At 45.8% G+C, this 43,700-nt stretch carries 32 protein-coding genes; 25 read left to right on the top strand and 7 right to left on the bottom strand.

Features of this window, described 5'->3' with window-relative positions; translation table 11 throughout:
• Positions 1-179 precede the first annotated feature (179 nt).
• The 5 genes from HF638_RS27955 to glsA all read left to right on the top strand — a co-directional run bounded on the left by HF638_RS27955 (position 180) and on the right by glsA (position 6,058).
• Positions 180-1,832, top strand: a complete 1,653-nt coding sequence (locus HF638_RS27955; protein WP_169483158.1) for a sensor histidine kinase — start codon at positions 180-182, stop codon at positions 1,830-1,832.
• A 10-nt stretch (positions 1,833-1,842) separates the two neighbouring features.
• Positions 1,843-2,643, top strand: coding sequence for a LytR/AlgR family response regulator transcription factor (locus HF638_RS27950; protein ID WP_169483152.1), 801 nt, complete (start codon positions 1,843-1,845; stop codon positions 2,641-2,643).
• A gap of 180 nt (positions 2,644-2,823) precedes the next feature.
• Positions 2,824-4,059, top strand: a complete 1,236-nt coding sequence (locus HF638_RS27945; RefSeq protein ID WP_169483157.1) for an L-lactate MFS transporter — start codon at positions 2,824-2,826, stop codon at positions 4,057-4,059.
• Between the two features lie 254 nt (positions 4,060-4,313).
• Positions 4,314-4,796 carry a GNAT family N-acetyltransferase gene (locus HF638_RS27940; RefSeq protein ID WP_169483151.1) on the top strand — a complete coding sequence of 161 codons (483 nt, stop codon included), beginning with the start codon at positions 4,314-4,316 and terminating at the stop codon, positions 4,794-4,796.
• Positions 4,797-5,116: 320 nt separating this feature from the next.
• Complete coding sequence (glsA, locus tag HF638_RS27935) at positions 5,117-6,058, top strand: glutaminase A (protein ID WP_169483150.1); 942 nt, start codon at positions 5,117-5,119, stop codon at positions 6,056-6,058.
• Between the two features lie 213 nt (positions 6,059-6,271).
• Here glsA and HF638_RS27930 read toward each other — a convergent pair whose 3' ends face one another.
• The 3 genes from HF638_RS27930 to HF638_RS28845 all read right to left on the bottom strand — a co-directional run bounded on the left by HF638_RS27930 (position 6,272) and on the right by HF638_RS28845 (position 8,470).
• Complete coding sequence (locus HF638_RS27930; RefSeq protein ID WP_169483149.1) at positions 6,272-6,613, bottom strand: YolD-like family protein; 342 nt, start codon at positions 6,611-6,613, stop codon at positions 6,272-6,274.
• Positions 6,610-7,854, bottom strand: coding sequence for a DNA polymerase IV (locus HF638_RS27925; RefSeq protein ID WP_169483148.1), 1,245 nt, complete (start codon positions 7,852-7,854; stop codon positions 6,610-6,612). The genes HF638_RS27930 and HF638_RS27925 overlap by 4 nt, the downstream gene beginning before the upstream one ends.
• A 493-nt stretch (positions 7,855-8,347) precedes the next feature.
• Positions 8,348-8,470 (bottom strand): hypothetical protein, encoded by a 123-nt coding sequence (locus tag HF638_RS28845; RefSeq protein WP_282435684.1) that lies wholly within the window; start codon positions 8,468-8,470, stop codon positions 8,348-8,350.
• 241 nt (positions 8,471-8,711) lie between these two features.
• On the opposite strand from HF638_RS28845, the gene HF638_RS27920 reads away from it, so the two are divergent.
• The 6 genes from HF638_RS27920 (at position 8,712) to HF638_RS27895 (ending at position 17,132) form a co-directional block, all read left to right on the top strand.
• Positions 8,712-10,940 carry a hypothetical protein gene (locus HF638_RS27920; protein ID WP_169483147.1) on the top strand — a complete coding sequence of 743 codons (2,229 nt, stop codon included), beginning with the start codon at positions 8,712-8,714 and terminating at the stop codon, positions 10,938-10,940.
• A 26-nt stretch (positions 10,941-10,966) separates the two neighbouring features.
• A complete protein-coding gene (locus tag HF638_RS27915; protein WP_169483146.1) occupies positions 10,967-12,175 on the top strand; it encodes a HEAT repeat domain-containing protein in 1,209 nt (402 codons plus the stop codon).
• 22 nt (positions 12,176-12,197) lie between these two features.
• Positions 12,198-13,598, top strand: coding sequence for a glycosyltransferase family 2 protein (locus HF638_RS27910; protein WP_211175826.1), 1,401 nt, complete (start codon positions 12,198-12,200; stop codon positions 13,596-13,598).
• Between the two features lie 276 nt (positions 13,599-13,874).
• Positions 13,875-14,678: a response regulator transcription factor gene (locus HF638_RS27905; protein WP_169483145.1), complete on the top strand. Its 804-nt coding sequence runs from the start codon at positions 13,875-13,877 to the stop codon at positions 14,676-14,678.
• A gap of 154 nt (positions 14,679-14,832) precedes the next feature.
• Positions 14,833-16,200 (top strand): nucleotide sugar dehydrogenase, encoded by a 1,368-nt coding sequence (locus HF638_RS27900; RefSeq protein ID WP_076318928.1) that lies wholly within the window; start codon positions 14,833-14,835, stop codon positions 16,198-16,200.
• 8 nt (positions 16,201-16,208) lie between these two features.
• Positions 16,209-17,132 (top strand): hypothetical protein, encoded by a 924-nt coding sequence (locus tag HF638_RS27895; RefSeq protein ID WP_169483144.1) that lies wholly within the window; start codon positions 16,209-16,211, stop codon positions 17,130-17,132.
• A gap of 247 nt (positions 17,133-17,379) precedes the next feature.
• Here the strand turns inward: HF638_RS27895 and HF638_RS27890 are convergent, their stop codons facing one another.
• Positions 17,380-18,252 (bottom strand): helix-turn-helix transcriptional regulator, encoded by an 873-nt coding sequence (locus tag HF638_RS27890; protein WP_169483143.1) that lies wholly within the window; start codon positions 18,250-18,252, stop codon positions 17,380-17,382.
• 503 nt (positions 18,253-18,755) lie between these two features.
• Between HF638_RS27890 and HF638_RS27885 the strand changes: the two genes are divergently transcribed.
• The 13 genes from HF638_RS27885 to HF638_RS27825 all read left to right on the top strand — a co-directional run bounded on the left by HF638_RS27885 (position 18,756) and on the right by HF638_RS27825 (position 40,045).
• Positions 18,756-19,940, top strand: coding sequence for an LLM class flavin-dependent oxidoreductase (locus tag HF638_RS27885; RefSeq protein WP_169483155.1), 1,185 nt, complete (start codon positions 18,756-18,758; stop codon positions 19,938-19,940).
• 249 nt (positions 19,941-20,189) lie between these two features.
• Entirely contained in the window at positions 20,190-21,464 is a 1,275-nt protein-coding gene (locus tag HF638_RS27880; RefSeq protein ID WP_169483142.1) for an ABC transporter substrate-binding protein, read from the top strand.
• 3 nt (positions 21,465-21,467) lie between these two features.
• Positions 21,468-22,340 carry a carbohydrate ABC transporter permease gene (locus tag HF638_RS27875; RefSeq protein WP_017687487.1) on the top strand — a complete coding sequence of 291 codons (873 nt, stop codon included), beginning with the start codon at positions 21,468-21,470 and terminating at the stop codon, positions 22,338-22,340.
• Positions 22,341-22,389: 49 nt separating this feature from the next.
• On the top strand, positions 22,390-23,205 hold the full coding sequence (locus HF638_RS27870) for a carbohydrate ABC transporter permease (RefSeq protein ID WP_036674932.1): 816 nt from the start codon (positions 22,390-22,392) through the stop codon (positions 23,203-23,205).
• Positions 23,206-23,318: 113 nt separating this feature from the next.
• Complete coding sequence (locus tag HF638_RS27865; protein WP_017687489.1) at positions 23,319-24,536, top strand: MFS transporter; 1,218 nt, start codon at positions 23,319-23,321, stop codon at positions 24,534-24,536.
• Positions 24,537-24,815: 279 nt separating this feature from the next.
• Positions 24,816-25,703: a cell wall hydrolase gene (locus HF638_RS27860; RefSeq protein WP_248278298.1), complete on the top strand. Its 888-nt coding sequence runs from the start codon at positions 24,816-24,818 to the stop codon at positions 25,701-25,703.
• Between the two features lie 258 nt (positions 25,704-25,961).
• Positions 25,962-27,944, top strand: coding sequence for an ABC transporter substrate-binding protein (locus HF638_RS27855; RefSeq protein WP_169483141.1), 1,983 nt, complete (start codon positions 25,962-25,964; stop codon positions 27,942-27,944).
• 500 nt (positions 27,945-28,444) lie between these two features.
• Positions 28,445-29,323 (top strand): prohibitin family protein, encoded by an 879-nt coding sequence (locus tag HF638_RS27850; RefSeq protein ID WP_169483140.1) that lies wholly within the window; start codon positions 28,445-28,447, stop codon positions 29,321-29,323.
• A gap of 212 nt (positions 29,324-29,535) precedes the next feature.
• A complete protein-coding gene (gene yaaA / locus HF638_RS27845) occupies positions 29,536-30,291 on the top strand; it encodes a peroxide stress protein YaaA (RefSeq protein ID WP_211175825.1) in 756 nt (251 codons plus the stop codon).
• Positions 30,292-30,651: 360 nt separating this feature from the next.
• Positions 30,652-33,948: an RHS repeat domain-containing protein gene (locus tag HF638_RS27840; protein ID WP_169483139.1), complete on the top strand. Its 3,297-nt coding sequence runs from the start codon at positions 30,652-30,654 to the stop codon at positions 33,946-33,948.
• 31 nt (positions 33,949-33,979) lie between these two features.
• A complete protein-coding gene (locus HF638_RS27835) occupies positions 33,980-38,761 on the top strand; it encodes an RHS repeat-associated core domain-containing protein (RefSeq protein ID WP_169483138.1) in 4,782 nt (1,593 codons plus the stop codon).
• A gap of 26 nt (positions 38,762-38,787) precedes the next feature.
• Positions 38,788-39,282: a hypothetical protein gene (locus HF638_RS27830; RefSeq protein WP_169483137.1), complete on the top strand. Its 495-nt coding sequence runs from the start codon at positions 38,788-38,790 to the stop codon at positions 39,280-39,282.
• Between the two features lie 295 nt (positions 39,283-39,577).
• Positions 39,578-40,045: a hypothetical protein gene (locus HF638_RS27825; protein WP_169483136.1), complete on the top strand. Its 468-nt coding sequence runs from the start codon at positions 39,578-39,580 to the stop codon at positions 40,043-40,045.
• 522 nt (positions 40,046-40,567) lie between these two features.
• On the opposite strand, the gene HF638_RS27820 is transcribed toward HF638_RS27825, so the two are convergent.
• Positions 40,568-41,059 carry a hypothetical protein gene (locus tag HF638_RS27820; RefSeq protein WP_169483135.1) on the bottom strand — a complete coding sequence of 164 codons (492 nt, stop codon included), beginning with the start codon at positions 41,057-41,059 and terminating at the stop codon, positions 40,568-40,570.
• A 15-nt stretch (positions 41,060-41,074) separates the two neighbouring features.
• Positions 41,075-41,638 (bottom strand): DUF4879 domain-containing protein, encoded by a 564-nt coding sequence (locus HF638_RS27815; protein ID WP_169483134.1) that lies wholly within the window; start codon positions 41,636-41,638, stop codon positions 41,075-41,077.
• 315 nt (positions 41,639-41,953) lie between these two features.
• On the opposite strand from HF638_RS27815, the gene HF638_RS27810 reads away from it, so the two are divergent.
• Positions 41,954-42,910, top strand: a complete 957-nt coding sequence (locus HF638_RS27810) for an IS30 family transposase (protein ID WP_169483133.1) — start codon at positions 41,954-41,956, stop codon at positions 42,908-42,910.
• Between the two features lie 332 nt (positions 42,911-43,242).
• Here HF638_RS27810 and HF638_RS27805 read toward each other — a convergent pair.
• A partial coding sequence (locus HF638_RS27805) for a GNAT family N-acetyltransferase (protein WP_169483132.1) occupies positions 43,243-43,700 on the bottom strand: 458 nt, incomplete at its 5' end.

Below are 43,700 nucleotides of genomic sequence, written 5' to 3'. Positions count from 1 at the left end.
ACGAGCATACGAGCATACGAGCATACGAGCATACGAGCATACGAGCATACGAGCATACGAGCATACGAGCATACGAGAAGTAGGGATTAATGTCATGGATGTTTCGTCAAGAGCGTAGTTGTGTCGGTATGCATTTATATTAGACAGATGTGGAGGAAGTACGATTGGAAATGTTTACGATGCTGCTGGGTTTATTTGAACGGGCGGCGCTGTTGATTATATTTTTATTCTTTCTGTCGAGGGTGCCGAGGTTTAGGCAGATTCTGCAAAAGGGGAAATTAAGGTGGCAGGAGTATATTGCGGTTACCTTGTTATTCTGTGCTTTTGCCATTTTCGGGACATATACGGGCATTAATGTCGAAGGTTCACTGGTAAATGTGCGGATCATCGCCGTGTTATCGGGTGGTATTTTGTTCGGAGCGCCTGTGGGTATTATTACGGGGATTGTCTCCGGGGTGCATCGGTATTTAATTGATATGGATGGAGTCACAGCTATACCGTGTCTAATCACGAGCATCCTTGCAGGTCTGGTCTCTGGATATATACATAAGTATACGCCCAAGCCTAAGCGATGGATCATCGGTATTGGTGCCGGAATGATCATTGAAGCGCTCACGATGTTACTGATCCTGCTATTTTCCTATCCCGATCCACTGGGTGCCGATATTGTTTCGCAGATTGCGCTGCCTATGATTCTGGGTGAAGTCAATATTGGACTGATTGTGCTCCTGGTGCAGAGTGTGGAAGGGGAAAAGGAGATGATTGCAGCTCGTCAGGCCAAGCTGGCGCTGGAGATTGCGAACAAGACCTTGCCTTATTTCCGTTCCATTGATGAGGAGTCTCTGCGCAAGATCTGCCGGATTATTCAGGAGGATATTCAGGCTGATGCGGTTGCGATTACGGATACACGGAATGTGCTGGCTTACGTAGGATTTGGTGAGGAACGATATCATATTGGTAATGAGATTATTAGTGAGATGACGAAGAAGACGATATCCAGCGGGGAGATTACGATCAGTAATGATGTCATTGATGAAAAAACACCTGATATCCACTCGCTGTTAATCATTCCGCTCAAAGAACGAGGAGACATTACAGGTGCCCTCAAAATCTATTATCGCAAAGCGTACAAAATTACGTATCCTTTGCAAACGATGGCTGTAGGTCTGTCACAGATCATTTCGACCCAGATGGAGGTATCGCGGGTAGAGGAGATTAAGGCCGCTGCCAACAAAGCAGAGCTGCGTGCATTACAGACAACCATCCATCCTCATTTTCTGTTTAATGCGCTGAATGCGATTGCTTCGTCCATCCGAACCAAACCGGATCGGGCACGGGAGCTGATTGTGAATCTATCCGGGTACATGCGCTACAATCTGGAACTGTCGGATGAGTTAATCGATATTCATAAGGAACTGGAGCAGGTCCGGAATTATGTAGAGATTGAGAAAGCTCGCTTCGGCAGTCGACTTAACGTGATCTATGAGATTGATGAGGTTGCGGTGCATATTCCGAGTCTCGTTATCCAGCCGCTCGTCGAAAATGCAATTATTCATGGCATTCTCAAGGTGAAAGGACCCGGGACTGTTCGAATTCGGGTACAGGATTATCCGGAGTTTGTACGAATCAGTGTCAGTGATACAGGAGCAGGTATCAGTGCAGATATTATTGAGCGTGTCTACCACGACCGTATGCCTGGTAACCAGATCGGGCTATACAATGTGCATCGCCGGGTCAAACTTATCTACGGACAAGGTGTAACCATTACAAGACTGGAACAAGGAACCGATATTTTATTTGATGTGCCCAAAGGAGATGTCGTAACAAGGTGATGATGGATCAATGAGAGCTCTTATTGTGGAAGACGAGATTCTGGCAAGCGAGGAATTGAATTACCTGATCCAGGAACATAGTCAGATTGAGGTGGTGGATCGCCTTGAAGACGGGCTGGATGTACTAAAATTTTTGCAGGAACATGAAGTTGATGTGATTTTTCTCGATATCAATATTCCCTCGTTAGACGGCATGATGCTGGCCCATCATATTGGGAAGTTTGCAACGAAACCCTATATTGTATTTACTACGGCGTATAAGGAACATGCGGCAGAAGCCTTTGAGTTGGAGGCGTTCGATTATATTCTTAAGCCTTATGACGAGAAACGAATTGCTGCGATGCTCCATAAGCTGGAGCTGGCATTCAAGCGCGATCACGCGCCAGTGGAGCAACGTGTTGATGATGGAGTAGCCCCTCTGGCGGATGGACCTTCTGTGCAAGGGGAACTGTTACGAGAACGAGATACGAATTCCCATACGGACAAAAGAATTAATCTGCTGCGGAATGACAATATTATTGTTACGGATACAGCAGACATCTACTATGCGGAAGCGCAAGAGAAAGTGACGAAGGTATATACCAAAAATGGGGAGTTCACCATGCCAGTGAGCATATCGGATTTTCACAGCCGTCTGCCACAGGACACGTTTTTTCGCTGCCACCGTTCATACGTCGTAAATCTGTCTCAAATCCGTGAAATTGTACCTTGGTTTAACAACACGTATCTGCTTCGTCTGCGCGATCTGGAGGCTGAAGTACCTGTGAGTCGCGGTAAAGTCAAAGAATTCAGGCAACTCATGCGCATCTAGAAGCATTTCATTCCGCATCTGATGCAACTCATGCTCAAAACGGTGTAATGAATCCCCTTTCATGTATGATTAGCTTGTGAACGCATTCATGTATATGACATCGGCAAAGGGGAGATCACGATGAAAGCAGCAATTTCATCAGCTTCATCAACACCTGAATCAACATTTGCACCTACAAAAATGAACCGCTGGCTTATTGTTTTGGGGACCATCATTGTACAAATGGGTCTTGGAACCATCTATACTTGGAGTTTATTTAATCAACCGCTGTCTGATCGTTTCGGATGGGACGTCAGCTCGGTCGCGATAACTTTTTCAATTACCAGTTTTGCTTTGGCATTTGCCACATTGTTTGCAGGACGGTTGCAGGAACGTTGGGGTCTTCAGCGCCTGATCCGTGTAGCCGGGGTTGTGCTTGGGTTGGGTCTTATTCTGAGTTCCCAAGTCACTTCGCTAACACTGCTGTACATTTTGGCTGGATTTGTCGTTGGTTTTGCAGATGGTACGGCGTATATTACGTCGCTGTCTAATCTGATCAAGTGGTTCCCGGAGCGTAAAGGTCTGATCTCGGGGATCTCGGTCGGCGCCTTCGGTACCGGTAGTCTATTGTTCAAATATGTGAACTCGGCATTGATTGGTGCCGTTGGTCCTGCTCAGGCATTTATGTACTGGGGTATTATCGTTCTTGTTCTGGTGGTTGCGGGATCATTCCTGATCCGTGAAGCTGTTGTTCGTGAACAGGCTCCGGCAAGCAAGGAAGGATCAAAACAAGTCGTAGCACGTCATGACTACACGGTGAAAGAGATGCTGCGCACGAAAGAAGCGTATATGCTGTTCGTTATTTTCTTCACGGCGTGTATGAGTGGCCTATATCTGATCGGTATTGTCAAAGATATCGGTGTACAGCTGGCTGGACTTGATGTAGCTACAGCTGCGAATGCGGTAGCCATGGTTGCGATCTTTAACACGGCAGGACGTATTATTCTTGGTGCGCTGTCGGATAAAGTAGGACGAATGAAGGTCATCGCTGGTGCGCTGCTGGTTACAGCCGTAGCTGTCATGACACTTAGTCTGGTTCCACTGACCTTCGGGATCTTCTTCGCCTGTGTAGCGGCTATTGCATTCTGCTTCGGTGGTAACATTACGGTATTCCCGGCAATTGTGGCCGATTACTTCGGACTGAAAAATCAGAGCAAAAACTATGGCGTGATCTATCAGGGATTTGGATTTGGTGCTTTGGCTGGATCATTCATCAGCGCCCTGCTGGGCGGATTCCATCTAACCTTCATTGTGATTGCTGTACTCTGCGCTGTCTCGCTGTTGCTCGCACTGATCATTACCCCTCCAGGTCAAGGTCGTCGTGCACGTCAACGTGAAAAACAGATGAACCTTAACCCTTCATCACGGGCAAGCTAACAACATGCACTGGAAGTACGGAGCTGAGGATATTTCTTCATCTTAAAAAGTAATTGAAAACAGAGCGGTCTCCAGACGAGGCCGCTTTTTGGTATCTACTGTTGCCAGATTGCCGGCCGGCCTGTTGGCCTATCGGACTATCCGGCTGCCAGCGAGCGTGGTGCCTTGTGTGCATTCCATCATTCGCTTCTGTTATACTCTAGGTGAATCCAACAAGACTAAGACCAAGTTATGTACCCCAGAGGAGGCATATCATGAATTTCATTAAATACACACAACCTGATTTTGATGATTATTATGCATTGGTTTCCAATATGGAAGTAATGAAACAGATTACAGAACGTGCACTACCGGAGCAAGAGGCGAGATCACAATTCGAGTCCATGCTTGATTTTAATGAGCGTTCCACTTGTGGGCATTACCGGGTATTTAATGAAGATGGCGCCGGTGTGGCGTATGCCAAATTGATTCCGGATCAGGCAGACCCGACCCGAGCTGAGATAGGTTATATGATCCTGCCTGAACATTGGGGCAAAGGGCAGGGCACATCCATAGCATCACGGTTGATTATCCAGGCACAAGCCGCAGGGATTGGATCGCTCTATGCAGTTATCGATCCAGCTAACGCTGCTTCCCGCCAGATCTTAACCAGACAGAACTTTGTATCCACCTGGACAGGCGATTACGATGGTCTTCCTGGTGAGATCTTGGAGTTAAATCTTCAAATGAAGCGATAAACGAACTGTTCTGAGGGTAATCAGATATATAGGGCATCTTGCATGAGACGGATGGAACTCAGTATCATCATGGTGCATGGGTTCACCCATGTACATTTCATGCAAGATGCTTATATAGAGGTAGTTCAAAAAGTCCACTTTTGATTACGAATCATGCCTGCGGCATCATCAGCATCGAAGATGAAATTCAGCCGAAATGTCCGTTGCTCACGTAGTTTCCCTACGCTCCGCTACTCCATTTCTAGCTTTATTCCATCTTCTCGGTACTGAAAACCAGACTTTTTGAACAGGCAAATATAGAGATGTGGAGGAGATGACATATGAGCAATTCAACCATGGAACGTCTGAATGCGTTACTGCCGGAGTGGCTGGAGACCAGTCGTCTGCACACCGGACAGGGTAAAGTGGCTTCTTATATCCCGGAGCTTGTCAAAGCCTCTCAGGATGAGCTTGGTATACATATCATGGACGCCGAAGGGAACCATGTGTCGGCTGGGGATTGCGGTGTCCCGTTTACGATGCAAAGTATCTCTAAAGTATTTACCCTTATTCTAGCCCTTATGGATCATGGGGAAGAAGCGGTCTTCTTTAATGTAGGAAAAGAACCTACAGGCGACGATTACGATTCGATGATCAAGCTTGAATTGGTTGAACCCGGAATCCCGTTCAATCCGTTGATCAATGCGGGTGCGATTACGGTTTCCTCCCTTATTGCAGGAGATTGTAAGGAAGAGAAATCACGACGCATTCTGGAGTTTTTCCGCAAGCTGGCGAATAATGATCAGCTGGGCTATAACGAAGCGGTATTCGAGTCCGAATCGGAGAGCGGTCACTTGAACCGTTCGCTTGGTTATTTTCTGAAGCATAATGGTGTGATCAAGGATGACGTGGAGGATGTACTTGCCGTGTATTTCCGTCATTGCTCCATTGAAGTCACCTGTGCAGATCTGGCGCGAATGTCACTCGTTCTGGCGTATGATGGAACAGATCCGATTACGGGCAACGAGCTCATTCCTCGCCGTTATGTACAGATTGCGAAAACCTTTATGACGACCTGCGGTATGTACAATGCGTCAGGCGAATTTGCCATCGAAGTCGGTTTGCCCGCCAAGAGCGGTGTATCCGGAGGGATTTTGACCCTTGTACCGGGACAATTCGGTATTGGTCTTGTTGGCCCGGCTTTGAATCGCAAAGGCAATAGTATTGCCGGCGTGCATCTGCTCGAACGTCTGTCCAAGGAATTCGACTGGAGCTTTTTCTAAAAAGTTTTCTGAAAAAGAAACTATACCCTCATATGTAGCCGATGAATCACGTATCTGATATTTTGCTTCTTTAGAACGAAGTGAATGGTCTGGATATGTCTCGTCGGCTACTTTTGGTATTCACCAGGGAGTGTAGGAAGACAGTCCTGCATGGCAACGGCAATGATGCACCTATCATGGCACATCCACAACATCGGGTGGGTATATACGCCTTCATTCATTGGCTAGCGCCACATCTGTAATGAGGTTCATCTGAATATCCCGGGACCCGCTCTCCATCAGCAGTCGGAGGGTACGGGCAGGACGGTCCAGTCGAAGCACCTGCCCCGTGTAACGGATATCGTCATGTTCGTGAAACACGGCAATGGTGACCCTATCTCCAAGCATCATCGAGTTGCTGAGCAGACGGGACATTTCTTCCGCGGCCTGGGCATCCAGAGATGGGCGGGTGCGAGGAGCGAGTTGTTCCTGATGAATAATATAGGCTTCCCGGTGTTCGGGGAGCATCATGCGTGAGGACTCGAAGATACCGTTTTGCTGCAATTTCTTACTCATTTATAATGACCTCCAATTTTATGAGAACGTTCCTGTGCCTGGGCGGACGAGCAGAGGGAGGATGCCCGCATGATGGCGGTATCTCCGTACCTGCGTTTGATATCATCCGTGGCACGTTCCAATTCTCTTTTACGTTCACGGTCATCGAACCAGGATAGCTGCACTTCGGAATCAGGCACAAGTCCGGTCAATGATACGCTGATGCGGCGGATGGGTAATCCGTCCCAATGGCGCAGGAACAGAGCTGCTGCCGCATCATATACTTCATCCGTAATGTTGGTGGGTTCATTCACCTTCATCTGGCGGGAAAAACCGGTAGGCCGATCATAATCCTGTCCGCGACAGCCAACAGAGACCACATGACCCATGAGTGATTTGTCCCGGGAACGTCGACTGACGAGTTCCGCCAGTTCGAGGAGTACCACCTTGATATCTTCCCAGGAGTCATAGTCCCGGGGCAGTGTCATCTGATGTCCGATACCCTGCTGCTGATGAGCATATGTCCCGGGTTTGACCGGGGAATCGTCAATACCGCGGGCGATACGCCACAGTACCTCGCCATTCACACCCCAACGTTCTCTCAGCCGGGACAGTGGAGTCTGAGCCAGATCACCAATCGTATGGACTCCCATCTTGTAGAGATGCTGCGCCATGCGGGAACCAACCATGAACATGTCTCGCACAGGCTTCTTCCAGATGGTGGACGGCAGATCTTTGCGAGGCAACGTGCAGATGCCACCAGGGACTTTTTTGGCATACAGGTCACAAGCCATCTTACTGACGACCTTGGTATCACTGATACCGATTCGAATGTACACACCCGTCTCATCCATCACTCTGGATTGAATGCTGCGAGCAATCGTCTCGGGACTGCCGAACAGATCCAGGCTTCCGGTGACATCGAGAAACTGTTCATCAATACTATAGGGCTCCACCAGATCGGTGTAAGACTGAAGGATGCGCGTAATATGAAGGGACACCCGAATGTACTCGGCCATCCGGGGACGAACGACAACAACATCCGGACATTTGGCGAGCGCTTCGCCCAGTCGTTCTGCTGTCGTGATTCCATAGGATTTGGCGAGTGGACAGGCCGCAAGAATAATACCCGAACGGCGCGCCGGATCTCCCGCGACAACGAGGGGGCGGTCCTTGTATTCGGGATGTGCAGACTTCTCCACACTGGCATAGAATGACTGGCAGTCGGCCAGCATGATGATACGTCTGTCTTGGCGGGGCATAAGACTTCTCTCCTTATCCGTGATGCTGTGCTCATCTGTTAAGCGTCGATTATGTCCATTTTAACATCGATATTTAACAGTTCATTTACAGTATGGAACAAGTGTTCCTGTTTTATAAGCATATCCGACAATTCGAAATGCAGCAACCGGAATTATTTTGCAAATTGGACACAATTAGTGGTTCGCCATATTAGAGGCAGAAATTAGGAAATAAGATGTGCTTTTTTACATTTAATGTGAGAGATCTGTGACCTCTGGGTGATGACCGGGAGTTCATTTAGCTTTTTGTAAAAGGTTTATAAATGGGCACAGTCCTATGGAGGGGGACTGACGTCCTTTTTTGATTTTCTGCATTTTTCAGAAAACCTTGATGTGACGCGGAATATCGCTGATGCGTTATCGGACTATAGTATCAATTTTGTAATCTTTATGGTTAATACTGTAAAATAGGCCGCAACTTTAAAATATGACTCGCGTTTAATGGGGTATGTGTTCAAACGGCAAACGTTGCCTGTACCCGCGTTGCACATAACAATAAAGGTTCCAGAATTGCAAGATCAGCAGGGTATCCAAACCATGCGATTCCAGTAGATATTAGTGTTCGGGAATCAGACATGTCCGAGAGGCATCCCGGTGCTAGTTGATGGCTCTTTTTACGAATTATGGGCAGAATGTTCCATTTCATGTTTGCTTCCATCAGCCTAGTTACAAATGCAGAGTCTTAGCGCTATAGTGAGAACTACACCGCTGACATCTCTACCAAGCGGACATCCGAAGCGGAAAGATTCGTAAACTTCACGTTGGACCATTCGATGTTGAAGCAGGATGCATATTAGAGAGGTGAGCAATCTAAAGACATGAGCAGACAAAGACGAAGACGCTGGCTATTAACGGTGTTGACAGGAGCAGTGGTGGTGACCGGTGGGATATTTGCCGGATGGCACTATATGCAACCCAAGCTCGTTACGTACACAGCGGAGAACGGCACGGAGATGAAATTCAAGACCGATGGAGACCGGTTCATGGAATACGGGCCAGATGGAACGTGGAGGGAGATGTTCGTCAAAGGTGTCAACCTGGGCGCAACTTCACCGGGGCATTACCCGGGAGAATTCCCGCTGACCAAAGAGGATTACTTGCGGTGGTTCCAGCAGATCGAGGATCTGGGAGCTAATGTAATCCGGGTATACACGGTTCACGAACCGATTTTCTACTCCGCATTGGTCGAATATAACCGCGGCCGGGAGCAACCGTTATATTTTATACAGGGCATATGGTCACCTGAAGAAGAGTTGATTGAGAAGCAGGATGCCTATGCGGCCCATATTGAGCAGACGTTCAAGCAGGAGATTGAAAAGGCCGTATCTGCTGTCTATGGCGATGCGGACATTCCTGCCAAGCAGGGAGAGTCCAGCGGCAAATACAAGACGAATGCAGGAAAATACCTGATGGCCTGGCATGTGGGTACGGAATGGGACCCGGCGATGGTAGACAACACGAACTCAAAACATGCGGACGTACCGCAGTACAAGGGAGTTCATTTCTCGGCGAGTCCAGAAGCATCACCGTTCGAGAACTGGCTCGCAGAGCTGCTGGATCATACGGCGGTCCTGGAGAAGAAGTACGGGTGGGAGCATCCGATGACCTTCACCAACTGGGTAACGACCGATGTGCTGGATCATCCCGGGGAGCCGCTGTATGAAGAGGATCTCGTGAGTGTGGATGCCCGTCATATTCAGCCTGAGGCGTGGGATGGTGGATATTTTGCAGCCTACCATGTGTACCCGTATTACCCGGATCTGTTCCATATTGATAAAACACTCCAAACGATCAAGGACGAGAACGGTGAGTACAACACGTATAAAAGTTATCTACGCAAACTGAAAGCCGAGTTTTCCGATATGCCTGTAATGATTACAGAGTATGGCGTACCCTCTTCTCTTGGTATTTCCCATCTGGGTATGGGAGGACGGAATCAGGGTGGACATAACGAAGTAGAGCAGGGAGATATTGACGCGTCTCTGACGCAGGATATCTATGATGAAGGGTATTCGGGAGCGATTGTGTTCATGTGGCAGGATGAGTGGTTCAAAAAAACATGGAACACGATGCCACTGGAAATCCCCGCTGATCGCCGTGCATATTGGCTGAACGTGCTGACGAACGAGAAGATGTTTGGTCTGCTTGCCATGGACCCTGGTAAACAGGAACAGTTAACCATCGATGGCACACTAGATGACTGGGATGATCTGAAGGATGAAGAAGTTACTACCTGGCAGGGCCAAGTGGACGGCATTCAGGAGATGAAGATGACCCATGATGAAGCCTATCTGTATATTGGATTGACCTTGGATCAACCTTTTGACCCGGAGAAGACATTGCTGCGAATTGGCACAGATACACTTGCTGGAGGCAGTCAACCAGATAAGTTACTCCCGGGCCGGACGCTCAGTGATGGTCTTGAGACAGTGATTACACTGGGGCAGGATGAAGAATCACAGGTGGAGATCGCCAAAGATTATGACTTTAATCAGCGTCTGTACGGCAAAGAAGGATACGATATGCTGCCAGATCAGCAGTCAGATTCCGCAGATAATCCGTTCCACCCATGGAATCTGGCAGTCAGCCTGAGGATGACACCGCCGGATACCCGATCTGCTCAACCGTTCATGAATGAAAAGGTCGGAACATTGAAGCGAGGAACGACGGCTCCCGGCCAACCTGATACGGATTCATTAACGGCATGGCAGTATAATGGCAATCAAGTGGAGATGCGAATTCCCTGGATGCTGCTCGGGTTTGGTGATCCGAGTTCGCTGCAAGCGATCGATTATGAACCGCTCAAGAATGGACGTGAGTTCTCCACAGTTGCTGTGGAAGGCATTACCCTCATTCCATGGTTAACGGACCGTGCCACGAAGAAGGTATCTTGGCCTGGGGGTGAACAGACAACTCTGGACCTGAAGACATTGCCGGTATATAGCTGGCAGCCTTGGGAGCAGGTGCAGTATAGTGAACGGCTGAAGCTAAGCTACGACAAAATGAAGAAGAGCTACGAAAAAATTCCTAGTTTTCAGATCGAATAAATGAGTATAAAGGAGGACCTTTTCACATGTTTCCAAGTTTGGCTTTGGCCTATCTGTTTTTGTACATTTGTATCGCACTCGTGGTTGTAGGCGTCATCGTATTGTTTGCCATGAAAATGTCCCACAATGGCAAACGACGCAAGACGGCGTTCTATGAATTGAAACAGCGTGACTACTTCACCTATCTGCAAACGGCTTTGACCGAGAATAGTCCGCTCAGACTGCCACCAGGCAAGCTGGCTCCGCTGGAACGCAGAGTCATTCAGGACAGGCTGATTGAATGGATCGACCAGTTCAAGGGTGAATATCGCGACAAATTAATTGCACTGTGTCGTGAAGCAGGATTCGTAGAGCATGATCTGAAGGAACTGGGTCGTCTGCGTTACGGCCGCCAGATTGATGCGGCTTATCGCTTGGGTGGCATGCGTTGTCCCGAAGCCGTTCCGGGTTTGATGGAATTGCTGAAGGATGAGAAACCAGGTCCGATGGCCATTATGATTGGTCGTTCTATCTCCAGATGTACGACTCGGCAAGGTGAACTGAAAGACATGCTCGCTTTGCTGTTAACCAAAGGCAAGTCCATTCACCATCTGGCAGCAGATATTCTGCTCGAAGCGAGTCTGGATACGAGCAGAATTCTAATTGAGTTGCTGGAAGATCGGAATCCTGATTTTGTCAAAGTCGGACTGGTTGCCATGTGGGGACAGGCTGTACCTGAAGTGATGCCTGCACTCGACAGACTGGTAGGCGCAGAACATCAGGATGTACGTGCCGAAGCGGTGAAGCTGTACCTTAGCGCAAGTCCGGCACTCCGGGATGAGACGATTCTGAAGCTTATTCAGGATACCGACCCGGAAGTTCGCGCCGAAGTCGTACAAGCGCTCGGTTCGAAACATGCATCTGGCAGCATTCCATTACTGCGCAAAGCGCTGCGGGATGAAGACTGGAGAGTTCGTTATAACAGTGCGGAGAGTCTGAGCAAGCTCGGTGAACCGGGATTCGAAGCGCTGTGTCAGGCAGCAGTGCAAGGTACAGGTGCTGAACGCGAGATTGCGATGCAGCAGATCGAAAGTACCATGCAGCATACGAGAACCGAGGACAGAGCTGTAGAGCAGATGATTGCGCATAACAAAAAAAGACTGCTGTACGATCGCTATTTTGGCCCTGTACGCGAGAACAGAACGAGCAAGAAGCGCACAGGTGTCGCTACGGTAGGAGGGGATTACACTGCTTAGGGATCTACTATTAATCTACGGCATGGTCGCAATCTACTATGTTGTTTTTGTAAATACGCTCTATTTTTCCATTCTGGCCTTATCGTTTCGTAATATCTGGACGATCTTCCGGCGGTCGCATTATTCCAAATACAATACATTGTCAGGCTCGGAACTGGTGCCTTCGGTTTCTCTGCTGGTACCGGCATACAACGAGGAACTGACGATTATTGAAAATGTGAACTGCTTGATGACGCTGAATTATCCAACGTATGAAGTCATTGTTGTGAATGATGGCTCCAGCGATGCCACGCTGAAGATCTTGTTAGAAGAATATCGCCTGAAGCCGGTACCTAATACGAAGATTCGGGGCAAGATTGCCTGTCAGAAAATTCGTGGGATCTATCATAATCCGGAGTTCCCGGATCTGTATGTCATTGACAAGGAAAACGGCGGGAAGGCCGATTCCCTCAATGCCGGGATCAACCTGTCCCATTATCCGTTGATTTCTTCCATCGATGCCGATTCGTTGCTGGAGAAGGATGCCCTGATCCGCATGGCACGCATGTATATGGAGAATCCGGAAGAGACGGTAGCCATCGGTGGAGATGTAAGGATAGCCAATGGCTGCAAAATTGAAAACGGGGCAGTGCAAGATGTATCGCTGCCACGCAAGATCTGGCCCATGTTCCAGTCGATTGAATATCTCAAAGCCTTCCTGGGCGGACGGATTGGCTGGAGTCACATGAACGGTCTGATCATTGTCTCTGGTGCCTTCGGCATGTTCCGTAAGGACGCTGTTATCGCAGTGGGTGGATACCGGGATGGTTATCCTGGGGAAGACATGAACATCATCATCAAGCTTCACCGTTACATGTTGGAAAACAAATTGAAGTACCGCGTTGCCTTCTGTCCTGAGGCCGTATGCTGGACACAAGCACCGGATTCCTACCGAATTTTGTCCAGTCAGCGCAAGCGCTGGGGCCGCGGAAATCTGAAGAACATGATCGAGAATCGCGGCATGTTGTTCAATCCGAAATATAAGGTTATGGGTATGGTGACCATGCCATATAACGTTATTTTTGAAGCATTGAACCCATATTTCCGGATTACCGGACTTCTGGCTCTCGCCGGATATGTGCTTCTGGATATGACGCAATGGCCGATTCTGGTTCTATTCGGACTATTGAACTTCGTGAGTGGTTATCTGCTGAGTGTAGGCGCACTAGTTCTGGAGGAGATTGCTTTCAAACGTTACAACAAGCTCTCCGATCTGGTCAAAATGCTGGTCTACTCCGCGCTGAAATTCGTCGGCTACCATCAGCTGGGCGTACTGTGGAGATTGCAGGGACATGTGCAGTTCATGCAAAACAACAACTCATGGGGTACCATGACACGCCAAAGCTGGTCCGAGGATGAGAAGAAAACAAGCGAAGCCGCTTAAGTAAAGAATAATCAAAGCAATTATATGTCCAACTAGACATTTACACGATAACGGAGAGGGCAGAAAAAGCTTGAAGAAGCGAAGCGTGCACCTAAAAGCTTTCTGAAAGAAAGCTGCATCGAAAGCATACGCTTATCCCCGGATTTCCCCTTGTATAAAGGAATCAAAAAATCTGGGGATAACAGTGATCGAAAGGCTGTTCTGTCATCGGAGTGTCAGTGTAAATAATATTTTCTGGACTTATATAGATAATCGAGGAGAAGGGTGGAAAAGAACATGCCAAATACGGCGACATTGCAGCGTGAGGCTGCCGTTAATGTGTACCGAAGTGTAGAACAGGGATTGAAGGAAACGGGTGCCGAAACATGCGGCTTAATGTTCATCCATTGTGCAGGAAACTCTCAACCTGAGCAGCAGGTCAGGACACATCTGGAGCAAACGAGTGAGTCTGCCTTCCAGGTGTGGAAGGATGGGGCGACCCAGGCGATTGCTGTCCTGCTGCCAGGGTTGTCACTGGATGAGGTTCACTATGAAGGGCTTCGGATCAAGCATGAGCTGCAAGAGACCGTGCCCGGTGCCGATCCACAGATTACACTGGCCAGTTTCCCGGAAGGGGAGCGCCCTTCGAAGGCAACCATTCAGCATATGGCTGAATCCTCGAAGCTCGTAGATTCGTCGGAGATTCATATCTACACGCTGGACAATACAGTGGACGAGCCGGAACGCATTTTGATTGTGGATAACGATCCGACGGTACGCGAATTCCTGCAGTTGCGACTGAAGATGCAGGGCTACGAAACCTATGAAGCCGTAGATGGACTGGCTGCACTGGAGTTGATCGAGAAAGTCACACCAGACCTGGTGCTCACCGAGCTGAATCTGTATGGCATCGACGGTCTGCCGTTCATTCATCATATCCAGAATCTGAAGATGGAGCAGCCACCCAAAATTGTCGTGTTAACCGAGCAACGTGTCGAGCAGACGATCAGTCAATGTTTCCGCAGCGGAGTGGATGATTACATGACCAAACCGTTCTCGCCTGTAGAACTGGATGCCCGAATCAGACGCTGCCTGCATTAGAAGACGGCTTGAATATGCTGATTGTGTGAAGTGCAAAGTAAGAGCTTTTTTTACACTATGAATCAGATAGATTAGAGCAACATTTAGAGCACAGACACTCATCTATTTATATGGATTTTAAGCACCATCAAATACACTGCCCGGAGGGAATATCATGGAGAATCAACAATTCCACACATTACTGAATGCGATTGAAAATAAAGAAGCTGTACTCGGCGTCGTCGGGCTCGGTTACGTAGGACTTCCACTTGCCGTGGAAATGGTCAATCAAGGTTTCACGGTAATCGGAATTGATCTGGATGCGTCCAAAGTAGAAAGTATCTATCAAGGAGATTCCTATATTCACGATATTTCGTCCGATGAGTTGAAAAAAGTAATGCAAAGCGGTCGTTTCCAGCCAACGACAGATTACAGTATGCTGCGCGTGATCGACGCACTTAGTATCTGCGTACCAACACCGCTTAGTGAGAATCAGGACCCGGATACGTCTTACATTGAGACCGTTGTGGATCAGATCAAACTGCATATGAAACCAGGCATGTTGATTACGCTGGAGAGCACTACTTATCCAGGTACAACCGAAGAACTGATCCAGCAGCAGCTGGACAAGATCGGACAAGAAGCAGGTAAAGACTATTTCCTCTGCTTCTCGCCTGAGCGTGTGGACCCGTCGAACGGACGTTTCACAACATTTAATACTCCGAAAGTAATCGGGGGCACGACTGAAGCCTGCCTGAAACTCGGAACAGCGCTATATAGCAAATATGTAGAAACAGTAGTACCGGTATCTTCCCCGAAAGTGGCTGAGATGTCCAAACTGTTGGAGAACACATTCCGCAGCGTGAACATTGCCTTTGTGAATGAAATGGCGATGATGTGCGACCGCATGGGCATCGATATCTGGGAAGTGATTGACGCGGCGGCAACGAAACCATTTGGTTTCATGCCATTCTATCCAGGCCCAGGCATCGGTGGACACTGCATCCCGCTTGATCCGATGTACCTGTCATGGAAGGCCAAAGGCTTCCGTTTCTATAGCAAATTCATTGAGCTGGCGCAATCCACCAATGACAACATGCCATATTATGTGTTGAACAAAACGTCAACGATTTTGAACGAATACGCTAAATCCGTACGTAAATCCAATATTCTGCTCCTCGGCATGTCGTACAAACCGAATATTGCCGATCTGCGTGAATCACCAGGACTGGAAGTATATGAACTGTTCAAGGAAAGTGGAGCTAACGTTAGCTACTACGATCCACATGCAGATTCCTTCCAGGACAAGCATGGGGAGACCGTACACAGCGAAGCGTTCAATCTGGAACAGTTCAAGAAGTACGATTGCATCGTGCTAATCACCAACCACAGCGATTTGCCTTACTTTGATATTGCCGAGATGGGTGTTCCGATTCTGGATACACGTAATGCGTTCCGTTCGTACACACATCCGCACATTTACAAGATTGGTCACTCGGTACAGCATCCTGTGCTTGAGCCAAGTGAAGCGTTGCTCGTCTGAGGAAATATATGAGGCAACGGGGCAAACTGGTGGGTATGGCGAAATGGGCCATTCTGGCTGTGGTGTTGTGCCTGCTGCTTCTGTCCTGGATGTTCAAATGGTTCTCGGCAGAGGAACACAAAGCGACCTGGCTGTGGGACGCGTCCATTATTGCAGAACAGACGCCTGAGATTATTGCCTTTTCCAAAGAACAGGGCGTAGATACCATCTTCCTGCAAATTCAGGATGAGGTGCCTGACGCAACATACCGCAAATTCATTGCGGCTGCAGGGCAGGCCGAGATTGAAGTGCATGGACTTAACGGTCATGCAGACTGGGCCTATGAGGAGAAGCGGGATGAAGGGCTTGCTTTTATCGAGCGAGTACGAGCATACAATGCAGCTTCGGCGAAGAATGAACGCTTCCAAGGCATTCAACTGGATGTGGAGCCGTATCAGCTGAAGCGCTGGGAGAACGAGGAAAGTAGCGTCATTGCAGAGTGGCAGAACAACATGAAGGCCTGGACGAAAGCCGGAGAGGATGCCGGACTGTACATGAGCGCGGCCATTCCGTTCTGGCTAGATGCCCATCAGTCGGCTGAAGGTGAGGGTACATTCAGTCGCTGGGTGATCTCCAACTTCGATGCAGTGGCAATCATGGCTTACCGGGATAGTGGGCAGCAGATGTATGATCTGTCCAAGGAAGAACTGGACGAAGCGGATGATCTCGGCAAGAAAGTCTGGATAGGAGCGGAACTCGCCGATACACACGAGGGGGATCACCTGACCTTTTTCCGTAAACCGGTTAGCAATATGAATGAAGAGATGGCGAAGGTGTTCGATCTGGGTTCCTCTCATTCTTCTTTTGCAGGTGTGGCTGTGCATCATTATGAAGCATGGTATGCCAAAGAGAACGGAATTCCGCTTGCGCGTAAGGATAAGGAGAAAGAATAGCGTTAGGTCAACGTAAAAAAGTTCCTGATTCTTGGTACGTGCGTCAAGAATATAGTATAGAAAGAAGGCAAGTCCCGGGTTAATGGGGCTTGCCTTCTTTGGTGGTGGATTTAGTAATGGATTTTGCAAGTTATGGTGTGCAGGCTATGAAACTCAGGAGTCCGCTGTACTTCGGTAGATACGGTATCGTACACAAGTCAGGGTACACGAGACTGAGTTATAGGCTGGGGAGCGAAAGGGCGCTCCCTCAATCTTTCGTGCTCTCCGCTGTACGATAGCGATTGGGAGGTAGCCCAACTTGCTTTTTGAACGCTTTGGAGAAGGAGAACAAGTCCGGGTAACCTACGGAATGAGCCACTTCAGTTAAACTTAGCGGCGTCTGCACGAGCAGACGTTTAGCCTGATTCATTTTCAATTGTTGGATATACTGCACAGGGGACAAACCATAGGCTTTGCGGAACTGTTTGGCAAAATGGGTTCGATCCACACCCGCATGAGCGGACACACCTTCCACAGAGATGCCGCCTGCAAAATGAATGTCCATGTATTCCTTGCCTTTCTGAAGCCAAGGTGTGGCTGAATCTGGTTGCAATCCTTTGGTTGCGGGGGAACGCGCAATCCGGTCAAAGAGGCTTAGAAACCGGGTGAGTCGTCCCAGATCGCTCGCTCCGTCCTGCGGTTTGCGAACATCCTCCATGAACGAGCGCATGGCGCTTGCAGTCTCCGGTGTCAGGACACCTGAACGATACGGTGAATCGGGTGTAAGTCCAATTCGAGACAGCAGTTCGGCTGCATGTGCGCCGTCAAAGGCAATAAATATTTTCTGCAACGTGTCCTCCGGGTCCGTCCAGTACTCATGAGTAACATGCGGAAATAGACAGAACGCATCCCTGGCTCGAAGGGCGTGACGCTGTCCGTTCTGTATGAATGTACCTTCCCCCTCCAGCACAAATAGCAAATAATGATAAGGTGTGGTACGAGGGCCAATATGATAGTTGGTCTTGGCTACGTTGCGGCCAATGCGAATCGGCCAGGCGCCACCAGCTTTCTCGAATTCAGATGGAGTGAAGAAAATAATATCCAAAAACTCATGGTGGTCCTCCTTCATGCTCTCGGTCATCAGGAACACCTCTTTATTGTATAAGTATCGTTAAAAGTTTTATTTATAACCTATTATACAGGTGGGTTTTATACATATTCAAGATCAGGAAGACCTAAATCTGAGAAAAGACCACAAAATGACAAAATAAAGTTGCCGCGAAATGACATTGATCATAGACAAATCAATTGATATGATGTCCATACCTATTAAACCAAGTTAATTAATCGGTATTTGGATGCTTACTTTGAAAATGAATTAGAAATTAGGCGCACTTTAAAAATAAGTTTCATGAGATGCCAACGTAGTGGAGGGGACGAAATCGATTCTGAAGAAGCGAAGCGGTCGCCTTTATCCTTGAATTTTTACCTTTAAAAAAGGAGAATCAAAAAAAATCAAGGATAACAGTGATCGGAAGAACGATTCGTACCCGGAACGTCAAGGAGGCGTAACGGTAACTTTTTTTAACATGAGACTTTATTTATTCATAGAAGGGATTGACTTTTGTGAGCGAACAGGAAGAAATGAAGTTTGGATGGTTTTTGCCTACAGCAGGGGATGGTAAGTATGTAGGGGTTGCCCCGGAGCGGGAGCCAAGTTTGGATTATCTGATCGATGTGGCACAGACGGCGGAGAAGGCAGGATTCGAATTTGTACTGATTCCGACAGGGGGAGCCTGTCTGGACGCGTGGGTGGTTGGCTCGGCTGTGATGAGTCATACGAAGACATTGCGTCCCCTTGTCGCCATTCGCCCGGGTTTGGTTACACCCGTACTCGCTGCACGAATGGGAGCGGCACTGGATCAGCTCTCTGGTGGTCGCGCCATGATCAATGTGGTGACAGGCAGTTCCGTTCGAGATCTGGAGGAACTCGGTGATCCACTGGCACATGCGCATGATGAGCGGTATGTGCGGGCGAGCGAGTATATGGAAGTCATGAAGCGTTCATGGACTCAATCGACGGGACTGAATCTGACGGAGTTTGCTGGAAGCGGTTCAAAATCTAGTGCAGATGCACCCAGCGATCCCAATCCTGAATTCAACGGGCAGTATTACAATTTCAAAGGACCGGTAGGCATGCCGGAGACGGTGCAAAATCCGCATCCACCATTCTATCTGGGAGGAAGTTCACCAATTGCCAAAAAGGTCGCTGTTGAACATGCGGATACGTTCCTCATGTGGGGCGAGCCTCATGACTGGATTCAGGAGCAGATTGAAGAGATTGAGGTCATCCGTCAGCAGGTGAAAGAGGAAACAGGACAAGATCGTCAGCTCCGTTACGGCATGCGTGCTCAGGTGCTCATTCGGGATACCGAAGAAGAAGCATGGGCAGCAGCTTGGGAGATTATCAGCAAAGTACCACCAGAAGCGATTGAGAAAGCCAAAGCCGCTTTTGCCGAGACGGATGCAACCAACCAACGCAGACAGAATGAGCTACGGGAACTGTCCGAGAAGCAGCAGTTTGTCGTAGGTCCTAACCTGTGGACAGGCTTGTCCGTTGTGCGTTCCGGCGGTGCGATCCTTATTGTAGGTACAGCAGAACAGGTCGCAGAGCGTTTGATGGAATATGGAGATCTGGGCGTTACGACCTTCATTCTGTCCGGTTACCCGCATCTGGAAGAGGCAGAAATCTTCGGACGTACCGTGATGCCGATCATTCGTGAGAAATGGAAAACAAGACAGAAGCAGCATCAAGTTACTACCACTTAAGTAAGTTAACTTTTTTTACACTTTAACGGAGAGGGCAGAACCGATCTGAAGAAGCGAAGCTAAAAGCTTTCTGAAAGAAAGCTACTTCGTAAGCATCATCTTGCCTTTATCCCCGGATTTTAACCATTGAGAAAAATGATTCAAAAAATCCGGGGATAACAGCGATCGGAAGATGGTACTGCACTCGGAGTGCCCCGTGTAATAACTTTCGTGCAACTTACATTAATCATCCTCAGGAGGTCGTCTTTCATGAAAAAAAATAAAAAATTAATCCTGCCGCTCGTCAGTATGCTGGTGATGTCCATCTTGCTGTCAGCTTGCGGCGGCAGGGATAACGCGTCATCTGGAGAGAACGGCTCCTCGGGTTCAGGCAAAGTTACGATCAGCTTCATGCACTGGCGTGGAGAAGATTCCGAAGCACTCAACAAGACTATTGACGCATTTGAAAAAGAAAACCCGAACATCAACGTGGAGATGCAGACGTTGCCCTCCGATCAATACCAGTCCACCGTTCAATCTAAAATCAGTGATGGTTCGGTAGGGGATGTATTTGCTTCCTTCCCGGGTGCACAGTTCGAAGCTTTCACCAAAGCCGGCTTGTTCACGGATCTGACCGGATCATCATTCCTGTCGGCCTACAATTCGAAGCTGATTGAATCAGGACAGCATGATGGCAAGCAATATGCGATCCCGTACCAACTCGTATATAACGATCCCATCTATAACGTAAAACTGTTTGAACAATACGGCTTGACGCCACCAACCGATTGGGAAGGCTTCCTGGCACTTTGCCAGAAGCTGAAAGACAATGGTATCATTCCGATTGCCTTTGCCGGAGCGGACATTGGCCCAGGGCAATTCATGAATACGATGGTGATGAACAATGCACCGAGTGACGACATTTTTACCAAAGTAGAAGCTGGGGAAGCCAAACTGACGGATGAGTTTTGGGTGAAAACGTTGACTCAAATCAAGGAACTGAACGATAAAGGTTACTTCCAACAGGATGCACTGGGTACGAAGGACCCTGCGGCGGGCGCACTGTTTATTCAAGAGAAAGCAGCGATGCTGGCAAGTGGATCGTATCAATTGGCTCAGAACAAGCAGCAGAATCCGAACCTGGAGCAAAAACTGCTTGCACCGATTACAGTAAGTGCAGATCAAGCGAAGTATGAAGGAGTGCATACCACTACGTTCATGCTCGCGGTGAACAGCAAGTCGAAACATCCGGAAGAAGCGAAGAAGTTCCTCGAATTCCTTAGCAATCCCGATGTAGCGAGTGACTATGCCAACCAAACGGGACAAAATGTAACGGTGAATGATGTGAAGTACGATACGCCTGAGCTTCAGGTAGCCGGAGAATGGGCAACCAAAAAGACCGTGTTCCAGCCACGGTTCACCATCCTGAACGGAGATAATCAAAAAGCAGTAACCAACTCCATCCAGGCTGTACTGAGCGGCACTTCTCCGGAAGAAGCAGCACAGCAGGCACAAGCGATCATTGATCAGCATATCGGGAAATAAACGATGAAAAACCGTCTTCAGCTATCCCTGTTTCTGATCCCCGGGTTGCTGCTGTACGTTGGATTGTTCGTATTTCCTACATTGACGGGGCTGTTCTATTCCTTTACGGACTGGGATGGGGTATCCCCGTCGTATGCATTTGTAGGGCTGGATAATTACAAGGACAGTCTCAGCAGCATCGTATTCCGCAAAGCCTTTGGTAACAACGTGGAGTTCATGTTAACGGTTGTTATTGCACAAACCTTTATTTCACTTGTCCTGGCTCTGCTCTTGGTACGTAATACCAAGACACGCATTGTGCTTCGGGCATTGTATTTCCTGCCTGCGATTCTGTCCTCCGTATCGGTTGGACTGATCTGGGCATTCATGTATGATCCATCCATTGGATTGATCAACTATGGACTGAATGAAGCAGGGATGAGCAGCATCGCTCGTAACTGGATTGGTGATCCCAAGATCGCCATCTATTCCATCGCTGCGGTACAGGTATGGGCACATGCTGGGCAGATGATGATTGTATTCATCGCAGGTCTGCAAGGCATCCCGGCAGAACTGTATGAGGCGGCTCGTATGGACGGCGGCAGCAAATGGCAGGTATTTCGTACCGTGACCTGGCCACTGCTGGCACCTTCGGCAACGATTGTTGTGGCTTATACGACCATTCAATCGTTCAAGGCATTTGACCTCATTTTCACAATGACGGACGGAGGCCCGAACTACGCAACTGAAATTTTGACAACCTATATCTATCATACCGCCTTTGGCAGCTATTCATTTGGTCTGGCTTCTGCCGGTTCCATGATCTTCCTGGTGTTGCTCGCGCTCTTGACGCTGTTGCAGTTCAAGGCACTGCGTGCCGACCGGGTAAGTTATTGAGGTTGATGTTGGAGCATTCATCCTGCAATCGAGGCAGAAGGGAGTTCACATGTTTTTAAAATGGTTCAATCGCCTGATCTTATTGGTGTACGCGCTGCTGATTCTGGTGCCGCTGTACTTTGTATTTGTATCCTCGTTCAAAACAAGCAGCAACTTCTTCACCAGTCCATTCAGCTGGCCGGACCCGTTTACGTGGGATAACATCACGGGCATGTTCCGCAATCAGCCGATGTGGCAATATTTCGGGAACAGTCTGGTCGTGACGCTCGGTACGGTTGCCATTGAGTTATTGCTGAGCAGCATGATTGCTTACGCTATTGTCCGCTGGGGCGGCAGCGTAGGCAAAATCGTGTTTGCTCTGTTCGTAGCCGGTCTAATCGTTCCTTCCCAGGTGAGTATGCTGCCGATCTATTCCCTCACGCGTACACTAGGGTGGTCGGACAGTCTAACGGGCCTGATTGTCGTATCTGCCGCGATGCTGATGCCTGTCTCTGTGTTCATGCTGACAGGTTTCATGCGCATGCTCAATTCGGAGATTCTGGAAGCGGGCAGTATGGATGGGGCCAGCGAGTGGAGACTCTATACCCGGATTGCATTGCCACTGGCTGCACCTTCACTGGCGGCAACGGCTACGTTCCTGCTCGTCATGGTCTGGAATGATTTGCTTATTCCGATGCTGATGCTCAGCAGTAAGTCCAAGCTAACATTACCTCTCGCGCTTATGCAGTTCCGCGGGGAATACGTGACGAACTATCCGATGATGCTTACGGGTGTGCTGGTAACGGCCATTCCGATGATCGCGTTGTTTCTTCTGCTCCAGCGTTACTTTGTTGCAGGTCTGACAGCGGGTTCACTCAAGGGGTAAGGTATCGCAGAAATCGGAAGGGAAAGCTTATTTTGCATTGATTTCTGGAGCATTCTGCATAATAATGATTTAGTGTCAGAATGACTACATAGAGATCAAGGGAGCTATAAGTGATGAGCAAACTGGAAGTATTGCGGAATCCCAAGCAGCGCAAGCTGCTGTTCAGTGCCGGCATGAGCTGGCTGTTTGATGCGATGGAAGTTGGTATGATCTCCTTTATCGTGGCTGCACTTGCCAAGGAATGGAGTCTCAGTCCGGGACAAGTCGGCGTGCTTACGAGTATTAACTCGATCGGTATGGCGCTAGGAGCTTTGCTTGCAGGTGCACTTGCGGACCGTTTTGGACGGAAGGCCATTCTGATGTGGACCTTGCTAATCTTCACGATTGCAAGCGGTCTGTCTGCATTGGCGACTGGATTCGCCGTATTGTGTGCACTGCGTCTGGTTGCAGGTATTGGACTTGGCGGAGAGCTGCCCGTGGCATCCACACTGGTATCGGAGTCGATGCCTACAGCGGAACGGGGACGTGCCGTTGTATTATTGGAAAGTTTCTGGGCAGGGGGCTGGATTGTATCAGCACTGATTGCGAACTTTGTTATCCCGGAGTACGGATGGAGAATTGCCTTTGCCATTGGTGCGCTTCCGGCGTTCTACGCACTGTATCTGCGTCGTGCTATTCAGGACCCGCCGCGCTACAAGAATCACACCAAACTTCATAAGATCACGTTCCGCGAGAAAGTGGCTACCGTCTGGTCAGCACCACATCGCCGTACAACGTTGATGCTCTGGATTTTGTGGTTTACCGTCATTTTCTCCTATTATGGTATGTTCCTGTGGTTGCCTTCGGTTGTGATGGCGAAAGGATTTACAATGGTCAAAAGCTTCCAATACGTGCTGATCATGACGATCGCACAGTTGCCAGGTTACTTCACCGCGGCGTACTTCATTGAACGTTACGGTCGCAAGTTCGTACTGGTTGTGTATCTTACCTTGACTGCATTCAGTGCGATTGCGTTTGGACTGGCAACAACGGAAGCGACAATCCTGACCGCAGGAATCTGTCTTTCCTTCTTCAATCTGGGAGCCTGGGGTGGTCTGTACGCCTACAGCCCGGAATTGTATCCGACTTCCGTTCGTTCGACAGGTGTGGGTCTAGCTACATCGGTTGGCCGGATCGGTGGCGTACTTGCTCCATTAATGGTCGGTATGTTGGTTCAGCGCGAAGTGGCGATCAGCCTGATTTTCACGATTTTCTTCGTGACAATCCTCATTGGCGCAGCAGCTGTACTGTTCTGGGGCCGGGAAACGAAGGGTCAGGAACTTGCTGAGTAATTGTCAATAAATTCAGGCGCAACTTTTGTACGGGTCTGCCTGCCTATGAAAATGGCGGGGTGGACAAGCGGTATATGGTTGATACAAGAAGGGGTGTGACCATGGTGTGACCATGGGCTCATGCCTCTTTTTGTTATGTTCAGCGTCGGTTTTCCACTGCGTCATCGGTCCGATAGACTTCATTTTTTCTATATCCTATAATGACACTCGGGATGTCCAACCGTGAGGATTCAGGAGGAAGATGTGGGATCTGGATTCAGAAAAGTGGAGGTTAATGGAATGATGAAGAATAATATTGGAATGGATCAAGCGAATGAAATCAATGAAAAGAATATGATAAGTGAATTAGATAGCGTGAGTGAGATGAAAGAGATGAAGGTGGGAAGCCATATGAACAGTAATGAACGGACTACAGTTGATAGCACGAATGAGGGGCTGGATCAATTAACGTTTGCTGACAACATGGAGCCTATCACTGTCAGTCGGAAAGTCACTCATGGGAAGGGGAACACGGCTGGCAAAAGAGCAGGGCGGGTCAGCTTGCTTCTCGGTGCCTGCGCATTGACTCTGGGATTGACCGTGGCAGCTCCATCTGCGGGAGCACAGAAGCTGGAACAGGGCGTTCGTAGCGAGCATGTGCTGCAATTGCAGGAGCAATTAAGCGATCTGGGGTACTTTGACGCCGGAATGACTGGATATTATGGTACCATCACCAAAGGTGCTGTCCGCAAGTTCCAGCAGGCGCAGGGACTAAGTGCAGATGGAGTTGCAGGTCCGGCGACACTGAACAGGCTGAATAAAAAGGCTAAAGCCGAAGGCGAGACGTTACGCCAGTTGGCGAAGCTGATCCATGGTGAAGCGCGCGGAGAATCTTTTGAAGGGCAAGTCGCTGTAGGAGCGGTTGTGTTGAATCGGGTACATTCGAGTGAATTCCCGTCGTCTATTTCGAAGGTTATTTTCCAGAAAGGGCAATTCACGGCTATAGACGATGGCCAGTTTAATACCAAGCCAACCCAGACCTCTTACAGGGCTGCTCGCAAAGCTTTAAATGGCACTGATCCGACGAACGGAGCGCTCTATTATTACAATCCGAAGATTGCCACGTCGGTGTGGAGTAAGAGCAGGCCGACGCTTCTGACCATTGGGCAGCATGATTTTACGAGATGAGTATAAGTAGAGATATGTAGTTAATATTTGAAATGATAATGGTGAACCTCGGCTGTACGCTGCTGAATGCAGACGTGCTACCGGGGTTTGTTTTATATTTTGGTTATGCAGGCGAGGAGTGTGGGGATTTCTTCCGTATCTTGATGTCCCTCTTTTCAATTGACAATGATTATCGTTATCGAATATCATCAAAGGATTACAAAGGGATTTATTACTGAATAATAGGTTCAGTATGGGGTCTATCGGGGGAGAAAAATAGTGAACTGGGAAGAGTATATTCAAATGTGGGACAATTCATCGATTCAGCTGGTGGATATTCGCCAACTTGTAATAAGTAGTGGGGGGAAGCAGCAATACCATCTCCCAGTCAGTGGTTTTATATATATCGTGCAAGGACAAGGCACCATTTCACGGGATGAAGATATACATATATTTAAACGGTTTTATCTACTGCATGCAGGAAAAGGAAGCAGGATCAGGATCGAAGCTGGGCAAGATGAGGTCACGTACTATTACATTTTATATAGAGGTAGTATGTCTCCCAAAGCTAGTAAAGAGATTCAGCACAACTATGACATGAATAACCCCTTTCAGTTACCGTATGCCTATCAGCCTCTCGCTCCGCTTAATCTATATCGCCATGTGGATTCAATGTGTGAGGAATGGAGCCGAAGACAGGTGTTTGACCGTTTTCATGTGAAAATCGGCTTTTACCAGTTCGTATATACACTTGTTCAGCAACTTAAGCTTCAAGGGGTTACCTCAAAAGAAACGGATATGGTAGAAGAGATTATCCAGTACATTCACGAACATTACAATGAATCTATTTCGCTTGAGTCATTGGCCGAACTATGGAATTACAGCATTCAATATTTATCGAAACAATTCAAACTCCGTACAGGGAGAAGCCCTATTGAATATGTGATTCAGGCGCGGATGGCGAAAGCGAAGGAATTAATGATTCGCACAGATGCCACAGCACAGGAGATTGCTTCAAGTGTAGGGTATAGTGACGTTTTTTATTTCACACGTCTGTTCAAAAAGCAGGTTGGGATGACACCGGGTCAATATAAAAAGAAAATGAAGGATAGCTTGGTCGATTCAGATAGTCCATGGGAAGGGTTCGTATCCTCTATGGGCAAACATTCTTCTTCTTGTTATGTTATTAATGATAATCATTATCAATATAAAACAGAAGGAGATTGGCAGATGTTTAAAGGAACAAGATCGAAGATGGTATTAACATTTATGTTATGTTTTACGATTATACTTTCAGCATGCACAAGTGGGAACTCCGGTCGAACGAATAATCAAGGAGCAGCAGTTGGAAATTCAAATCAAAGTACAGAGTCTACTCAAAATGTGACTTCCAACGAGGCCAAAGAAGATACGAGTACGCGCAAATTATCAACGGTCATGGGAGAAGTGAGTGTTCCGGTATATCCCAAACGTGTTGTTGTGGACTGGGACTTGGGGCCAGTCTTAGCTGTAGGGGTAACGCCAGTTGGCGCGTCCAGTACACAAATGAACTTTGCAAAGTTTCTAAAACCTTATTTGCCTGAAACCGTTGAAGATATTGGGTTGGAGGGAAGTATTTCTTTGGAGAAGGTGTTGGACTTGTCTCCCGATGTAATTATTACTTGGAATCCGGCAGCCTATGAAAGTTACTCTAAAATTGCACCTACCGTCGTATTCGAGACAAGCAAGTACTCCACCATTCAGGAAGAAATTACGGCAATGGGCGATATCCTGGGTCGACAAGAAGAAGCTGAGAAGTGGAATTCTGATTTTGTAAAACGTACCGAGGCTGCCCGCAATAAAATCAAAAATGTCATTCCAAAAGATGCAACGATCTCCATTGTGGATTACGTTACGGTAGACAAATTTTTGATGGTCATCGGCAATGCAGGCGAGCGTGGGGGCAGAGCTACATACGATATCTTGGGCTTGAATCCAACGCCTAAAGTAAAAAGTGATATCATTGACAAAAATGAGGATCGTATTGAAGTGTCATGGGAGACTGTGAACGATTATGTGGGCGATTACGTCATTGTGCTCAAAGTTGAAGGCCAAGAGCCAACCAATCTTCCAGCGACGTGGACATCCTTAGATGCAGTCAAAAATAATCATGTGATCGAGATTGAAATGGAGAAGTATTTCGCGGCGGATTCATTCTCGTCCCTTTTACAGGCGGAAGATATTGCTGACAAGATTACGAAAATGGCTGCGGCTGCTAAATGATTAACTGAAACAAAGTATACTGCGTAGTTAGAGGGTATCATCAAAGTCGCCTACACGGCGGCTTTTTTTTGCGACAGTAGGGAAGTCTATTGGAGTATTTTTACACCCATAGAGAAAAGCAAGGGGATAATTTATTCCTGATCCATAATACCCAGATGAATTGATGATCCCTTTCTTGATAGGAATAACTGGGTACTGAACGTCAACCACTCACCCTTTTCTTCTTTACTTTACCCAATAGTAGTTCAAGCGCTGAATATCCTTGAAACCGAATACCAATTTACAAAGTATATATAAAGGAGGATATAATTAGTTACCATTTATAAATTTGTACTCGGTTACATCCATAGAGGGGAGGACGAATATGCCATTTATTGGGGGAATCATTTTAATTTTTATCCTAGCATTTATTCTATGGGCATTAATGTTCCCGCTATTCAATAAAATAGGTAGTAGAATTCTGAAGAAATACAATAAATTCAAACAAGAGGAGAATGTAGATGAAAAATTCAAAGACGTTTAGAGTAGGGGCAATTGCAGTTGCATTAGTTATTATTGTGGGAGTGCTACTGGTGACTTTCTTTTTAACACGAATTCCTAATGGATATGTTGGGGTCGTTTATTCACCAAATGGAGGCGTAAAAGATAGCACACTGAGTCAAGGGTGGAAACTCGTTGGAGCGTTTGATAAAGTGACGAAATATCCGATCCGAATTCAAACGGTTGAATACAGAGATATTCAGATTGCTACTTCTGACGGGAAAAACATCACAATCGATTTTGCTTACAACTACCAAGTAGAACCAAGTAAAGTATCTTCTATATTCAATACATTTGGGCCAATTAGCATTCAAGAAATTGAGGATACATATCTCAAAACACGTTTCCGTGACGCAGCTCGTAAGGGGATTTCCAAGTTTACAGTCATTGATGTTTATGGTGAAAAATCATCCGAAGCAGGAGTAGACGTGCAACAACGTTTTTCTGACGATGTTAAAGAGTTAGGCTTCATTGTATCAAACGTGACTGTAGGAGTTCCTCAACCTGACGCTAAGACTCAGGAAGCAATCGATAAGCGTGTCGAAGCTTCTCAAGAACTGGAACGTAAAACGACTGAACTTGAGATCGCCAAGAAAGAAGCAGATCGTAAGCGCGTCGAAGCACAAGGTAATGCAGACAAACTATTGATCGAAGCAGAAGGTCAAGCTAAAGCCAATAAAGAGCTTCAACAATCATTATCGAGTCAACTCGTTGATTATGAAACAATTAAGAAATGGGATGGAGCACTTCCATATGTGAGTGGGTCAAATACGCCAATGATTCAATTACCGACTACTAAAACAGAGCAAAATAGTAGCGCGGGGAGCGTATCTCCCTAATTAGCGGTTTGAAATGCTCGCCTTGCTTTCTCACCAATTTAATGTGTTGAATTCTAATGAACAAGCCGGTCCAATGGTGGGCTGACTTGTTCATTTTTGAGTCTTTCATAGGCACCATGAGTGATTCAGTTAAGCCCTGAGATTGGATTCACCTAGTCAATGCTGTACAATGAATAACGACAATAACAACGGTAGATTAAGGATGGATCAGCATGATACGGATTATTATTTCACCTGCTAAAAAGATGAAGATCGATACCGATCTTATGGCTATCGCGCAAATGCCGCATTTTATTAACGAGTCAGAACAGCTATTGAGTCTGCTTCAAAAGTTATCCTATGACGAACTCAAAACGTTGTGGAAGTGTAACGATGCAATCGCCGAACAGAACGTGGAGCGGATTCGGAATATGAATATAAAAGCAAATCTGACACCAACAATATATGCCTATGAGGGCATTCAGTATCAATATATGGCTCCGGGTGTTTTTCAAAATGAGGAATTAGAGTATCTTCAGCAGCATTTACGCATATTATCCGGTTTTTATGGCATGTTGCGGCCTTTAGATGGGGTTACACCTTATCGATTGGAGATGCAGGGCAAGCTACAAGGCCCAGGTTTCAAATCGCTCTATCAATTCTGGGGCAGCAAATTGGCAGATCAGCTTCAAGCGGACAGCAACTGTATTCTGAATCTGGCTTCCAAAGAGTATAGCAAAAACATCACTCCTTTTCTGAATGAGGAGACCCGTTTTATCACTTGTGTATTTGGACAAATGGTTGATGGGAAGCTTGTTGAAAAGGCAACCCGCGCCAAAATGGCTAGGGGTGAGATGGTACGGTATATGGCAGAGCGCAAGATTACAGATGTGAAGGATATTAAGGGATTTGATCGGTTAGGTTTTGTTTTCTCAGAAGAGAAGTCGGATGAGAGTAATTATGTGTTTATATATTTAGTGGGACAGTAGCCATATGTCCGCTGATCATATACCAGAATGATAACTATTTATTCAATCAAAAGTCGCCAACTGGCGGCTTTTATATTTTTCAGGTAATAATCTAAGTTCTAGTCGAAATAGGGAAGACGATTGACTCAATTGAAATAACATTTCAACTTTATCTAATCTTTCATATTATTTCGGATAAAGATAATTACAGGCTATATTAATTGTTATCTGAAAGGAAAAAGGAAAAAAGTCCCTGAAATTAGGGACTAATTTACCATACCCTAAAATAAGGAAAATGACGATAATAATTTATTAGGCTCCATTTACAACACTGATGAGGAAGTAAATGGAGAAAAAATATAAAGGAGGAATTTAAATTCCATGAGATTAAGAAAAGGTTTTATTGTTTTTCTGATGGCTTTGTTGTTGATTGGAACTATGTATCCGACTAGCGGTTATGCGCTTTCGGATCATTCGGATGCCATAATAACAACTACAAGTAGCACCGAGAATGTCGATGTCTCTATGGAGGATACAGCTTTAATAGGCGAAGAGTATCTGGATGGTATTGATCCGGACTTCTATGAAGAGCCGGAAGGTGTAGACGAAGTTATTGAAGAACCAGAGGATGCACCGACGGTAACCGACGATACATACGGGGGGAACTTTTTCGCTCCTCAAGCTATGGCCATGGCAGACGGAACTTTGACCATGAGTCCCGGAGATTCCTATACGTTCACGAATAACGGAAGTGCGACAAGATCGTTAAGTACCAATGCGGCGACCGCAAGAAGCAGTGCATACGATTATGTTATTTATAGACCTGATGGCAGCATCATGAGCGAAAACATGAACTCTATTAGCAGTTTGTCAGTAGGTTCAGGGTATACAGCTGTGATCACCTCGACGGGTCAAAATCCTTTTACAGTGACAATCCGTCCTGAATTTTCTTATAGCGTTTCAACCAATCCTGCCATGCTTAGGGTTTCTCTGTCCAAAGGAGAAAGCTATCGTTATTTTAATGAAGGAACACAGTCAAGAGTTTTAAGTGCCGATACGTCCACAGCTCAGGACAGGAAGATAGATTACGCTTCTTACAAAGAAGATGGTAGTCTTGTAGCTTCTAATTTTGAAACGACTGGAAAACCTTCACTTGCAGAAGGGAACGAAATTATTATTACTGGAGCGGGCTCACAGCCTGTTAGTGTTGGATTTCCCTATGAAGTATATACCGGTGAATGGAGCGATGAGCCAGCCTATACGCGTACAACTCTAAATCAGGGCGAGAGCTACCAATTCACCAACATCAGTTCCAAATCGGATGCGCTCCAAACGGATGGAACGACCAAAGATAAGCATGATTACGTTGTTTATCTTCCGAATGGAACGGAAAGTTCTACAGGGACGAATACGACCACTAAACCTACTGTAGCAGCAGGAAGAACCGCCGTTGTAACCTTGGTTACAGCAACGCCTGTAACATATGGTGTGCCCTATCGGACATTTGATGTCCAAAAAGCAGGCGGTGATGCGATTACTCGAATCACTGTATATCCTGGAGAATCTATGATTTTCAGTAATAACGGTTCGTTGGCTAATCCGATAAAAAACAATGCCAGCAGTACCAATGGAGCCCTTTTTGACTATGTTCTTTATACAGCAGAAAACGTCGTTCATTCGGATGGATTCAACAAAAATACAAATCCGATCATTCGCTCACAGGGTTACGCTGTCGTCACCGTAGCTGGGCAAGTCCCAATTGAGTTTAGTTACACGGATGATTTCTCGGTTGAAGAAAGCATGGAACCTGCATACCATCGCGTAACACTCAAACAGGGAGAAAGCGTGACATTTTGGAATAACAGTACCGCTCGGGAATATCTCGACAGTGATGCGTCCACCAGTCAAGGGCGGATATTTGATTACGTCACCTATTATCCGGATGGCACAGAACGGAGTACAAGAAAGGCAACAGCGGTTGAACCTGTTGTTTTTTATGGAAATAAAGCAGTGGTCACGGGTGTATCCGCTCAACCTGTAACCATAGGTGCGATTTACACCATTTTTGATGTAGAGGACCGACCAAATGAAGCACTAACTAAGATTACCGTATCACCGGGTCAATCGGTCATATTCCATAATGGAGGCTCGCTCAGCAACCCAATACGGAGTAATGCCAAAAAAATAGGTGCACTGTTTGATATTGTGGTGTATAAGGCAGACGGTAGAGCACATAGTGACAAATTCAATAGCAATGTAAGTCTGGCTACCATTCCTTCTGGTGGTGAAGCCGTCGTTACCGTAGGGGGAAGTACACCTGTAATATTTGAATACACGGATGATTTCTCTGTAGTGGATAGCCAGGAACCAGCTTATCTGCGCGTAACGTTGAACAAAGGCGAGAGCTATGCCTTCACCAACATAAGCTCAGATCCAAAAAGGCTTCGAAATGATGCTTCCAGCAGCGCGGGACTGGTGTATGATTACACGATTTACAACGTAGATGGAACAGTGTCAAGCAGTAGAACAGCAACAGCGATCGAGGCGTATGTCTTAGGTGGTAAAAAAGTTGTTGTTACCAACATCTCGGATCAACCCATAACGTATGGTGGGATTTACCGTGTTTTCCGTGGACAAGATGATCAAGTCCCTTCACCAGAATCGGAAATCACTGTTAACCAAGGGCAGAGCGCAGTATTTACAAATCCGGGTTCGGAACCTGCTCAGTTGAATCGGATTAGAGCAACCAATTCCATTGTGGATTTTGTGGTCTATGAAGGAACAGATAAATATCGGTATCTAACAGAAGGTTCAAGTCTTGAAACATGGGAAGTTCCAGCGGGTGGAACGCTTGTCTTAACCGTAGTATCTTCAGAGCCGGTAACGATTGAGTATGACATTCCTGTGACAGCTAGTCCTAGTCAAGAGCCTGCACTCATCAAACGTAGTTTGGCTCCAAATAACACGGTGTTATTCTCCAACACATCATCTTATTCAGCACCGCTCATTACATCTCATGTAGAAGGGTTGACCTATGATTACGTTATTCGGAATCAGAATCAAGGGGTTGTTAGGGAAGGGAAGAATGCGATAGGATCACAAAACATACCTGGGAAGTTTGACTTTCAGGTGCATAATGTGTCATCCCAATCGCTGAGATTTGTAGGTCCTTACCGTAACTTTACGGTCAAGGAAGCGGAAGTGGAGTTTTTGACTTTGTATGAAAATACAGAAACGGAGCTTCCCACAGTTCAGCAAGGGAATGTGTATTATCGTTTTAGCCCCTATAGCTCTGACAAGTATCGGATTGCGATAAAGGAATCAGGTGATTTTTCCATTGAACCTCGGATCGAATTGTATTCAGATAAGGAATTGAGCATTCCGGTAGCTGCTTCAATAGAGCAAGAACAGGTATATGGTGAGCAATATACCGTTCTTGAATGGGAGCTTGAAGGTGGACAGAATTATTATCTCAAGCTAAGTGAAAAAGAAGGAAAACCGATTCAGGGAGCCATAAAAGCAGCATGGATGAACATACGTAATGACAATAGCTATGAGTACGGCTATGGCAATCAATTGCTTAAAGTCGTTCTATTTACAGGAGATCAAATTGTGTTTGAGTATGATCGCAACGGTAATTTAACGAAACGAACGAAAAAGATTTTCCCATTTAATTAATGATTGTCTAAATCTAGGTTGAGGTGATGGAGTGTTTAAGAAAATAACGATTATTTGGTTATGCGTCATATTGGTTCTTAGTGGGTTCGGTTCTTTTGGATATGGAGGACAAGCAGCAGCGGCGGCAGAAGGTAGGGATTCCCTCCCTTCCGCTACCTACATTACAATCCATAGTTTAAAAGAGCAATTTGGTATTAAAGAAAATTGGATTGAGAAAAAACTAGATCAAGGTTACTCGCTGTACCAGTTGTATAAAGCTTTACAGACAGATCGCACAGGCGGCGAGGCTGCTGAAAAATGGCTAGAAGCACAAGAAATAAGCGAACCGATCCAAATGGAGGGGCTACGCCCTTCCGGATCATCACAGCAAAATAACTTCTCGATTAATGCTCTTAATGAGGATGCTCCAGGTACAGGAACAACCGTGGACGAAACTGGACTTAACCATGTAGATATCCGAGATGATGCATCGCTTTATATGACGTCTTATGGAGCGGAATCCATCTCTACTGCTACAGGGGAAATGATGATTCAGAGTACTGACCTTTCTCTACCTGGACTCATTCCGTTTGATCTGACACGAGTCTATGACAGCGCTAGAGCCACTGGACAACTTGGCGTTGAATATGACGAAACGACACAAACGTATTCCAATACGGTTAAGCCGCGCAAGGAAGAACTCTCTGCTGGATTGGGGCAAGGCTGGCGTTGGGACATTCCTTTCATGGAAAAGCGTGGCGATAATCAGTATATTCTGATTCCAGGCGTGGGCTATTATCGCTTAAACGCGAATCTGGAACTGGAAGGTTACGTATGGAATGATTTAACCGTTAAGCGAGATGCGACCGTGACTGTTAATGGCGTATCTAGCAGTTATCGTCTATCCATACGAAACGGCTACGATTATCTATTTAATGAAGCCGGAGAACTGTTGCAAATTACAGATGGCTACCGGAATAGCGTGAATTTTCACTATACGACATTAGACGGAAACCAAGTCATTACACGAATTGAAAACAGTGAAGGTCAGGCGCTGACATTTGCTTATGACAACCTGAAGGTTACTGTACAGCTTGCTGGAACAGATCGGAAAGCAACGTACACGCAACGCGAGGACGAAGGCATTCGTATTTTGCGAGAATACACGGATGCTCTCGATCGGACAACGACGTATACGTACTATTATCCGGAATCCAAATTCAACTTTTTACCTGAGTTGCAAAGCAACCAAAATGCTCAAGGTGTGATGCATACAGCGTTGCTATCGCGTATTACAAGCCCTTCATCAGCTATAACGGATTATGCATATATTCCGGCGCTGAAGCAGATCGGCGAAGCTTCCGCCCATTTTGTATTCAAAGTAAGAGAGCGCAAGAGCCAGTTTAGCACAACGGATGGCGAAGGCGTTCTGGACAAGGTTAACTTTGAGTACTCTGGAGAAGATCTGGACACCTATGGTCAATCCGCATCTTGGACAACGAAAGTGAAAGCAGAGAACACTGTAGATACTTGGACGTTCTCCAAAACGTTTAGCGCTGCAGCTCATCCAGATTTGGTTCGCGCAGATAAGCACACGTTAACTGGAGATGACGTGACTTATTCCACGGAGTTGCAGTACGATAACCAGAAGAAGCGAAACCTTCCGACTCAAATAACGGAGTGGGTTAGTGAGGGTGGACGTGCAGGCGATAAGCTAACCACGACCATGACCTATGATACCAATGGAATGGTGACTTCAGAAAAGCGCAGTACCGGACAAGAATCCACTTATGCGTATGAAACGGGTAAGGCTCCATATCACTGGATCAAACCTATTCGTTCGACCGGCAAGATTAATAGTACCTTGGAGAGATACACCGAAACAACCTATAACAGCCAAGGTTCCGTTCTGCGGAGCACAACTAAAAATGGATACGGCGGGCAGTTGCTCACTGAATCGGAAGTGAAGCTGGATGATAAAGGAAGAGTCACCAGCACCACGGATAAAGGCGGCTATTTAGCTAAAGACAGCGTAGCGACGTTGAGTTATCAGGCTAATGCAGGGCATTTGGTGAAATCCAAGTCCATAACCGTGAATGATGCTGCTGGTAAAGCAGAAGCCCTCGTGGAATCGTATGAATATACGAATGCTGGTGAACTGGAAAAGACAACCGATGCATCCGGGGAACAGGAATCGAATCAGTATGATAAGGAAGGGCGACTTATACAAATCGTGCATGCTGATGGTACGAAATCAACTACGGCGTACGATGATGTTAAGAATATCATTACAAACACATCGCCAGATGGCATTGTCACGACCGAGCGGTATAATCCGTTAGGTCTTTTGGTAGAAGAGCAGACGGCTGAGGCTACGTACAAATACGCCTATGACCGTGAAGGTAATGTTACGGCTGTTGAGGATGCTGAAGGCAATGTTACGAGAGTTGTAGTCGACGCGTTTGGACAAGCGATAGAGACAAAGTATCCAGACGGGACCACCGGAACAACCAACATTGATGCTGTGGCCCAAACGGTGACTTATAAGGATGCTGCTGACAATCAAACACGGGAGAAGATGGATTTACTCGGTCGAGTGACGGCGGTAGAAGAATATCGGAATGGTGCATATGTTCCGTTACAACAAACCGAGTATGATATCGATGGTAACGTAATTGCATCTATCGATGGTAACGGTCAACGAACGACCTATACGTATGATGCGCTTGGACAAATTACGACGGTAACCACACCGAAGCAAGAGACAAGCCGTTACTTCTATAGCTATCAGGGCCAAGTGACACAGATCGTATCACCGAATACGCAAACAGTCACAAAACAGTATGATGAATTGGGAAGACTCATTAAACAGACGCATCCGAGTCCAGCCGGGTATGCGACAACGTTATATTACGATAAGAAAAGTAATCTGATTAAAAAACAGGATCGACTTGGGAAAGTAACAGAGTATACGTATAACAGTGACAACATGCTCACAGGTATGAAAGCACCGGATACGAATGTATCCTATACGTACGACGAGATTGGCCGCAGAACATCGATGACCGATGATCATGGAAAGACCACGTACAGTTATCGAGCAGCAGATGGGATGTTGAACGGACTGACGTTCCCGGATGGGACACGACTTGATTACGAAAACAATACCCAGCAACGTCTAGGGTATACCTTAACGGATGCCAAAGGACAATCCTTGCGCATTCACGGCGAAGTAGATGCCATGAATCGGGTAACCTCCATGGATATTACCACGGGTTCAGGAGGGGCCTCTGCACTCGCAGCATCGGGAACGACGCCTGTGGATCGTATGACATTCAGTTATGCGTCCAATAGCTTGCTGGAGAAATTATCGTTTGGCAAGGGCCTCAGCACAAGCTACCAGTTCAATGGCTATGACCTGTCGGGAATCACGATCTCTCAAGGGACATCAGCGGTGCAACAGTTCGCCTATGAATATGATGGTAATAAAAACATCACGTCCCGTACACAGAATGGGGAAACCGATCAATACACATACGATGAATTGAGCCGGATTCAGACCGAAACGGGCACGCAAAAAGAAACGTATACTTATGACCCGAATGGTAACCGGTACAGTACCGGAAGTGGTAAGGTATACGGTCTAAAGGATGCACAGTATACGTATGACAGCCAGAATCGTCTGATTAAAGCAACGGGTGAAGGCAAAACGGTAACCTACAGCTATAATGGAAATGGACTGTTGTATGAACGTACGGAAGGCGACCAAACGATTCGTTATTTTTACGATGAAGAAGCCAAACTCATGGCTGAGGCCACTGTGACGTCTGGAAAAGTAGAGCTGACATATGCCTATATCTATGATCTGTATGGGCAATTATGGGCCCGCCAGGACAAGCAAACAGGTAAACTGGAATACTACCAGTTGAATGGTCATGGAGATGTCGTTGGCCTTGTAGACGATGCAGGAAAAGTGTTGAACAGCTATACCTATGATATCTGGGGCGGACCGTTAACAACAGAGGAAACCGTACCGAATATGCTTCGCTATGCCGGAGAATATTGGGATGATACTGTAGGGCTGCAATATCTGCGAGCACGCTGGTATGATCCAGGCATGGCACGTTTCATCGGTGAGGACACGTATGAGGGAGAATTGAATGATCCATTAAGTTTGAATTTGTACTCTTATGTAAGTAATAATCCTCTAAAATATGTAGATCCGAGTGGGCATGTGGCCGTAGATGTAGATGTTTTCAACATTAACTGGAAATTAAATTCCTTAAAAGCAGATTGGGTTTACTGGGATGGGGTTTTTAAAGGATCCAAAGACAATTCATCAATGTGGGTTCACGCACACAAAAAAAGAAACCAAGCTGCAAATCAAGCAAAAGCGATAAGAAACAGCAACAAAGGTATGCAGGGACTTTTGAAACAGAGTATGCCTGTCTTTAATGCTTTTGTACTGCAAGATGATACTTCAAAAAATATGAAAGTAATGGTAGACCCTAGAGACAATACAGTTTATTATGCCGATTCATCAAAATATAATTGCACTGGTTGCATTTACGATGAGACAACGTACACGAAGGGAAAAGCAGATGCAATTATGGGGGATGTTTCCTCACGACTTACAAGTCTAGTTACCAGTGAAAGATTTGGAAATGTAAACTATTTAGTAGCATCAGTTTTTGGCAATGTTGAAGTAACTAAAAAGGGTACGGTAACTACTATGATTTATGTGGCCAACCCCAAAGGGTATACTATGCAAACTGTAATTGTTACTAGTGATGGTAAACCTACTGCATGGACTGGTTGGAATCCATACTATTAAGTATTTTGTAGGGAAGAGGTGTTATTTTGAGAAAGGTATTAATAATAGGTTTTTTGTTAATTATTACCATATTAATTTTTTTTATTTTCTTTAAAGATTCAACTCCAGTACAAACTAGCAGGCATATAATATCAGTCGACCTTAAAGGTAATTCATGCAAGGTAACTGTTAATGATCCACCAAAGCCTATAAACAGGAGTACTCAAACAGAACAATTTGAAAGTCCATCATGTAACAAATTAAAAGAAGGTGATTCAATAACCTATCGGTATCTGAATGAAGGGAAGTATCTATACATCGTTTCAATTAATAAAGAACCAACGAAAGATCCTTTGTCAGGAGTGGTAACTAAAAAGTTAGAAAATGAAGGAGCCTTCTATATTAAAGTTAAATCAAACAGTTTTGGAGATGAAACATTTCCTATAGACAAGAAAGTTTGGAACAAAGTAAATATTAGATCCAATGTTATTTTTTATCTTGATAATTGGAACACCCCTATTAACATAACAAAAATACAGTAAAAGATTGTTTGAAAAATGAGAGAAATGAGTTCATTCTTATATTGCATTTTAATATGGATAATAAAAATTGCCGTATCGTTCTTAAAGAAGATGACCTCGTTATACATCGGGGCATCTTCTTTAATATTAATGAGAGTATGAATTGCAACCATCGGCATATCCGTTGTATTAAGAAGATTGGAATACTAACATGATTGAATATAGGTATACAATTGAATCTAAATAACTCAACGCTGAATTTTAGGCTAAGGGTGCTACAGGGGTCACAACTAAGATTCTATTGGGGACTGACAAATTGAGAAAAATGATTAAAAGCTCAGAAGAGTTTGAGAAAGCATCACGTTTGGTTTCAAAAGTAATTTGTGTTGACGAGAGGTTACCAAATCCAGTATTTAAAGTTTCCTTTCCAAATAAAGTTGTTTTTGATTTTGATTATGTAATGAGCTATCAATTTTGGGATGAATTAGAGAAAATCATGGATACTTTTGGTGACTCCTCTGTAATTATGGCTGTTTTAGATCCAGACCCTGTAAATTATTACTACAGTGAGTTTTCCCAATATAACTGGTGCGTTTTACAAAAGGGTACCACCGCTGATGAGTATTGGAATATCCTTAATCAGGGAACAGAAGAAAGCCCTGCTGATGCTATTCTATCTAACTCTGAAATAGTTATATGGTTATCGTCGTCGCTGAATTGGGCAATAGGTATACCCGAAGATGTGACTAATAAGTTAATGAAACATTATAGTATTAAGAACTAGGAACTGATAAGACCTTGAGGACTCTAATCCTCAAGGTCTTTATTTAATATCCCCTCCTTTGTATGCCTCATATAAAAAGGATATGAAGGATCTTGAAGATGGTTTAAGAACGTATTGAACCGTTAAAAAGGGATAGATAAAAAATAATATTGTTAGCATTAAAGCTCATCGTAGTAAATTCCTCAGTGTCCTATTGTGGTTAAATTTAAGGACATCTCACAAGAATATGTGTACCACTAAAGAGAAGAGCAATGGGTGCAACTAACGCTTGATATTATTCCAAAATGAATTGAATTCACGTAGCCAATCCTGAAAGTCGGATTAGACGTATTGAGACCATACGTTTAATAATGAGCATATTAAAACAAGTGGAACTGGAAGGTTTGACCCTATTGAACTAGACACTCGGCAATTTCCTTGAAAAGTGGCTCTGCTACTGCTCTTAGGGTAATCTCACAACGAAAAAAAAGACGCAGGGGATGTATATCCCTGCGCCTGATCAAGAAATCAAATCGGTGTCTATCAATCCAGATAGGATAGAAAGGACTCTAAAAAAAGTTTTTCTAACGCAAGCTGGGCAGAGCCTTTAGCACTTGTTAACGGATGATTAGCTCGTTCCAAAGCCGCACGAATTAGAGACTTGGCGGAATTTTTGTCAGCAAACACATTGTCCATGCGAATGCGGGCTTCCTTAGCACCATAACGAAGCATCAGGTTGTATTCCATTTCCATATGTCGCGCCAGCAAGGAGGAACCTGCAATTTTACCATTAGCATCAGTTAAGGGATTGAACCACTGCTTTTTACTCTGCTTTGTTCTCGCATCCTGAACTTCTTGAGATGCATTCTTCAAAGCCGTCTGAACAAATGTACTAACACAATTGTTAGCAGAAGAGTGAGCTGTCACATCAAATTTAGGTGCAATTTGATTCGTATCTGGAGCTGATGAGCCTTTGGGCTTACTTCCTGTATTCCTCATGATAGAACCATGATAGCCAAATCCTCCAATATTCATATTACATCCTTCCTGTTAACGAACATTAATCCAAGCGGTCCACTGTGTTGGAATATTAATGGAATAGACCGTACCTACAAATTGTCCGCCTGTACTAGGCGCTTCATAAACCCAAGAATGGGCCCAAGCATCTACGACACGATCACCGTCCAGATCAATAGCTTCAGACCAGTTGTTTGTCATTGTATTGCCGGCGAGTGTGCCGTAGTGACTGCTGTCATAACCGATCTGGAAAGTAATACACTGAATCCAAGCCCCACCATGATTATTGGTTGTGGACAGTGGGTTGTTATTAAAGCCGTAAATTTCTTGACCGCCATTAGGAGATACGACACCGTATACATTAATGTGAGACACTTTCGGAGCAGGCGCAAACAGAACTGGACCACCCGCATTATCAGCCTTCTGCGATTCAAATTCAGCCTTAGCCGCTTTCACAGCTTCACGGAATTCTTTGGAATTAATTATTTCTTCCTTTGTCATAGGTTTGGCTTGGGTCACATCACCGTCTGCATAGGCAGCTACATTAAATGAAAGCACTAGAACAAGAATAAGAGCTAAACTAATCAATTTTCTCATAGCAATAAATTCCACCTTTCTTGTTATGGGTATTCTTTTACAAAAACATGCGGTTACGACAAATAGACCTGCTTGCAGCTTAAAGCTTCTTGCCCTCCTCTCTTTTAAAGATGGTTCTTCCCCTTTTTTCTTTACTGAAAAAGAAATTAAGGAGGTAGAACTCTACAGGCTAGAAAACTCTATGAAGTAGGAATGTATATGACGAATTGTAATATGAAGTGCGACACCTACTGGAAATAAATAAAAAATGGCCCATGGCCGGATTCGTGTAGAATGAAGTCACCACAACACCATTCACACAAGGAGAATCCAACCATGAGCTACAGACATCTTAGCATAATCGAACGTAGCAAGCTAGAAGTCCTCCACAGACAAGGTAGAAGCTCAAGAGCCATTGCGAAAGAACTGGGTAGGCATCCATCGACGATTTGTCGTGAGTTAGATCGTGTGGCTTCATCACATCCTTATCAGGCAGAACAAGCTCAGAATGCTTATGAGGAGCGTCGTAAGGCTTCGGTCTCTCCAGGGAATTGGTCCGATGCCTTGGCTGCTTCACTGGAGGAAAAATTGGAGGCAACGTGGTCTCCGGAACAAATCACCGAACGTTTCCGCATCGAAGGGCGGCATGCCGTCTCTTTCAAAACCATCTATCGCTGGATCTATGCAGGGCGCCTGGTTCGAGGCGTATTACAGGTTCTTCGGCATAAGGGGAAGCGTCAGAAACCCGCAGAAACGCGCGGTAAATTCGCCATTGGAAGGACGATTTCAGATCGCCCAAAAGAAGTCCGTACTCGTGAAACATTTGGGCACTGGGAGCTGGATACCGTTGTATCGGGTCGTGGGAAAAGTAAAGGCTGCGTAGCGACGTTGATTGAACGTAAGACACGTCTATATACCGCTGTTCTCATGCCTGATCGCATCGCTTTGTCGATGGAGATTGCGCTCGGTGTAGCGATTTCACAGTATCCCACGGGAACCTTCCTCACAGCCACGGCTGACCGAGGCAAGGAGTTTGCATGCTATGCCAATCTGGAAACCACCCATAACCTACACGTTTATTTTGCTGATCCGTATTCATCCTGGCAACGCGGTTCCAACGAGAATGCGAACGGATTACTTCGAGAGTTTTTCCCTAAAGGTACCGATCTCGCAGGGGTGTATGATGATGAACTCGCCCATTCACTCGATCTAATAAATCACAGACCACGAAAATGCTTGGGTTGGAAGACCGCTCACGAATCTTTCACAGAAGAACTGTCGCACTTGGTTTGACAATCCGTCATATGTAAAATGAATGCCTGCCAATGATTATGTGTTGCAGACAAAATGTAAAACTCATTTATACGCATTGATATCTTAGTTATGTTAGGCTCTGATACCCATCTTGAAAATATAAGATTTCAAAATAAATATTTAAATTGTAATATATTCCATTTACACAAACGTATAGTACACCTAATCATTGGCACAGTCAAGTTTATAAATTAATTCTATTACTTATCAAAAATAGATCTTAAAAGACAAAAAAAGCCTAACCCCTCAGTATCTTGAACGAGGAATTTGGCTTATGGTCTTCAGCTTTAACAGCCGCGACCGATTAGTGATTAAAATAATGGTTTATTTGTCCATCTATAACTAATGAATTTTAACATTTGCCCATACATTTCAAATTCTTTATCACTAGTTTCTATATGCTCGAATCCGTTTTGCTCTAAAACTTTTTGAGATGCTATATTGTTGGTGGTTGTTTTTGCCTTAACTTCTTTTATATCTAAATCAACTATCGTATTGAGTAATAATTTTAACGCTTTTTTAGCAACACCTTTTCCAGTGTGGATTTGTCCCACTCTATAGCCGAGAAATCCTATTTTATCGGAATCATCAATATCAACTAAATTTATTCTTCCAAGAATAGAGTTATTTTCGTCTTTTATTAAATAAAAAAAGGAGAGTCCTTTGACTTGTTCATCAAGTAGAGATTCATTTGGAGCTAGAATAAAAAGTGGACACCCGTTAACGGACGGAAGGATAATGAGACTAACGGAGGTGTCCACATGGGAGA

The organism is Paenibacillus sp. SZ31 (assembly GCF_012912005.1).
Taxonomy (GTDB): domain Bacteria; phylum Bacillota; class Bacilli; order Paenibacillales; family Paenibacillaceae; genus Paenibacillus.
The sequence above is the reverse complement of the archived record's forward strand: the minus strand, read 5'-3'. Positions and strand labels throughout refer to the sequence as shown.

Excerpts from the sequence above, each read along its gene's own strand:
- HF638_RS27955 (WP_169483158.1), top strand. The coding sequence starts at position 180 with ATGCTGCTGGGTTTATTTGAACGGGCGGCGCTGTTGATTATATTTTTA.
- HF638_RS27950 (WP_169483152.1), top strand. The coding sequence starts at position 1,843 with ATGAGAGCTCTTATTGTGGAAGACGAGATTCTGGCAAGCGAGGAATTG.
- HF638_RS27945 (WP_169483157.1), top strand. The coding sequence starts at position 2,824 with ATGAACCGCTGGCTTATTGTTTTGGGGACCATCATTGTACAAATGGGT.
- HF638_RS27940 (WP_169483151.1), top strand. The coding sequence starts at position 4,314 with ATGAATTTCATTAAATACACACAACCTGATTTTGATGATTATTATGCA.
- glsA (WP_169483150.1), top strand. The coding sequence starts at position 5,117 with ATGAGCAATTCAACCATGGAACGTCTGAATGCGTTACTGCCGGAGTGG.
- HF638_RS27930 (WP_169483149.1), bottom strand. The coding sequence starts at position 6,613 with ATGAGTAAGAAATTGCAGCAAAACGGTATCTTCGAGTCCTCACGCATG.
- HF638_RS27925 (WP_169483148.1), bottom strand. The coding sequence starts at position 7,854 with ATGCCCCGCCAAGACAGACGTATCATCATGCTGGCCGACTGCCAGTCA.
- HF638_RS28845 (WP_282435684.1), bottom strand. The coding sequence starts at position 8,470 with ATGTCTGATTCCCGAACACTAATATCTACTGGAATCGCATGGTTTGGA.
- HF638_RS27920 (WP_169483147.1), top strand. The coding sequence starts at position 8,712 with ATGAGCAGACAAAGACGAAGACGCTGGCTATTAACGGTGTTGACAGGA.
- HF638_RS27915 (WP_169483146.1), top strand. The coding sequence starts at position 10,967 with ATGTTTCCAAGTTTGGCTTTGGCCTATCTGTTTTTGTACATTTGTATC.
- HF638_RS27910 (WP_211175826.1), top strand. The coding sequence starts at position 12,198 with ATGGTCGCAATCTACTATGTTGTTTTTGTAAATACGCTCTATTTTTCC.
- HF638_RS27905 (WP_169483145.1), top strand. The coding sequence starts at position 13,875 with ATGCCAAATACGGCGACATTGCAGCGTGAGGCTGCCGTTAATGTGTAC.
- HF638_RS27900 (WP_076318928.1), top strand. The coding sequence starts at position 14,833 with ATGGAGAATCAACAATTCCACACATTACTGAATGCGATTGAAAATAAA.
- HF638_RS27895 (WP_169483144.1), top strand. The coding sequence starts at position 16,209 with ATGAGGCAACGGGGCAAACTGGTGGGTATGGCGAAATGGGCCATTCTG.
- HF638_RS27890 (WP_169483143.1), bottom strand. The coding sequence starts at position 18,252 with ATGACCGAGAGCATGAAGGAGGACCACCATGAGTTTTTGGATATTATT.
- HF638_RS27885 (WP_169483155.1), top strand. The coding sequence starts at position 18,756 with ATGAAGTTTGGATGGTTTTTGCCTACAGCAGGGGATGGTAAGTATGTA.
- HF638_RS27880 (WP_169483142.1), top strand. The coding sequence starts at position 20,190 with ATGAAAAAAAATAAAAAATTAATCCTGCCGCTCGTCAGTATGCTGGTG.
- HF638_RS27875 (WP_017687487.1), top strand. The coding sequence starts at position 21,468 with ATGAAAAACCGTCTTCAGCTATCCCTGTTTCTGATCCCCGGGTTGCTG.
- HF638_RS27870 (WP_036674932.1), top strand. The coding sequence starts at position 22,390 with ATGTTTTTAAAATGGTTCAATCGCCTGATCTTATTGGTGTACGCGCTG.
- HF638_RS27865 (WP_017687489.1), top strand. The coding sequence starts at position 23,319 with ATGAGCAAACTGGAAGTATTGCGGAATCCCAAGCAGCGCAAGCTGCTG.
- HF638_RS27860 (WP_248278298.1), top strand. The coding sequence starts at position 24,816 with ATGATGAAGAATAATATTGGAATGGATCAAGCGAATGAAATCAATGAA.
- HF638_RS27850 (WP_169483140.1), top strand. The coding sequence starts at position 28,445 with ATGAAAAATTCAAAGACGTTTAGAGTAGGGGCAATTGCAGTTGCATTA.
- yaaA (WP_211175825.1), top strand. The coding sequence starts at position 29,536 with ATGATACGGATTATTATTTCACCTGCTAAAAAGATGAAGATCGATACC.
- HF638_RS27840 (WP_169483139.1), top strand. The coding sequence starts at position 30,652 with ATGAGATTAAGAAAAGGTTTTATTGTTTTTCTGATGGCTTTGTTGTTG.
- HF638_RS27820 (WP_169483135.1), bottom strand. The coding sequence starts at position 41,059 with ATGAATATTGGAGGATTTGGCTATCATGGTTCTATCATGAGGAATACA.
- HF638_RS27815 (WP_169483134.1), bottom strand. The coding sequence starts at position 41,638 with ATGAGAAAATTGATTAGTTTAGCTCTTATTCTTGTTCTAGTGCTTTCA.
- HF638_RS27810 (WP_169483133.1), top strand. The coding sequence starts at position 41,954 with ATGAGCTACAGACATCTTAGCATAATCGAACGTAGCAAGCTAGAAGTC.